The 57,451-nt window shown below is 53.7% G+C and carries 53 protein-coding genes and 1 riboswitch (2 of these 54 cut by a window edge); of the genes, 30 read left to right on the forward strand and 23 right to left on the reverse strand.

The window, feature by feature from the left end:
• The 5 genes from hutI to V5G20_RS08560 form a co-directional block, all read left to right on the forward strand.
• Positions 1 to 1,096, forward strand: partial view of an imidazolonepropionase gene (gene hutI / locus V5G20_RS08540; protein ID WP_122957919.1) — the 3' portion only. It extends 182 nt beyond the left edge of the window; the window shows 1,096 of its 1,278 coding nt (coding positions 183–1,278); its start codon lies off the left edge, out of view; the stop codon is at positions 1,094 to 1,096.
• 156 nt (positions 1,097 to 1,252) lie between these two features.
• Positions 1,253 to 2,599, forward strand: coding sequence for a YjiH family protein (locus V5G20_RS08545; protein ID WP_003389117.1), 1,347 nt, complete (start codon positions 1,253 to 1,255; stop codon positions 2,597 to 2,599).
• Positions 2,600 to 2,802: 203 nt separating this feature from the next.
• Positions 2,803 to 3,789, forward strand: coding sequence for a glycerophosphodiester phosphodiesterase family protein (locus V5G20_RS08550; RefSeq protein ID WP_024982882.1), 987 nt, complete (start codon positions 2,803 to 2,805; stop codon positions 3,787 to 3,789).
• A 242-nt stretch (positions 3,790 to 4,031) separates the two neighbouring features.
• Positions 4,032 to 4,595: a glycerol-3-phosphate responsive antiterminator gene (locus V5G20_RS08555; RefSeq protein ID WP_003389120.1), complete on the forward strand. Its 564-nt coding sequence runs from the start codon at positions 4,032 to 4,034 to the stop codon at positions 4,593 to 4,595.
• A 285-nt stretch (positions 4,596 to 4,880) separates the two neighbouring features.
• Entirely contained in the window at positions 4,881 to 6,545 is a 1,665-nt protein-coding gene (locus tag V5G20_RS08560) for a glycerol-3-phosphate dehydrogenase/oxidase (protein ID WP_003389122.1), read from the forward strand.
• 146 nt (positions 6,546 to 6,691) lie between these two features.
• On the opposite strand, the gene V5G20_RS08565 is transcribed toward V5G20_RS08560, so the two are convergent.
• A complete protein-coding gene (locus tag V5G20_RS08565; RefSeq protein WP_172920711.1) occupies positions 6,692 to 7,657 on the reverse strand; it encodes a DMT family transporter in 966 nt (321 codons plus the stop codon).
• Positions 7,658 to 7,825: 168 nt separating this feature from the next.
• Here V5G20_RS08565 and V5G20_RS08570 point away from each other — a divergent pair, with 168 nt between their 5' ends.
• On the forward strand, positions 7,826 to 8,689 hold the full coding sequence (locus V5G20_RS08570; protein ID WP_251247271.1) for a LysR family transcriptional regulator: 864 nt from the start codon (positions 7,826 to 7,828) through the stop codon (positions 8,687 to 8,689).
• A gap of 356 nt (positions 8,690 to 9,045) precedes the next feature.
• Positions 9,046 to 9,873: an aldo/keto reductase gene (locus tag V5G20_RS08575; RefSeq protein ID WP_003389125.1), complete on the forward strand. Its 828-nt coding sequence runs from the start codon at positions 9,046 to 9,048 to the stop codon at positions 9,871 to 9,873.
• A gap of 110 nt (positions 9,874 to 9,983) precedes the next feature.
• Here V5G20_RS08575 and V5G20_RS08580 read toward each other — a convergent pair whose 3' ends face one another.
• Positions 9,984 to 10,715 (reverse strand): YheC/YheD family protein, encoded by a 732-nt coding sequence (locus tag V5G20_RS08580; protein ID WP_031933130.1) that lies wholly within the window; start codon positions 10,713 to 10,715, stop codon positions 9,984 to 9,986.
• A gap of 280 nt (positions 10,716 to 10,995) precedes the next feature.
• Here V5G20_RS08580 and V5G20_RS08585 point away from each other — a divergent pair, with 280 nt between their 5' ends.
• Positions 10,996 to 11,739 carry an IclR family transcriptional regulator gene (locus V5G20_RS08585; protein ID WP_003389127.1) on the forward strand — a complete coding sequence of 248 codons (744 nt, stop codon included), beginning with the start codon at positions 10,996 to 10,998 and terminating at the stop codon, positions 11,737 to 11,739.
• A gap of 34 nt (positions 11,740 to 11,773) precedes the next feature.
• Here V5G20_RS08585 and V5G20_RS08590 read toward each other — a convergent pair whose 3' ends face one another.
• Entirely contained in the window at positions 11,774 to 12,922 is a 1,149-nt protein-coding gene (locus V5G20_RS08590; RefSeq protein WP_003389128.1) for a glycosyltransferase family 1 protein, read from the reverse strand.
• A gap of 186 nt (positions 12,923 to 13,108) precedes the next feature.
• Here V5G20_RS08590 and V5G20_RS08595 point away from each other — a divergent pair, with 186 nt between their 5' ends.
• Together V5G20_RS08595 and V5G20_RS08600 are read left to right on the forward strand one after the other, a co-directional pair.
• Entirely contained in the window at positions 13,109 to 13,741 is a 633-nt protein-coding gene (locus V5G20_RS08595) for a TetR/AcrR family transcriptional regulator (protein ID WP_243014248.1), read from the forward strand.
• A 9-nt stretch (positions 13,742 to 13,750) separates the two neighbouring features.
• Entirely contained in the window at positions 13,751 to 14,254 is a 504-nt protein-coding gene (locus V5G20_RS08600; RefSeq protein ID WP_122957920.1) for a DUF4188 domain-containing protein, read from the forward strand.
• Positions 14,255 to 14,400: 146 nt separating this feature from the next.
• On the opposite strand, the gene V5G20_RS08605 is transcribed toward V5G20_RS08600, so the two are convergent.
• From V5G20_RS08605 to acnA, 4 genes are all read right to left on the reverse strand, one after another.
• A complete protein-coding gene (locus V5G20_RS08605; RefSeq protein ID WP_228006791.1) occupies positions 14,401 to 15,312 on the reverse strand; it encodes a methyl-accepting chemotaxis protein in 912 nt (303 codons plus the stop codon).
• A 296-nt stretch (positions 15,313 to 15,608) separates the two neighbouring features.
• On the reverse strand, positions 15,609 to 18,950 hold the full coding sequence (locus V5G20_RS08610; protein WP_311068148.1) for an SNF2 helicase associated domain-containing protein: 3,342 nt from the start codon (positions 18,948 to 18,950) through the stop codon (positions 15,609 to 15,611).
• Between the two features lie 134 nt (positions 18,951 to 19,084).
• A complete protein-coding gene (locus V5G20_RS08615) occupies positions 19,085 to 19,414 on the reverse strand; it encodes a DUF3892 domain-containing protein (protein WP_003389134.1) in 330 nt (109 codons plus the stop codon).
• A gap of 494 nt (positions 19,415 to 19,908) precedes the next feature.
• Positions 19,909 to 22,638 carry an aconitate hydratase AcnA gene (acnA, locus tag V5G20_RS08620; RefSeq protein ID WP_003389136.1) on the reverse strand — a complete coding sequence of 910 codons (2,730 nt, stop codon included), beginning with the start codon at positions 22,636 to 22,638 and terminating at the stop codon, positions 19,909 to 19,911.
• A gap of 359 nt (positions 22,639 to 22,997) precedes the next feature.
• On the opposite strand from acnA, the gene V5G20_RS08625 reads away from it, so the two are divergent.
• Genes V5G20_RS08625 through V5G20_RS08635 form a run of 3 tightly spaced genes read left to right on the forward strand, consistent with a single transcriptional unit; the run spans position 22,998 to position 26,510 of the window.
• Complete coding sequence (locus V5G20_RS08625) at positions 22,998 to 24,761, forward strand: ABC transporter ATP-binding protein (RefSeq protein WP_031933126.1); 1,764 nt, start codon at positions 22,998 to 23,000, stop codon at positions 24,759 to 24,761.
• A 4-nt stretch (positions 24,762 to 24,765) separates the two neighbouring features.
• Positions 24,766 to 25,440 (forward strand): response regulator transcription factor, encoded by a 675-nt coding sequence (locus V5G20_RS08630; protein WP_003389138.1) that lies wholly within the window; start codon positions 24,766 to 24,768, stop codon positions 25,438 to 25,440.
• The gene (locus V5G20_RS08635; protein ID WP_122957923.1) at positions 25,437 to 26,510 is read left to right on the forward strand and encodes a sensor histidine kinase; all 1,074 of its coding nucleotides are present in this window, start codon (positions 25,437 to 25,439) and stop codon (positions 26,508 to 26,510) included. The genes V5G20_RS08630 and V5G20_RS08635 overlap by 4 nt, the downstream gene beginning before the upstream one ends.
• 35 nt (positions 26,511 to 26,545) lie before the next feature.
• Here V5G20_RS08635 and V5G20_RS08640 read toward each other — a convergent pair whose 3' ends face one another.
• Complete coding sequence (locus V5G20_RS08640) at positions 26,546 to 27,571, reverse strand: ThiF family adenylyltransferase (protein ID WP_338463345.1); 1,026 nt, start codon at positions 27,569 to 27,571, stop codon at positions 26,546 to 26,548.
• A 6-nt stretch (positions 27,572 to 27,577) separates the two neighbouring features.
• Complete coding sequence (moaD, locus tag V5G20_RS08645; protein ID WP_003389141.1) at positions 27,578 to 28,285, reverse strand: molybdopterin converting factor subunit 1; 708 nt, start codon at positions 28,283 to 28,285, stop codon at positions 27,578 to 27,580.
• Between the two features lie 202 nt (positions 28,286 to 28,487).
• On the opposite strand from moaD, the gene moaC reads away from it, so the two are divergent.
• From moaC to V5G20_RS08660, 3 genes are all read left to right on the forward strand, one after another.
• Complete coding sequence (gene moaC, locus V5G20_RS08650; RefSeq protein WP_003389143.1) at positions 28,488 to 28,970, forward strand: cyclic pyranopterin monophosphate synthase MoaC; 483 nt, start codon at positions 28,488 to 28,490, stop codon at positions 28,968 to 28,970.
• 7 nt (positions 28,971 to 28,977) lie between these two features.
• Positions 28,978 to 30,318, forward strand: coding sequence for an MFS transporter (locus V5G20_RS08655; protein WP_003389145.1), 1,341 nt, complete (start codon positions 28,978 to 28,980; stop codon positions 30,316 to 30,318).
• Between the two features lie 293 nt (positions 30,319 to 30,611).
• Positions 30,612 to 30,724: riboswitch (SAM riboswitch) on the forward strand.
• A gap of 105 nt (positions 30,725 to 30,829) precedes the next feature.
• Positions 30,830 to 32,005, forward strand: a complete 1,176-nt coding sequence (locus tag V5G20_RS08660) for a pyridoxal phosphate-dependent aminotransferase (RefSeq protein ID WP_338463346.1) — start codon at positions 30,830 to 30,832, stop codon at positions 32,003 to 32,005.
• Between the two features lie 334 nt (positions 32,006 to 32,339).
• On the opposite strand, the gene V5G20_RS08665 is transcribed toward V5G20_RS08660, so the two are convergent.
• Positions 32,340 to 32,723, reverse strand: a complete 384-nt coding sequence (locus V5G20_RS08665; protein WP_003389149.1) for a hypothetical protein — start codon at positions 32,721 to 32,723, stop codon at positions 32,340 to 32,342.
• Positions 32,724 to 32,884: 161 nt separating this feature from the next.
• Between V5G20_RS08665 and V5G20_RS08670 the strand changes: the two genes are divergently transcribed.
• Entirely contained in the window at positions 32,885 to 34,084 is a 1,200-nt protein-coding gene (locus V5G20_RS08670) for a PLP-dependent aminotransferase family protein (protein ID WP_172920707.1), read from the forward strand.
• 86 nt (positions 34,085 to 34,170) lie between these two features.
• On the opposite strand, the gene V5G20_RS08675 is transcribed toward V5G20_RS08670, so the two are convergent.
• Together V5G20_RS08675 and V5G20_RS08680 are read right to left on the reverse strand one after the other, a co-directional pair.
• A complete protein-coding gene (locus V5G20_RS08675) occupies positions 34,171 to 35,019 on the reverse strand; it encodes a family 1 encapsulin nanocompartment shell protein (RefSeq protein WP_327956267.1) in 849 nt (282 codons plus the stop codon).
• 53 nt (positions 35,020 to 35,072) lie between these two features.
• On the reverse strand, positions 35,073 to 35,675 hold the full coding sequence (locus tag V5G20_RS08680) for an IMEF encapsulin system ferritin-like cargo protein (RefSeq protein ID WP_003389153.1): 603 nt from the start codon (positions 35,673 to 35,675) through the stop codon (positions 35,073 to 35,075).
• Between the two features lie 242 nt (positions 35,676 to 35,917).
• On the opposite strand from V5G20_RS08680, the gene V5G20_RS08685 reads away from it, so the two are divergent.
• A complete protein-coding gene (locus V5G20_RS08685; RefSeq protein WP_003389154.1) occupies positions 35,918 to 36,199 on the forward strand; it encodes a DUF2325 domain-containing protein in 282 nt (93 codons plus the stop codon).
• A gap of 63 nt (positions 36,200 to 36,262) precedes the next feature.
• On the forward strand, positions 36,263 to 36,409 hold the full coding sequence (locus tag V5G20_RS08690; RefSeq protein ID WP_003389155.1) for a hypothetical protein: 147 nt from the start codon (positions 36,263 to 36,265) through the stop codon (positions 36,407 to 36,409).
• A gap of 80 nt (positions 36,410 to 36,489) precedes the next feature.
• Here the strand turns inward: V5G20_RS08690 and V5G20_RS08695 are convergent, their stop codons facing one another.
• From V5G20_RS08695 to V5G20_RS08705, 3 genes are all read right to left on the reverse strand, one after another.
• The gene (locus V5G20_RS08695) at positions 36,490 to 36,849 is read right to left on the reverse strand and encodes a S1C family serine protease (protein ID WP_269320786.1); all 360 of its coding nucleotides are present in this window, start codon (positions 36,847 to 36,849) and stop codon (positions 36,490 to 36,492) included.
• The gene (locus V5G20_RS08700) at positions 36,786 to 38,234 is read right to left on the reverse strand and encodes a recombinase family protein (protein ID WP_171506898.1); all 1,449 of its coding nucleotides are present in this window, start codon (positions 38,232 to 38,234) and stop codon (positions 36,786 to 36,788) included. Before V5G20_RS08700 ends, V5G20_RS08695 begins: the two co-directional genes overlap by 64 nt.
• A 152-nt stretch (positions 38,235 to 38,386) precedes the next feature.
• A complete protein-coding gene (locus V5G20_RS08705) occupies positions 38,387 to 38,731 on the reverse strand; it encodes a winged helix-turn-helix transcriptional regulator (protein WP_003389158.1) in 345 nt (114 codons plus the stop codon).
• 207 nt (positions 38,732 to 38,938) lie between these two features.
• On the opposite strand from V5G20_RS08705, the gene V5G20_RS08710 reads away from it, so the two are divergent.
• Complete coding sequence (locus tag V5G20_RS08710) at positions 38,939 to 40,051, forward strand: YheC/YheD family protein (protein WP_003389159.1); 1,113 nt, start codon at positions 38,939 to 38,941, stop codon at positions 40,049 to 40,051.
• Here the strand turns inward: V5G20_RS08710 and V5G20_RS08715 are convergent.
• Positions 40,002 to 40,580 (reverse strand): S1C family serine protease, encoded by a 579-nt coding sequence (locus tag V5G20_RS08715; protein WP_003389160.1) that lies wholly within the window; start codon positions 40,578 to 40,580, stop codon positions 40,002 to 40,004. The genes V5G20_RS08710 and V5G20_RS08715 overlap by 50 nt on opposite strands.
• A gap of 276 nt (positions 40,581 to 40,856) precedes the next feature.
• Between V5G20_RS08715 and V5G20_RS08720 the strand changes: the two genes are divergently transcribed.
• Positions 40,857 to 41,393, forward strand: coding sequence for a PadR family transcriptional regulator (locus tag V5G20_RS08720; protein ID WP_003389161.1), 537 nt, complete (start codon positions 40,857 to 40,859; stop codon positions 41,391 to 41,393).
• A 97-nt stretch (positions 41,394 to 41,490) separates the two neighbouring features.
• Here V5G20_RS08720 and V5G20_RS08725 read toward each other — a convergent pair whose 3' ends face one another.
• Together V5G20_RS08725 and V5G20_RS08730 are read right to left on the reverse strand one after the other, a co-directional pair.
• Entirely contained in the window at positions 41,491 to 42,603 is a 1,113-nt protein-coding gene (locus V5G20_RS08725) for an aminopeptidase (RefSeq protein ID WP_003389162.1), read from the reverse strand.
• A 224-nt stretch (positions 42,604 to 42,827) separates the two neighbouring features.
• Positions 42,828 to 42,923, reverse strand: coding sequence for a YjcZ family sporulation protein (locus V5G20_RS08730; protein ID WP_024982869.1), 96 nt, complete (start codon positions 42,921 to 42,923; stop codon positions 42,828 to 42,830).
• Positions 42,924 to 43,096: 173 nt separating this feature from the next.
• Between V5G20_RS08730 and V5G20_RS08735 the strand changes: the two genes are divergently transcribed.
• From V5G20_RS08735 to ytxJ, 3 genes are all read left to right on the forward strand, one after another.
• Positions 43,097 to 43,333 carry a hypothetical protein gene (locus V5G20_RS08735; RefSeq protein WP_003389164.1) on the forward strand — a complete coding sequence of 79 codons (237 nt, stop codon included), beginning with the start codon at positions 43,097 to 43,099 and terminating at the stop codon, positions 43,331 to 43,333.
• A 288-nt stretch (positions 43,334 to 43,621) separates the two neighbouring features.
• Complete coding sequence (locus tag V5G20_RS08740; protein WP_024982868.1) at positions 43,622 to 44,020, forward strand: hypothetical protein; 399 nt, start codon at positions 43,622 to 43,624, stop codon at positions 44,018 to 44,020.
• 191 nt (positions 44,021 to 44,211) lie between these two features.
• Positions 44,212 to 44,538 carry a bacillithiol system redox-active protein YtxJ gene (gene ytxJ / locus V5G20_RS08745; RefSeq protein WP_003389166.1) on the forward strand — a complete coding sequence of 109 codons (327 nt, stop codon included), beginning with the start codon at positions 44,212 to 44,214 and terminating at the stop codon, positions 44,536 to 44,538.
• Positions 44,539 to 44,604: 66 nt separating this feature from the next.
• Here the strand turns inward: ytxJ and V5G20_RS08750 are convergent, their stop codons facing one another.
• Positions 44,605 to 46,785: a cell division protein FtsA gene (locus V5G20_RS08750; RefSeq protein ID WP_338463347.1), complete on the reverse strand. Its 2,181-nt coding sequence runs from the start codon at positions 46,783 to 46,785 to the stop codon at positions 44,605 to 44,607.
• Positions 46,786 to 47,046: 261 nt separating this feature from the next.
• Between V5G20_RS08750 and V5G20_RS08755 the strand changes: the two genes are divergently transcribed.
• From V5G20_RS08755 to V5G20_RS08775, 5 genes are all read left to right on the forward strand, one after another.
• A complete protein-coding gene (locus V5G20_RS08755) occupies positions 47,047 to 48,144 on the forward strand; it encodes a bifunctional 3-deoxy-7-phosphoheptulonate synthase/chorismate mutase (RefSeq protein ID WP_003389168.1) in 1,098 nt (365 codons plus the stop codon).
• A 154-nt stretch (positions 48,145 to 48,298) separates the two neighbouring features.
• Positions 48,299 to 48,538, forward strand: a complete 240-nt coding sequence (locus V5G20_RS08760) for a DUF3951 domain-containing protein (protein WP_003389169.1) — start codon at positions 48,299 to 48,301, stop codon at positions 48,536 to 48,538.
• 85 nt (positions 48,539 to 48,623) lie between these two features.
• Positions 48,624 to 48,932 carry a metal-sensitive transcriptional regulator gene (locus V5G20_RS08765; protein WP_003389170.1) on the forward strand — a complete coding sequence of 103 codons (309 nt, stop codon included), beginning with the start codon at positions 48,624 to 48,626 and terminating at the stop codon, positions 48,930 to 48,932.
• A 114-nt stretch (positions 48,933 to 49,046) separates the two neighbouring features.
• The gene (gene ccpA / locus V5G20_RS08770) at positions 49,047 to 50,066 is read left to right on the forward strand and encodes a catabolite control protein A (protein ID WP_024982866.1); all 1,020 of its coding nucleotides are present in this window, start codon (positions 49,047 to 49,049) and stop codon (positions 50,064 to 50,066) included.
• A gap of 32 nt (positions 50,067 to 50,098) precedes the next feature.
• Complete coding sequence (locus V5G20_RS08775) at positions 50,099 to 51,028, forward strand: 5'-methylthioadenosine/adenosylhomocysteine nucleosidase (RefSeq protein WP_024982865.1); 930 nt, start codon at positions 50,099 to 50,101, stop codon at positions 51,026 to 51,028.
• A 93-nt stretch (positions 51,029 to 51,121) separates the two neighbouring features.
• Here the strand turns inward: V5G20_RS08775 and V5G20_RS08780 are convergent, their stop codons facing one another.
• From V5G20_RS08780 to V5G20_RS08795, 4 genes are all read right to left on the reverse strand, one after another.
• On the reverse strand, positions 51,122 to 52,279 hold the full coding sequence (locus V5G20_RS08780; RefSeq protein WP_227277969.1) for an acetoin utilization protein AcuC: 1,158 nt from the start codon (positions 52,277 to 52,279) through the stop codon (positions 51,122 to 51,124).
• Positions 52,276 to 52,920: a CBS and ACT domain-containing protein gene (locus tag V5G20_RS08785; RefSeq protein WP_003389175.1), complete on the reverse strand. Its 645-nt coding sequence runs from the start codon at positions 52,918 to 52,920 to the stop codon at positions 52,276 to 52,278. Before V5G20_RS08785 ends, V5G20_RS08780 begins: the two co-directional genes overlap by 4 nt.
• A 70-nt stretch (positions 52,921 to 52,990) precedes the next feature.
• Positions 52,991 to 53,623 (reverse strand): hypothetical protein, encoded by a 633-nt coding sequence (locus tag V5G20_RS08790; protein WP_003389176.1) that lies wholly within the window; start codon positions 53,621 to 53,623, stop codon positions 52,991 to 52,993.
• Positions 53,624 to 53,709: 86 nt separating this feature from the next.
• Entirely contained in the window at positions 53,710 to 56,823 is a 3,114-nt protein-coding gene (locus V5G20_RS08795) for a penicillin-binding protein 1A (protein ID WP_024982863.1), read from the reverse strand.
• Between the two features lie 455 nt (positions 56,824 to 57,278).
• Here V5G20_RS08795 and tyrS point away from each other — a divergent pair, with 455 nt between their 5' ends.
• Positions 57,279 to 57,451, forward strand: the beginning of a protein-coding gene (gene tyrS / locus V5G20_RS08800) for a tyrosine--tRNA ligase (protein WP_003389179.1). It continues 1,108 nt past the right edge of the window; 173 of the gene's 1,281 nt are visible here — the first part of the coding sequence; its start codon is at positions 57,279 to 57,281; its stop codon lies off the right edge, out of view.

Here is a 57,451-nt window from a genome sequence, read left to right on the forward strand (position 1 = left end):
TGAGGGGCGAGCCCATGAGGCAGAAGTCATCGACGCGTCCGGCAAGCTGGTAACGCCGGGTCTGGTTGATCCTCATACCCATCTCGTCCATGCCGGAAGCCGTCAAAATGAATTCAACATGCGCTTAAACGGCGCTACTTATATGGAAATCATGAACAACGGCGGGGGCATTCACGCGACGACAGCCGCGACCCGCGCTGCTGATCACGCGACCCTGTTTGCCGAGAGCAAGAAGCGGCTCGATCAATTTCTCCTCCACGGGGTCACGACCGTAGAAGCGAAAAGCGGCTACGGCCTCACTCTCGAGGATGAGATCAAGCAGCTCGAAGTGGCACAGCAGCTGGACCAAGCGCATCCGATTGACATCGTCAGCACTTTTATGGGAGCGCATGCCGTCCCTCGCGAATACAAGCACGATCCCGATGCTTTCGTCGAGCTGGTGATTCGCGAAATGCTTCCCGAAGTCGCCCGCCGCAAGCTGGCAGAATTCAACGACGTATTCTGCGAGCGCGGAGTGTTTACCCCCGAGCAGTCCCGCCGCATTTTGGAAGCAGGCGTGGAGTATGGACTCAAAGCAAAAATTCACGCCGATGAAATCGAGCCGTATGAAGGAGCCGAGCTGGCTGCCTCCATCGGCGCCGTATCGGCTGACCACCTCCTGCGCGCTTCTGACAAAGGCATTCAAATGATGGCAGAAGCGGGCGTCATCGGTGTCCTCCTGCCGGGGACCGCCTTCTTCCTCATGGCGGAGTCGGCCAATGGCCGGAAGATGATCGACGCGGGAATGGCCGTAGCGATCTCGACGGACTGCAATCCAGGCTCTTCGCCGACTGTTTCCACGCCGCTGATCATGAATCTGGGCTGCCTGAAAATGGGCATGACCCCTGCGGAGGTATTGACAGCCGCGACGATCAATGCGGCCCACGCGATCAGCCGCGGCGGGCAGATCGGCAGTCTTGAGCAGGGCAAGCAGGGGGATGTAACGATATTTGATGTGCCTGATTACATGACCCTGCAATATCGATACGGCATCAACCACGTTCACACAGTTGTGAAAAAAGGCATCACGGTAGTAAAAGAAGGACGGTTGGCGTAAAGCGTCATAACCCGGTCCAGAAGAGAGAGTGCGAGGGGGCACTCTCTCCTCGATTGGGTGATGGCAGGCAGCCTGTGCCGTTTGAAAAAGAGAGATAGCAGTTATCTGGATAGGAAAAGGGAGAGGGACCGACAACTCAGCCAGAGGAGGACCCTTATGGACTATCATCCGCAAAACGGGCTTGCTGCAGAAACGAATCCGGCCACTGCTCCAGCTACGCCGGCCAATGTATGGAAGTTTCTCATTTTCAGCTTGATCGGCATTTTTATGTTCTTTATCCCGATAACGGTAAACGGAAATTCCTCCATCCCGCTGGACCATATCGTCACCTGGCTGCGGGGCACTGTCCCGGGCGTCATCCCTCTGTATGCTTTTGTGGTGATCCTGCTCGGAGCGATCTATCCGTTCGCTACAGGCACGTGGAAGAAAAACAAGGTGAACATTGTCTTTTCCTTTCTCAAGGTGCTGGGTGTGATCGTAGCGGCTCTGATCTTCTTTCAGATCGGACCAGCCTGGCTGATGGACAAAGACATGGGGCCGTACCTGTTTGAAAAGCTCGTGATACCGGTTGGGCTGGTCGTTCCGATCGGTTCCATTTTCCTGGCTTTGCTGGTCGGCTACGGCCTGTTGGAGTTTATAGGCGTACTGGTTCAGCCGATTATGCGTCCCGTATGGAAAACACCAGGCCGCTCCGCTGTCGATGCGGTGGCCTCGTTTGTCGGCAGCTACTCGATCGGCCTGCTTATTACAAACCGCGTCTTTAAGGAAGGCAAGTATACGGTCAAGGAAGCGGCGATCATTGCCACCGGCTTTTCCACGGTTTCTGCCACATTCATGATTGTGGTGGCGAAGACGCTTGATCTGATGGCCTACTGGAACCTTTATTTCTGGGTCACGCTTGTGGTTACGTTTTTGGTGACGGCTGTGACCGTCCGCATCTGGCCGCTCAGCAAGATGAGCGACGAGTATTACGATGGCAAAGGGGACCCGGAAAAGGCGGTGACCGGACGCAGGCTCCAGCATGCCTGGAGCGACGCGATGCACGCCGCCCAATCGTCGATGTCGCTTGGCCAAAACATCTGGGTGAATCTGCGCGACGGCTTTATCATGACGATGGGCATCTTGCCTTCGATCATGTCAGTGGGCTTGATCGGCATGGTGCTGGCCCAGTTCACGCCTGTTTTTGACTGGCTGGCCTATTTGTTTTATCCGGTCACGTGGCTGCTGCAGCTTCCTGAGCCGTTCCTCGCGGCCAAGGCATCCGCGATCGAAATCGCCGAAATGTTTTTGCCCGCGCTGATTGTGACCGGAGCGCCCCTGATCACCAAGTTTGTGATCGCGGTAGTCTCTGTCTCGTCTATCCTGTTCTTCTCCGCCACGATTCCGTGCATCTTGTCTACGGAGATTCCGATCAGCATCCCGCAGCTGATCGCGATCTGGCTGGAGAGGACGATTCTCACGCTTGTGTTTACGACCCCGCTCGCTTATTTGTTCTTGTCGTAGGACCGTAAGAAAACAGAATGACCGCAAAGAAATGAGCACAGGCTGGTTGCACTTGTAAAAGAGGCAGCCAGCCTTATTTTTTCAAGGCACGTGTACATGCGATTGGTTTTCAACCGCTGGGAGAGCTGTAGCCGGATTAGCCATATGGAGAAGGTTCATGATATTCTTGCTTTACATCATGCAATCTACAACAGGAGGACTCGATGAAGAAGCTGAAAAAAATGCTGAAGAACAAATTCGTTTTGTGTCTGCTTGTGCTGGCTGCATTTGTCTACATAAACAACAGCTCTCTGTTTACAAAAGCGAGCAATGAAGCTCCGCTGCTGCTGGCCCATCGGGGTATGGCCCAAACCTTTCATATGGAAGGAATTACAGGCGAGACGTGCACAGCGGAGAGGATTTACGAACCGGAGCACCCGTTTCTGGAGAACACGATCCCGTCTATGGAAGCGGCTTTTCAGGCTGGAGCCGACATTGTCGAATTTGACGTTCAGCCCACCAGAGACGGCAAGTTCGCCGTTTTCCACGATTGGACGCTAGGCTGCCGGACCAACGGACAAGGGGTTACGCGCGAGCATACCCTGGAAGAGCTGAAGCGATTGGATATCGGGTACGGCTACACAGCCGACCAAGGAAAAACATATCCGTTTCGCGGAAAGGGAATCGGCTTGATGCCGTCGCTGGAAGAAGTGCTGAACCATTTTCCCGAGCAATCGTTTTTAATCCACGTGAAGAGCAACGATCCGACCGAAGGAGAGCAGCTCGCCGCCTTTCTCTCTGGATTGCCCGCCAGCCAATTGGAGCGGTTGACTGTGTATGGCGGAGATGAACCGATAGCGGCCCTGAAGGAAGGCTTGCCCAGCTTCAGAGTGATGTCGAAAGCAACGATGAAAAGCTGTCTGATCCCTTACATTGCTGCAGGCTGGACAGGCTACGTTCCAGCCGCATGCGAGCATACGCAGCTGCATATTCCCGAAAAAATCGGCCCTTGGCTGTGGGGATGGCCGACTCGTTTTCTGGAGCGCATGGATAACGCCCACACACGCGTTATCGTGGTGGGAGGAGACGGAAGCGACTTTTCAACCGGATTTGATACCCCCGAGGATGTAAAGCGGCTGCCTTCCGGCTATACCGGCGGCATCTGGACAAACCGGATTGACCGAATCGGTCCTCTCTATCAACAGAAATAACATGCTTTGCGGGGAGTGCGGCTCCATTCAGAGCAATTGACAACGGTTACACGATCTGCTTAAATCAAACTAAGTTAATACGAAGTGACGGAGAGATGGAGACCCACTGTTGAATTCCCCGATGAAGGGGAGTTTGCAAAAGGTGGGTTTTTTTCTGTCTGCAAGCTGTTTTGCAGTAAGATGGAAATGATCGATGCATCCTAGTTGGAGGAAGGACGTTATCGGAAGAAAGGTGGATCTTGATGAATTTTAACGGCCAAAAAATACTTCCTGCTGCCCGCCATATGAAGGATTTTGATCATATTTTGGAATCCCCCTACGAATACGGGGTGTTTCTGGATACGCATATCGCGCAATTGAAAGGCTTGTATGACATGGCAGAGAAACATAAGAAGAAAATGTTTTTGCATGCCGACCTCGTGCAAGGCTTGAAAAACGATGAGTACGCCGCGGAATTTCTCTGTCAGCAAATCAAGCCGGCGGGATTGATTTCAACCAGGTCGAGCGTCATTTTAAAAGCGAAGCAAAAAGGGGTATTGGCGATTCAACGTATTTTTTTGCTGGATACCAATGCATTGGAAAAAAGCTATTTGCTTTTGGAAAAGACGCAGCCCGACTTTATTGAAGTCCTCCCGGGCGCCATGCCTGCGATCATAACAGAAGTGTTTGAACGAACGAAGATCCCGATCTTGGCAGGGGGACTGATTCGAACGATTGATGACGTGAACATGGCCTTGCAAGGGGGAGCTTCGGCTATTACCACCTCCAATCGGAAGCTTTGGGAGCATTTTGCTCCGAAAGGCTGAGGTGCGTTTCGGAGCTTTACAAGGCGGACGTTGTCCAAAAATGGTCGCCTCGTCCTTTGGTACAGAGGCATTCGCGGCCCTGGAAAAAGCTGCAGTAATGCAGCCGGGCTGGAAACGAGCGGTAATTGCAGCTATGGCTTTTATCGGAAGGCATATTATGTTATATTATTGTATAAGTTAATATTTCGTCTGGAGAATCGGAGAGACCTCAATGCATTATAGTTTAGCTATAGTGTTCGTTGGGGTCTCTTTTTGTTTTTCTGTACAACCTCGGGAGGGAATGAAATGGCAGAGACATTTTCAAGTGCGCAGAGAACAAAGAGATTGGAAGAAATGAACAATCAGCTCTTTGACCTCGTGGTGATCGGAGGAGGAATTACGGGAGCGGGCATTGCCCTTGACGCGACAACGAGGGGCATGAAGGTTGCCCTGGTCGAAATGCAGGATTTTGCTGCGGGAACGTCCAGCCGTTCGACCAAGCTGGTCCACGGCGGCCTGCGCTATCTGAAACAGTTTGAAGTGAAGATGGTTGCGGAAGTCGGACGGGAGCGGGCAATCGTGTACGAAAATGGCCCTCACGTGACGACACCGGAATGGATGCTGCTGCCGATCCACAAAGGCGGGACCTTCGGCAAATTCTCGACATCCATCGGCCTGCGAGTCTATGATTATTTGGCCCAGGTGAAAGGCTCAGAGCGCCGGAAAATGCTGAATGCCCAGCAGACTTTGGCCAAAGAGCCGCTGATCAAGCAAAAAGATTTGTTGGGCGGAGGGTATTATGTAGAATACCGTACAGATGATGCCCGTTTGACCATAGAGGTGATGAAAGAAGCCGCCGAGCGCGGGGCGCTGCCGGTGAACTACGCCAAGGTTGAGGAATTTTTGTACGAAAACGGCAAGGTGAACGGCGTCAAGGTCGTCGATCAGCTGGACGGCACCGAATACAAGCTGTACGGAAAGAAAATCGTAAACGCGACAGGACCTTGGGTAGATACGCTGCGGGATCGGGACAACTCCAAGAAAGGAAAATTCCTGCAGCTGTCAAAAGGGGTGCATCTCGTCATCGACCAAAGCCGCTTCCCGTTGAAACAAGCTGTCTATTTTGACACGCCCGACGGACGCATGGTGTTCGCCATCCCTCGCGACGGAAAAACATATGTAGGGACAACCGATACGTTCTACAAAGAGGAGATTTCCCATCCGCGGATGACGAGTGCCGACAAGCAGTACTTGCTTGATGCGATCCGCTATATGTTCCCTGCGCTCGATATCAAAGACGAAGACGTCGAATCAAGCTGGGCAGGCGTTCGCCCGCTGATTTACGAAGAAGGAAAATCCGCTTCGGAAATCTCGCGAAAAGACGAAATTTGGCAATCCGATTCGGGATTGATCACCATCGCCGGAGGGAAGCTGACGGGGTACCGGAAAATGGCCGAGATGGTCGTCGACATGGTCGCTGATTTGCTGCAAAAAGAAGGAAAAGGGACATTTGGACCTTGTGCAACGAAGCATATGCCTATTTCCGGCGGAAAAGTGGGAGGCAGTGCGAGCTTGCCCGCCTTTATCGAACGGAAAACCGAAGAGGGAACGAGATACGGCTTTACCCGTCAGCAAGCAGAGCGGCTGGCCCGTTTCTATGGCTCCAATGTAGATGAACTGTTCCGCTTAGCCGAAGGGCACGCCCAGGAGGCCGCGGAGTCCGGTCTGCCGCTTGACTGGTTCGTTTCGCTGCGCTATGCGATGGAAGCGGAAATGGCAGTGAAGCCGGTCGATTTCCTCATCAGACGGACGGGTGCTCTGTTCTTCCGGATCAACGAAGCGAAACAGTGGAAGGATGCCGTGGTCGCGTACATGGCCAGCCATCTGGGGTGGAGCGAATCGCAAAAAGATGCGTATCTGCAAGAGATGGACATGCATATGCACGATGCGGTCACGCCGCTGGAGGCGTAAAAACTTCAGGACACCATAAAAGACAACGGAACGAAAACACAAGAAAAAACCACGCGCTTGGCAGGTTCCTATGCGGAACGGTTGCCATGGCGCGTGGCTTTTTTTTTATCTGTTGAAGCAATAGGGAGCTGAGCGCCACGGGGCGGTCAAAAAGAGGCTTCCTTGGAAGCGGCTCTGCCCGACACCGCAAGCTTGAGCTTTTTTCGCTGAAACAGGTTGTTGCTGATCAAAGCCAAAATGATCAAGAGCGTTCCTCCGGCATCGTACATCGTGATCTGATAGCCTTGCCAGACGGAGATCAGAAAAGTGGTGACCGGAACAAAGTTGATAAACAGGATGCCGTTGATCGGTGTGAGCAGCTTGACACCCGCGTTCCAGCTGAGCAGAGCCAGGATTCCCGCGACTCCGATCATGAAGCCAAGCTCGTAGCCGACGGAAAATACCGACTGGAGCGATGGGGCGTGCAGGACATCCAAGGCTGTCAGCAGCAGGACGATCACCAGGGAGGTCCCGGTTCCCAGCACGCAGCTCAAAGTGGAATACCGCAGCACTGACCACGACGCGAAGTGGTTGCCCCCGATCGTATAGATCACCCAGCCCAGTACGCCGAGCAATATCAGCAGGACAGGCAGCAGGCTGTCTCCCCCCAGGAGGAAGGAGCGGAAGTCGCCCTTCGTAATCACCAAAAAGCAGCCGACCAGGGCGAGGGCGATGCAGCCGATGGTAAACGGTTGAGGCTTCTGGCCTTTATACATCCACAGCACGAGTACGGACAGCATCGGCATGAGCGCTTCCATGACGGATGCGAGGATCACTCCCGAGGTGCCCAACTGGTTTTGGCCCCAGAAGACCAGCAAGTTGTATAAGGTAAATGCCATGGTCCCGAAAAACCAGAGAGAGACTCCGCGGCCTTCGAGACGCAGTGCTTGTCTGCCTTCCTTGATCCAGAGAAAAACAAGCAGCAGCAGGGAAACAACCGAATAACGGATAACGGAAAAGTAAAACGGGTCCAGATGGGCAAACGCGCTTTCTGCGACCGGAAACATGGCGCCCCACGCCATGCTGGCGATCAGGCAGAGCAAGGCCCCTTTCATGATGTGCTCTTTGTTCATAGGTGACTTCCTTTCGCAATTCACTTTCGCTAACAAATTTTTCACGATGACTATCATATTCCGAAATTACCATCATGTAAAATGATTGAAAATGATGAAATGTATCATTGTCAGTGATACAATGGGGGTGGAAGATAAGCGGCGGAAACATAGAAAGAGGGAGCGAAAATGGAGATCAGCGATCTGCGGATTTTTCAGGCTGTGGCTGAGCTGGGCAGTGTCAGCAAGGCGGCGAAAGAATTAAATTACGTACAGTCCAATGTGACAGCCCGGATTCAACATCTGGAGCTGAAGCTGGGGACCGAATTGTTTTATCGGCATCGCAGGGGAATGAGCCTCAATCCCGAGGGGAAAAAGCTGCTGGGGTACACGCAGAAGATCCTGGCGATGATGGAAGAAATGAAGCTCGCCTTTCAGGACGAGGAAGACCCATCCGGTCCGCTCCTGGTCGGCTCGGTGGAAACTGTCAGTTGTTTGCCTGACATCTTGTCCGCCTATCACAAAAAGTATCCGCGCGTAGATTTGTCGCTGATGACCGGCGTCACGGAGCATTTGATCAGGGACGTCCTCCAGTACGAGCTGGACGGGGCGTTTGTCAGCGGTCCGGTCCAGCACCCGGAGCTTGTCCAGGAGCCCTTGATCGAAGAGGAGCTGGTCTTGATCGCCAGGGCCGAGGATGGGCCTGCGTCGCTGGAGGAATGCAGCACAAAGCCGCTCCTTGTGTTTCGCTCCGGCTGCGGCTACCGCTCTCGTCTGGTTCATTGGCTCGGCAGCCAGGGCATTGCGCCGACGAAGATCATGGAGTTCGGGACGCTTGAGACGATACTGGCCGTCGTCGCATCGGGGCTGGGCGTTTCGCTGGTTCCGCGGCCGACCGTGTCACGGTTGGAGAGAGAGGGGAAGATTCGCTGCTTCTCCATACCCGAGGAATATTCCACGGTCTCGACCGTGTTCATCCATAGACGGGACTCGCACATGACGGGAACGATGAAAAAATTTCTGGAGACGATTCGGGCGCTTCACGCAGGATGAGCCGTTCGTACAAGAAGCGATGATAAGCATGAAAACGGATGACAAGCATCAAAAGCGGCGTTCCATACGCGGCATTCAGGGCCGATGCGATTGCGCGCAGCACCGCAAGGAACGTATCGGCCCGCTTTTTGTCTCCTGGGGCAGCCGCCTCGTTCAGCAACGGTTTCATGCAGGAACCGTCTTGTATAGCAACCGTCCCGTGGAGCAGCCGTCACTTGTGTCCCAGGGTGTACAGCCCTGTTCAAGGAGAGCACACGGAAAGCATATTCGAAGGGCGCAGCGCCTTTTTTTGGAATCGCCATTGTGCTACACTATCAAGCGAGATACATAAAACCGATAGAACGGGAGGAAATCGAATGGCAACGCATCTTGCTGATACCACCGTCTTAAACAACGGAATCAAAATGCCCTGGCTCGGCCTCGGCGTGTGGAAAGTGAAAGAAGGGGATGAGGTGCAGCGCGCGATCCTGTCGGCTATCGAGACCGGCTACCGCGCCATCGACACCGCTGCTGTTTACGGCAATGAGGCTGGCGTGGGCGATGCGATTCGCGACAGCGGAATTGCCCGCGACCAACTGTTCATCACGACCAAGGTATGGAATTCCGATCAAGGCTACGAGACGACGCTGAAGGCGTTTGACGAAAGCATGAAAAAGCTGCGCCTGGATTACCTCGACCTGTACCTGGTGCACTGGCCGGTACAAGGCAAGTATCTGGATACGTGGAAAGCGTTGGAAAAGCTGTACCGCGACGGATACGTGCGAGCGATCGGAGTCAGCAACTTCCACGTGCATCACTTGGAGGATTTGAAACAGAACAGTGAAATCGTCCCGGCCGTGGATCAGGTAGAGTACCACCCGCTCCTGACACAAAAAGAGCTGCTCGCTTATTGCAAGGAAAACGGCATCCAGATGGAGGCGTGGAGCCCGCTGATGCAAGGCAACCTCGACCAGCCGGTGCTGGTGGAAATCGGACAAAAATACGGCAAGTCTCCTGCCCAGGTAATCCTGCGCTGGGATCTGCAAAACGGTGTCGTGACGATTCCAAAATCGGTCACGCCGGAGCGCATCCGCCAAAATGCCGACGTGTTCGACTTCACGTTGACAGCTGAAGAGATGGAGCAAATCAGCCGCCTTAATCAAAACAAGCGTTTTGGTCCGGACCCGGATAACTTTGATTTCTAGCATAAACGACGAACGCCCCGACCTCTGCGAGAGCTGTCGGGGCTTTTTGCTTTCTGTACGGCAGAAGGCTCGTCTAGCCTTCCTTGGCTTCGCTCGTCCGATTTTGGATACTACCGTTTATAGGAGCGGATGCGGCGGTACTGGCTTTTGTCCTTCAGCTTCAGGAACAGGGAAATATCGGGCCGCAGGTTGGCTTCGATGATCCAGACCCGTCCCGAAGAATCCAAAGCCATATCCAAACCGTACACCCTCTGATTGGCATAGTAGGTGCTTAGCTGCTTGGCGGCTGCGACCGCCACCGCTTTCAAACGCTGAATCAGTTGATCGGCAGAAGCGGATCGAAGCGATGAGAGCTGTATCGCGGAACGCAGCGGCAATACTCTTCCTCCGCTCCGCTTGATGTTGGTGATAATGTAGCCGGCTCCAGCCACCTTGGCGAGCATTCCGGTCACGACCCACGAGGAGCCCGAACGGCGCTGGACCATGACACGAATGTCAAACGGACGGCCGTTGACGCGGGCGAGCGAGATTCCTTTCTGCACCAAGTACTGCGACTTGATCCGGCTGCGGATGTAGCGGTAGGTGGCTGATTTGCCGCGAATCGTACGTTTGCGGCAGCCGCGATGGACCTTGTAGTGGTTATCTCCCAGGCCGGTGATCAGGATGACACCGGCACCGCCGCTGCCTGCGATCGGCTTGGCAATAACTTTTCGATACTGTTTTAAAAAATGGCGGAGCGCATGCTTGGAGAAGAGTCGGGTGCGCGGAAGAGTAGAGGCCAAGCGGGAATTTCGACGCAAGACACGGTATTTTTTCAGCTTTGACTCATTGTATTTACCCACGAGCGGTCATCCCTCCATGAGCTGAAGTTATGGTTTCATTCCTTTTCAATCTATGTTTCTATCAGCGAATAGCGATGGGGAGATGTCCACTCAGGGGAAAATTAGGTGGATGGCGCACTTCAAGGCGCACTTCAAAAGGAATGGCCGCGTTGACAGCCTGACAGGACGCGTCACATTCTGCTCTTTACTCTTCGCCGCTTTTTTTCGTATACTTAAAAATAGAACCTCATTTCATCAGGTGAAACGTACGGAACCGATTTTAATGAAGCAGGTGGAACGAATGGAAGAACAGAAAGCTAACGTGCGAGCCGTAGAGCGGGCGCTTGACATCCTGCTTTGCTTTACGGATTCAACCGACTTGGGGCTAAGCGAGATCGCCGGGCGGTTGTCGCTGCATAAAAGTACGGTACACCGCTTGCTGGCCACTCTGGAAAACAAGGGATTTTTAATACGCGACGCTCAGACGGAGAAATACCGCCTTGGATTTCGCTTGTGGGAGCTGTCCGTGAATCTGGCGCATTCCGATGACCCGGCCACCCTTTGGCTGCCGGAGATGGAGCGTTTGCGGGATGTCGTCGGGGAAACGATCAGCTTGTATGTCCGCGACGGCAATGAGCGGATTCGCATACAGGCAGTGCAGAGCAACCAGGCTATCCGGAGGGTCGCGCCTATCGGGGCACGCATGCCGCTGTCAGTAGGCGCATCGAGCAAGGTTCTGGTGGCATACGCGGAACCGGCTGTCAGGGAAGAAGTGCTAAGTGACCCGCTTTGGCCCGAATCGATCGACCGCGACGCATACCTGGAACAGCTGGAGCAGATCCGACGCCAAGGCTTTGCCACCAGTGTCGAGGAACGGGAGCTGGGAGCAGCAGCAGTAGCCGCGCCGATTTTTAACCGGAACGAAAAATTGGTTGCCGCGCTGGCGGTATCAGGTCCCTCCAACCGCCTCACGCTGGAAAGAATGATGGAGATTGCGGAGCCGATCATGGAATCCGCTTATCGCATGGGAAAAATGTTAAAATGAACAGGGAAAAGGGCGGCCCCTCAAGCAGGTTTTTCTACTTGGGGGATCGCCCTTTTTTCATTGCTTTCCACTCGTCCATGAGCAGATTCCAGAACGGTTTGACCGCGTTTTCCGCAAGGTAGTGCTTGCCCCGGCTTTTCACGTACTGGCACATCTGCTGGTAATAGTCCGGATCTGATAGCTTCCTGTAGCACTTGAGAATGTCGTGTTCGTCTTTGACAAAGAGCGGATACTTTTCTCCAAGCAGATGGATGTTGCCGACGGTTTTGGTGGTAAGCACAGGCACACCGAGCGCCATGTACTCCAGGACGCGGGAAAGATACGAATGAGACGGATTTTTGTCTGATGTGTTGTCGTAAATCAGGGCAAGGCCAATTCCGCTTTGCAGAATCATCCGCTTTGTTTCCCACATCGATTTTTGTCCGTGATTCCGCACACCTCGGGAACGGAGCAGCTCGTGAGCCTGTTTCCGGTAACGGATCACGATAGACGGGTAGAGCACATTGAGCTTTGCCCCCGGAAATTCCTTGCGAATCAGCCTGATGGCGTTCACGGCCGTTTCTAGTCCGTAACGGGGGCGAAGCACCCCGGCCATAATCAGGTCGAGCGGGGGATTCGGCTGCGGCTGGGGGTCCTGATCACCGGAATATCCCTCCACGAATTGAGGGAGGACCTGAATTTTGCGATCCAGCTCCCGAGCGGAATACCTCGTTTTCCGTTCCAGATATTCGCGGTAGCGCCTGGCATTGGGCACGGTTTGAAAAAAGACCATGCGGGAGTTGTCGAACAAGTGATTGACCTTGTTCATGATGATCGGGTCGTTCAGATTGTAGTGAATAGAGAGGAACAACAGCTTTTTGCCCAGGGAAGGCTTCTTTTTGATAAACTCGCGAGCCTGTGTCCGGTTGCGAATAAAAATAAAGTCGTAGCTGTGCTTCTGATCGAGACTGATAATTTTGCTGTTCAGCTCCGCGGCTTGATAAAAGCGAACATGGCGAAAGCGAAAGCCCCCCATCCCGTTTACATATCGAAACGGCAGGACGCAGTGCAGGACAAATCCCTCGCGCTCTTGGGCAGGGAGCCGTTCCACTTCCCGGTCAATCGCCTGGAGCATGATGAAAAACTGCAGGACATTCCCTTTTGGCTTGAATTTTTCTAGGTGGCAGGAAAAACAGATTTTCACGAAATTCTCTCCTTAGGTTCTCTCTCTTACAAGGTATGCAAATGCCTGGAGAGCGGGGAAGAGAAATTTTTGAGCCGGGTGGATGATGAGAGGGAGAGGGGGGAAGTGAGGAATGGTTGACTTTAAAATTAACTCAAGTTAATTTATTAATATGAGTTTGTATTTATTTGCGAAGGAGCTGCTCCCATGGAACGAAGCATTCCGCTCAGGGAATGGAAAAAAGCGAAAACGAAGCAAGCACTGCTGCATGCGTGTCTGGAATTGATCGGAGAGAAATCCTTCCGCGAGGTGTACGTCGAGGAGATCTGCAAAAAAGCGGAGATTTCCAAGGTGACCTTTTTCAAGTTTTTTCCCCAGAAGGAGGACCTGCTGATTTACTACATGCGGCTGTGGGTGACCGATCGGCTGCTGGAGCTGGCCGATTCGCCCAAAAGGGGGCTGTCGGCGCTTCGTCACGTATTTCAAAAGGTGGATGAAAACGCGAAGCAGCATCCGGGTATTATGCTGAGCCTTATCGGTTTTTTAACTGAGGTGAAAATGCATCCATGCATGCCGGAGCTGACGGAGGCGGAACTCCATTTGTACTATCCCGGAAAGGAAGAACAGGCGGGTTCGCTTGTTCCTCGTCTCGACGATTTGTTCCGCCGTTGCGTAGAGCAGGCCATGGCTGATGGCGAAATTGCGGCTGATGCGGATGTAAATGACCTGGTTATGGGACTGCACACGATCTTTTACGGTGCGTATTTGACCGCCCACATCTATCAATCGCAGGATTTTCTCGGATGTTACGAGCTTCATGCCAAACTTTTATTCAGGTAGGTGATCCAGATGGGGAAAATTTTAGCGGGGCGGTATACGGCAGAGATGGAAGGGCCGTTTGTCGTGTTTGTCATCGGATTGCATGTGAACAACTGGCTTGCCGTGAATCAATGGCTTCCTGTCGTAAAGGCGATGAATGGCATGCTGCAAGAATTGTATCGAAACAAGGAGCTGGGCTTTCTTGACGCCGCCTTTTTCATGAGCGCACGGGGCCCTGTCCAGATTCAGTATTGGCGCTCGTTTGACCAGCTGGAGCAGTATGCCAGAAGCGGGGAGCTGCACCTGTCTGCGTGGAGAGATTTCAATCAAAAGGCGGCAAAGTCGGGAGGGGTCGGATTTTTTCACGAAACGTATTTGGTGGAGGCGGGAATGTACGAGTGCATGTACGTAAACATGCCTGTGTATGGATTGGCCAAAGCCGGTCAGCACGTCCCGGCCGTAGGCAAAAGAGAAACCGCCCGGCGCAGGCTGGGAGGCGAAAATGCTCCTGCCGTTCCGACGCCGGATGCGTAATCGTTGCCAGTGTCCGTCTTTTTTTGGTCCAAATCGAAAGCGGACGTCTCGAAAGGGCTTATCGCATATGGGAAAACAGCGGCGGACTGGGGAGAGGAACGCAGTCCGCCGCTGTTGCGCCTGTCGTTTTCAACTATTGTTCCACGTTACATCGAGGATGTTAATCTTTTGGTTGCCGTGGCGACTTGATGATAAGCCGTCTTTAATTCTTCTATCGCTCTCGAATTGTTTGAGATTTGAGCGGTGATTGCTTCGATGCTCTGCATCATCAAAGATACCGATTTTGCGATATCCGTCAACTGAACCGAAATGGTTTCCGCCGACTGTTTGCTGGATGCCGCCATGTTCCGGACTTCATTCGCAACGACCTCAAAACCGCGTCCGTGTTCACCGGCTCGGGCAGCTTCTATAGCGGCATTTAGACCTAGCATATGGGACTGAGAGGCAATTTCTTTGACAATTTTCGTTACGGATTGGATACTTTTTACCTGATCGGTAACTGCTTCAGATTCAATATTCAACTTGGTCATCTGGTTCAAGATGAGCTTTGAGGCATCCAATACTTGATCCGTGCTGGCAGTCATCTCCTCGACCATAGCCATCAATTCTGCGGTACTTTGCTGAAGAACTGATTCACGTTTTGTGATATCAGTAGCCACCTTGACGACTGCTTCCACTTTGCCATTCTCAATAACAGGCATATAAGTTGCTTCCAGCGTCAGCTTTCGTCCATCCTTCGAAATCCGTACGATCTTTTCTTGGGATGCTCTCCCCTGACGCAAACCATCCCACAAATTTACATACGCTTTGCTTGATGCATATTCAGGCAAGCAAAACTGGCTGTGATGGAGGCCGACAATTTCATCGACCGCATATCCCATTGTGGAAGCGAAAAGTTGATTCGCCCAAATAACCCTTCCTTGCGTGTCAAACCTGATCATGGCTAAATGATTTTGAATCGACGATAAAATAGCGAATTTTTGATCGGTCACGGTTTGCATGTATGGAATTTCCTCTCCCTGTATATCAGTAGTTGGTTCGCTCGCAACTGCTTTCATTGCTGGATTCCAAGAGCTATTATCGCCTGATGCTCTGAATAAATTCTAAACAACTTGTAAACGGAAAAAACCGGAGCTCTCAATCGCTCCGGTTTTTTTCTACTGCCGTGCATGGTCGCTAATACAATTCGAATCCATGCTGCTTCCGTTTACTCGATCTTGCTCCATGGACAGAAGCGACACGGCTCCGCAGGTTTTCCGTGTACATTGGCTTCGCCAGCTCGCTTTTGGGCCTCTACTCGTTTTACTTGCTTTGCCAAAAGTCCTGCGGTTCCCGATGCTGACCGTCAGGCCACTTATCCGATCATCAAAATCTCGCGAATGTCCTGTTCCGTCAGGGACGACAACGCGGCCTCACCAGGCTTGACCACTTCCTCGATCAGATGCTTCTTTTTCTGTTGAAGCGCGTACATCATCTCTTCCACGGTCCCTTGGGCGACGAGGCGAATGACTTGGACGACATTCTTTTGGCCGATGCGGTGGGCACGGTCGGCTGCCTGTTCTTCCACAGCGGGATTCCACCACAGATCATAGAGAATGACGGTGTCCGCTCCCGTCAGGTTCAATCCGGTGCCCCCTGCCTTTAGCGAGATGAGGAACAGGTCTCGTTCACCCTCGTTGAACCTGTTGCACAGCTCAATCCGCTCTGCCGCTGGCGTTTTCCCGTCCAGATAAAAAAACGGCACTCCCTGACAGCCAAGCTCCCTTGCGATCATTCCAAGCATTTCGGTAAACTGCGAGAATACCAGAAGCCGCTTTCCCGCGCTGCGGCATTCCGCGACAATTTCCAGCAGCTGCTCGAATTTGGCCGAGCTTCCTGCGTAGTCCTCGATGAAAAGGGCAGGGTGGCAGCATAGCTGACGAAGACGGGTCAAGCCAGCCAGAATTTTGATCCGGTTTTTATCAAAGGTCTCCTCGTTCAGATGCTTGAGTGTCTCCTGCTGCAGCTTGGACAAATAGGCGACGTACAGCTTTTTCTGCTCCGGAAGCAGCTCGGAGGCTTGCAGCGACTCGATCTTGTCAGGCAGCTCCTTCAGCACGTCGGCTTTCACCCGGCGCAGCAAAAAGGGACGAACTCGCTTCGCAACCGCTTCCCTCGACATGTCGTTGAATGCCCGTCGTCCCGGAAACAGTCCGGGGAACACCGCATCGAAGATTGACCACAGCTCCTCCAGCGAGTTTTCCACGGGTGTTCCGGTGAGGGCAAAACGGTACTTGGCCTGGAGCTCTTTGACCGACTGCGCCGTCTGTGTGGCGTGGTTTTTGAAGGCCTGCGCCTCGTCCAGGATAAGCGTATGAAACGACTTTGACGCATACAGCTCGACATCTCTCCGCAGGAGCGGATACGAGGTAATGATCACATCTGCCTGGGCGGCATCCCGAATCTTCCTGCTGCGCTCTGTCTTGCTCCCGTCCGCGATGACGGCCTTTATTTCCGGAGCGAATTTCTTCAGCTCGTTTTTCCAATTGTACATAAGCGAAGCGGGTGAGATGATCAGCGCTGGGAGCTGCCGGCTTCTGATCTCCGGCAGTACGGAGACGAGAAAAGCAATGCTTTGCAGCGTCTTTCCAAGCCCCATATCATCCGCGAGAATACCTCCGAAGCGGTAGTGGGCCAGCGTCTTCAGCCATTGGAAGCCGTACTTTTGATAGTCCCGAAGCACAGATGCCAGACTGTCCGGCACAGGGAAATCGAGATTGTCCGGATTGCGCATGTTTTCCAGGAGATGGCGGAACGATTTGCCCAGCTTGACGGCATTCCCTGGTCTGTGGGAATCGATCAGATGAAGCCCCCGGGCTACCGGAACGCGGAAGTCCGAGCCTTTCAGCTCTGCAATGCGGATGCCCATGTCGTCGATGAAGCGGCCGATTTCCCGAAACGCCTCATTCTCCAGCGGTACAAACGCTCCGTCCGGCATCCGGTAGTATTTGCGCTTTTCCTCGATGGATTGGAGCAGTTGGCGAATGTGCGACTCCGGGATCCCGTCTATATCAAACTTGAATTCCAGCCAGTCGGTTCGTTCATCCAGATTCACCGTTACCTTTGGCGGAGTGTACCCGGTATGCAGTCTTGTTTTCACGGCAGAGGTGGCGTATACCGTCAGCAGCTTCTCCAGCTCGGGAACGACGTGGTACAGAAATTCGTACTGAGCGTCCTCATCCTCCATGAAATAGCCGCTCTCCGTCCTGATAAAAGGGGATTGCTCCATCAGCTCCAGGATTCGCCGCTCCTGCTCTCCGTCCCGCATGAGGATGCGTTCGGCGCCGCGATGCTGCCCGTCTCCCTCCAACGGATTGATCACAATGTCGCCGTATTGAAACTCCAGACCGGCGAGCAGTCGATCCTTTACCCGGTCCAAATACAGCTTGGCTTTCAGTTGTGTTTGGATGATGCGCTCAGAGACGGAGCGGGCGATGCTGACGCTGCCGAGCTTCATCAATCCGGGTGCGACCGTAACCATGAATGGCTCCATCTGTCCTGCCGGAATCAGGATTTGCCGCTTGCGGGAAGCCTCAAGCATTTGTTTCAGCTCCGCCAGTCGCTTGCACTGGTCGGCTGGCAGCTTGATCAGCTTCCCTTCGGAAAGAACGACTCCGTACGATTCCATCACGGTGATTAAATCCAAGCCCTGGACGTCCAGTTGAAAGCTTTCCGAGTCGGCCTGGTCGAACGCAAAGCAAAGCGGGATCAGCTCATCGGAGATGTGGACTCCTGCGAATGCTTGCTCTTTGTCCATCACCTGCACGTTCGGGGCGGACGTGAGCAGGGGAAGAAGCGACTCCCACATGAAAGGGGGAATGAACAGCATTCGTTCGCCGCTTTTGTTCCTCGTTTGCAGGAGGTACGCGCTCACGGTTTCGCGGTACAGCTTTTCGTTGTGAAAAATGTGAATCAGCTGTCTGATGACGGCATCGTCTTCTTTTTGAAAACGGTGAAGCTCAGGGTCGTAGGTGAAGTGCTTGGAAAAGACGAACGGTTCTCTGCGCTCGATACACTCGAGGAACTCCTTTATTTTCTGGACGACGTACAGCCGTTTTGGCCCGACCTTGAGCTCGATGCCGAACATCTGCTTGCGGTAGCCGTACAGGACAGGCTTCAGAGTGAAAGACACATCGAGGGCTGTCCGGGTATCAAAGAGCGGCCGCACATGATTCGGGCGGGTCGGTTTTTCGCCGAACAGTCCCAGAACGCGGTTGGTCAGCTGTACATCTCCCGCAGAAATCCCGGAGGAGGGCTGGGTGGCAGAGAAGCGGGGTTCCCGCTCTCCGGAAGTCCCCGAATACGGATTTTCCAAGGCTTCTGATCGCCGTCCGGCCCCTTGCGAGTAGCGATTCATGAGCTCGTTTTTCTCCATATCCTCGATGCCGTGCAGGACGGCGGCAATGTGCTGGCAGAACTGATCATAGGAACCGAGCGAGGGACAGGTGCATTCCGCCTCTACGTTCCCGTCCGGATGAAACTCGACAGCGACCTTGTAGCTGCTGCCTGTTCCTTTGACCGTGGCTTCATAGACGGAAGCTTCGGGATCGTATTGCGTAAAAGTTACTTTTCTGGCCCGGTAATACGCTTTTCCTCTGTCGGAAGAGATCCGGCCGCACAAAGACGTGATGATCCCTTTAGTCAAATGAAAGCCCATGGATTTAATCCTTCCTCGATAAAATAGTCCTGTCTCTTATGATAACACACAAGAGAGCCCCTCTGGACTGAGTACCGGTATCGATACTGAGCCAGAGGGGCGAGTGGGGGATCAGGCGTATGTTTGTCCAGGGTTTAAAACGTAGGCAGGTTGTCCAGATTGTTCTCCTTGATTCCGTCCGGCTCGCTCCGCAAAATGTCACGGCCGTATTTGTGGAAGACGTCGACATGGGCAAGCTGACCTGCCTTTGCCTCCTGCAGGGCTGTCACATAGTCCAGCTCCCGTCCCGTATTTGTCTTGAAAGCGATCAGATCGCCGTCGTCATTTTTGCGGACGGCAACGATGCTCTCCTTTCCATCGGCGGATAGCGGCGCTCCTGTCCCACCGCCATTCTCCTGCCGGGCCTGCCGCTCGCCCTCTGCCTTGTAAGCGGCGTAAATCTGTTCAAAATCTCGTTGGTCCATTGCGCAGTCCCTCCTTTTTTATAGGGTGCCTTGCCAGGGAAGGAAGATACATTCGTTTTGCGCTAGAAAAAGAGATCGTGTATGAAGCTGATCAAAAAAATGAAAAAAACAATGCTCGAAATGATGCGAGTCATGTCGACCCGAAATTGTGAAGGCTCATAATCGCGCTTAGACAAAGCAGTGCGAGGATACAGAGCGGTAAGCCCTGTGATCGCTAAAAAGAAGAGGTAAAACAAGAAATCGAAAATAGACCCCATGGATAAAATCACCACCCGTTACTGGTCATTTACGGATTGGCTCGGGAGACGGTTTCACAGTCCATGAGTGACATTCTATCAAAGGGTGCGGTTTGTAAAAAAGGCAAATATTGCAGCAGCAGCCGTTAGCTCGCGCAGGATGGGGAAGCCGGTTGCACAAAAAAACAGGCAGAACACCGTCTAAGACGATGTCTGCCTGCTATGGGTGGGTGCTGTAATGGAAATATTGGGTAAAGCTTATGCGTTTACCGGTTTGCCTTCGTCGAGAAGCTGACGCAGAACGGTTTGCAGAATACCGCCGTTGCGATAGTAGTCTACGTCAACCATGCTGTCGAGGCGTACGATTACGTCGAATTCGAAGCTGCTGCCGTCTTGGCGAGTCGCTTTCACTTTGACGCGTTGGCCAGGCTGAACATTGTCAGAGAGGCCGAGGATGTCAAAGGTTTCGCTGCCATCGATGCCGAGAGACTTCCAGCTTTGACCGTCTGCGAATTGCAGCGGCAGTACGCCCATGCCTACCAGGTTGGCGCGGTGGATGCGCTCGAAGCTTTCTGCGATAACAGCCTTGATGCCGAGCAGGAAGGTGCCTTTTGCCGCCCAGTCGCGGGAAGACCCTGTACCGTACTCTTTACCGGCCAGAACAACCAGTGGAGTACCGTCTGCTTGATATTTCATGCACGCATCGTAGATGGACATGACTTCGCCCGTCGGCAGGTATTTGGTTACCCCGCCCTCGGTGCCAGGTGCCACTTGGTTGCGGATACGGATGTTGGCAAACGTACCGCGCATCATGACATCGTGGCTTCCGCGACGAGCGCCGTAGGAGTTGAAGTCTTTGCGTTCTACGCCGTTTTCTTGCAGATAGCGGCCAGCCGGGCTGGTCGGCGAGATGTTTCCGGCAGGGGAGATGTGGTCAGTTGTGACAGAATCACCGAACAGCGCGATGGTGCGTGCTTTCAGTACTTCGTCGATGTGACCTGCGTCTCCAGCCAGGTTTTTGAAGAATGGAGGCTCCTGGATGTAGGTGGATTTTTCATCCCACTCGTACAGATCGCCTGTCGGAGCGTCGATTTTGTTCCACTCTTCGTTCTGTGTGAATACTTTTGCGTATTGCGCACGGAACAGCTCCGGATTCATCGCTTTGCCCATTGCTTCGTTGAGCTCTTGCGGAGTTGGCCAGATGTCTTTCAGGTAAACGGGTTGACCGTCGTTGCCGATGCCGATCGGATCTTTGGTCAGGTCGATGTTCACGTTGCCAGCCAGCGCGTATGCGATAACGAGCGGAGGAGAAGCGAGGTAGTTCGCTTTCACCTGGGCGTGAATACGGCCTTCAAAGTTGCGGTTACCGGACAGGACAGCCGCTACGGTCAGATCGTTGTCAGCGATTGCCTTGCTGGTTTCTTCCGGCAGCGGACCGGAGTTACCGATACAAGTGGTGCAGCCGTAGCCGACGACGTTGAAGCCGATGGCGTTCAGAGAGTCGATCAGACCAGCGTCGATCAGGTATTGGGTAACGACACGGGAACCTGGAGCCAGGGAGCTCTTCACGAACGGAGGCTTTTTCAGGCCTTTTTCAACCGCTTTCTTCGCCAGAATACCTGCGCCCAGCATAACGCTCGGGTTGGAGGTGTTGGTACAAGAAGTGATTGCCGCGATAACGACGGAGCCTGTTTTCAGGGTCGCAGTTTCACCGGTCGGATAGGTTACTTGCGCTTCAGCAGCGATTTTCTCTTCGGACAGACCGAAGCCGCCTTTTTCGATTGGCGTACGCAGGCTTTCGTTGAAGGATTCCTTCATGGAAGTCAGCTCTACGCGGTCTTGCGGGCGCTTCGGACCAGCCAGGCTCGGTACGACGGTGGACAGATCCAGTTCCAGTGTTTCGGAGAAGACAGGATCTGGCGTGTCGTCTGTACGGAACAGGCCTTGTGCTTTGGTGTAGGTTTCCACCAGATTGATCAAGGACTCTTCACGGCCGGTTTGACGCAGGTAGTTGAGCGTTTCCGCGTCTACCGGGAAGAAGCCCATGGTCGCGCCGTATTCAGGAGCCATGTTGGCAACCGTAGCGCGGTCAGCCAGCGAGATGTTGGACAGGCCAGGACCGTAGAACTCTACGAATTTGCCGACAACGCCTTTTTTGCGCAGCATTTGTGTTACAGTCAGTGCCAGGTCGGTAGCGGTAGAGCCTTCTTTGAGGGTACCGGTCAGCTTGAAGCCGACGACCTCTGGCGTTACGAAATAAAGCGGTTGGCCGAGCATTCCTGCTTCTGCCTCGATACCGCCAACGCCCCAGCCGAGTACGCCCAGACCGTTGATCATCGTGGTGTGGGAGTCGGTACCTACGAGGGAGTCAGGGAAAGCGACGAGCTCGCCGTTTACTTCGCGGGTAGCGATTACCGATGCGAGGTACTCCAGGTTTACCTGGTGAACGATACCGGTCGCAGGAGGAACCGCACGGAAATTGTCAAAAGCGGTTTGAGCCCAGCGCAGGAAGCGGTAGCGCTCCTGGTTGCGTTCAAATTCCAGCTTCATGTTGTTATCGAGAGCTTTGTCGTTTCCGAAATCGTCAACCATGACGGAGTGGTCGATAACGAGATCAACCGGTACGAGCGGGTTGATGCGCTTCGGATCTCCACCGGCGCGCTTCATGGCGATGCGCATAGCGGCGAGGTCTACGACAGCAGGAACACCAGTAAAGTCTTGCAGGACAATACGGGCAGGCATGAGCGGCACTTCTTGATTGCCGTCGCGTCCTTTTGTCCAGTTTGCCAGTTGTTGTACGTGTTCTTTGGTAATGGCGCGGCCGTCAAACTGACGAACTGCCGCCTCCAACAGGACTTTGATCGAGAATGGCAGCTTGGAGATCTCGCCGATTCCTTGTTCTTCCAGGCCTTGCAGGCGGTAGTATGCGTACGCTTTATCGCCCACTTGCAGGGAAGACTTCACGTTGTAAGCATCGTGTGTAGCCAATGTGCATAACCTCCCTAATTATTTCGGGGTTTCATCTGGTGAAACATGGTTTCGTTTCTTCATTACGAACCTATTATACTCGATTTGTTTCCCCGCTTCTACCCCAAATTTCATCCTTTATACACAAAATCACTCGGAAAAAACACGATGCCGCTTTGACGGTAGAGCTAGGAAAAATAACCAGACTCCATGTATTATCCCGTTTACATTCCGTTTACATTCATGCGGTATCGTTTCTCCATGCATAAAACCGGATGGGAAGTGAAACGAACGGGAAAATCGCCGCATTGCCAAAGAAATGGTGCAAGGGTGTTGGGGGACTCAAGCGGAAAGCTTTAGGAGAGGAGAAATCATTATTTATGGAACAGACACATACGCAAACGAAGACAAAAACAGGAAACTGGCGCGCTTTTTACGAGCTGATCAAACAGACCAACCCGTCCAAGCTGAAGTTGGGCGTGGCCTTGTTCATGAGCATCGCCACGACGCTTGTCAGTCTGGTGATCCCGCTGTTTACGCGAAATCTTGTGGACAGCTTTACGCTCGCTTCGATCACCACCGGACAGATTGTGCTGCTGGCCGTGGCCTTCATCGCCCAGGCCATCGCAGGAGGGCTGTCCATCTATCTTTTGAATCACGTGGGGCAAAGCATCGTCGCCGCTCTCCGGGACAGGCTGTGGAAAAAGCTGCTCGTCCTGCCCGTAAGCTATTATGACAACCACCGGACCGGGGAAACGATCAGCCGGATGACGAATGATACCGGAGTCGTAAAAGGGCTGATCACGGATCACCTGTCCAGCTTTTTCACCGGGATCATCTCCATCATCGGTTCGGTAGCGACGCTTCTCTACCTCGACTGGCAGATGACGCTGACGATGCTGATTGCCGTTCCGCTGTCACTGCTCATTTTGGTCCCGCTGGGGCGGCAGATGTACAAAATATCGAAGGGACTGCAAGACGAGACCGCCAGCTTCACCACCATCATGAATCAGGTGCTGTCGGAAATCCGTCTCGTAAAGGCATCCAATGCCGAGCCGCACGAGTACCAAAGCGGCAAGCGGGGAATAGAGAATCTGTTCCGTTTCGGATTAAAGGAAGGCAGAGTACAGGCGCTGATCGGTCCGCTCATTTCGTTTGTCCTGATGGTGCTTTTGGTCGTCATCATGGGATATGGAGGAATGCGCGTTTCCACGGGCGCTTTGACGGCAGGAGAGCTTGTCGCGTTTATTCTTTATCTGGTTCAAATCATCATGCCGCTCGGGCAGTTCACCCAATTTTTTACCCAACTGCAAAAAGCGATGGGCGCGACAGAGCGGATCATCTCCACGCTGGAAGCCGATGAAGAAGACCACGCTTCGGGACGGCCGCTGGAGGATGCGGGGCTGCCGATCCATATCGACCGGGTGACGTTTGCCTACGAAAACGGGGAGACCATTCTCGACGATGTAAGCTTTCGGGTCGAGCCGGGGAAAGTGACGGCGATCGTCGGACCGAGCGGCAGCGGGAAGACGACTTTGTTCTCCCTGATCGAAAGGTATTATCAGCCGACTGGCGGAACGATCCGGCTCGGCGACAGCCCGATCAGCGACTATACGCTGTCGTCGTGGCGGAGCAAAATCGGTTACGTGTCCCAGGAAAGCCCGTTGATAGCAGGGACCATCCGGGATAACATCTGCTACGGAATCTCGCGTCCTGTCAGCGAGCAGGAGTTGAGGCAAGCTGCTTCGATGGCATACGCCGATCAATTCATCGACGAGCTGCCGGAAGGATATGACACACAGGTCGGCGAAAGAGGCATGAAGCTGTCGGGCGGACAGCGTCAGCGCATCGGCATCGCCCGGGCGCTGCTGCGCAACCCGCAAATTCTGATGCTGGACGAAGCGACCTCCAGTCTGGACAGCAAATCCGAGATCATCGTGCAGCAGGCGCTCAACAATTTGATGAAGGGACGCACGACACTCGTCATCGCCCATCGCCTGTCTACGGTCGTAGATGCCGATCAGATTGTCTTTCTGGAAAAAGGAAGGATTACCGGAAAAGGAACGCACGAAGAGCTGCTTGAAACACATGTGATGTACCGCGAATTTGCCACGCAGCAGCTACGAATGAAACAGGAGGTGTAGGCAAATGGCCAAACTGCTGGTTGTCGATGACGATCCGCATATTCGCGAACTGGTCAGGGTCTTTTTGCAAAACGAAGGCTTCGATATCCTGGAGGCAGCCGACGGTCAGGAAGCCATGGCTATCATGGAGACGGATCAGGCGGATCTGGTTATCCTCGACATCATGATGCCCCGTATGGATGGATGGGAGCTATGCCGCGAGCTCAGGAAGCATTACGACATCCCGCTGCTCATGCTGACAGCCAAGGGAGAGACTGCGCAAAAAATCAAAGGCTTCGAGCTGGGAACGGACGACTACCTCGTCAAGCCGTTCGAACCGGCGGAGCTCGTTGTTCGCGTCAAGGCGCTGTTAAAGCGGTACCGGATCGCAGCCTCGCACACGGTACAGGCCGGTTCGCTGCAATTGAACCGGAAGACATTTGAAATCGGGATGGGCGGCCAAAAGCTGACGATTCCTCCCAAAGAGTTCGAGCTGCTGTTCAAGCTGGCCAGCTATCCGGGGCAGACCATCTCCCGCGAGCAGCTGATCGAGCAGATTTGGGGCTTTGACTTCGAGGGCAATGAGCGAACCGTCGATGTGCACATCAACCGCCTGCGGGAACGCTTTCCCGAGTCGGAGTGCGGCTTTCAGATTCGAACCGTTCGGGGGCTCGGGTACCGACTGGAGATCAGGCCATGAGAGTTCATCCGCACAGGAAGGTGATATGGCTCAGAGTCCTTGGCGTCATCGGCTTTGTCATCTACATCAATCTTTGCTGGTCTGCTGCGTATTGGATTACGCAAGGCCTGTACCCGAAAATCGGGATCGAGCCTTCCGAGTTTGTCAGGGGACTGGTCAACTCCTTTTTGGGCTTTCTCATCTTTTTTTGCTCTATGTTTCTTCTTTCACGGCTTGTCAGGCCGCGGCATGTGGAGCTTTTCCAACTGCTGATCGACGCATTGAAACGGATCGCCAAAGGGGATTTCAGCGTCAAGCTCGATATCAAAATGGAGCACCAGTGGGGGCAACTCGTCGAGAACATCAACCATATGGCGGAGCAGCTGAACGAAATGGAGCAGATGCGCCAGGAGTTCATCTCCAACGTCTCTCACGAAATCCAATCTCCGCTGACCTCGATCAGCGGCTTCGCCCGCGCCTTGCGAAGCGAGCATCTCACCCGCGAGGAACAGCTCCATTATCTGGATATTATTGAAACGGAAAGCAAGCGCCTGTCAAAGCTGAGCGACAATCTGCTGAAGCTCACATCGCTGGAAGCGAGGCAGCATCCGATGGAGCGGAAGCGCTACCGTCTCGACGACCAGCTTCGGAGCATCATCCTGGCATGTGAGCCGCAGTGGCTGGAGAAAGGCATCGAGCTGGACGCAGAGCTGGAAAAAGTGGAGCTCGTCGCGGACGAGGACATGATGAGCCAGGTTTGGACCAACCTGCTCGGCAACAGCATCAAATTTACTCCCCCGGGCGGTACGATCAGCGTCCGTGCCCAGAGAATAGGGGGAGAGGTGGTCGTGCAGATTTCCGATACCGGCATCGGCATTTCAAGGGAGGATCAGGAGCGGATATTCGAGCGGTTTTTCAAGGCGGACAGATCGCGGAATCGGGCCGTTGGGGGCAGCGGACTTGGCCTTTCCATCGTAAAAAAGATTGTCGATTTGCATCAGGGAAAGATTGCCGTACAGAGCCGGCCAGGCGAAGGAACAACCTTTATCATCACATTCGCGGAGGACAAGAAAGTCCCCTCTCTTCCTTAAAAAGAAGGGGACTTTTTGCAATGCTCGCCGTGCGCTCAAGCTCCGATATACCTGGCATGGAGAGTGCGGGCCAGACTGATGTCATCCGTTCCTTGCACGAGCACCCGCCCGTCTGGAAAGACGACCAGCGTGTGCGGGTCTACGTGGAAGCGCAGGAGAAACTTGTTGCGTTCCACCTGGCCCAGCGGGGAAAGCCGTTCAGCGACCACATCCAGATCAAGCGACATATTGCCGGCAGGGGAGATTTGCACCGTATCCCGGCCGCACAGGGAGACGGCTTGGCCCTCTTGCGAATCCGGCTGCAAAAAGGAGAACTGCCGCTGGCCGCATGTCGGACAGTCATCGCGACGCCCGTTCGCCACCTTGATCTGGTGGTGGCGATTGTTCCACAAGTCGAAATGCTCCAGATTGGGGTTTAGCGCATCGGTGTCCCCGACCAGGATTTTGAGCGCTTCTGTCGCCTGATAAGAGGCCACGATGTGAATGATCGGGCCAATTACCCCGGCCGTATCGCAGGTCGCCATTTCACCCGGATTGGGCGGCTCCGGAAAGAGACACCGCAGGCAAGGCGTCACGCCCGGGCGAATGGAGGCAAACGTGCCGGTCGCGCTGACCGCTCCGCCGTACACCCAGGGAATGCCGTGTTTGACACAGACGTCGTTTACGAGATAGCGCACCTGGAAGTTGTCGGTGGCATCCAGCACGAGATCGACATCGGCGAGCAGAGACTCCGCATTGTAGGCGGTCAGGTCAGCCACGACAGGCTCGATCGCGACTTCGGAATTGATCCGCGTCAGCTTGGCGTGGGCTGAGATGGCCTTGGGCAAATGCTGCCGGGCATCGTCCTCGTCGTAGAGCATTTGCCGCTGGAGGTTGCTCGGTTCCACAAAATCGCGGTCGATGAGCCGGACAAAACCGACGCCTGCGCGAACCATGTGATTGGCGGACACCGTACCCAGCGCTCCCATGCCGACAATCGCTACACGGCTTTGCGACAGCCGCTCTTGTCCCGCGCGGCCGATAGGAGGAAACAGGATTTGACGGGAATAACGCGTATTCACGGTAGGTTAGCTCCTTTCCACGTCATCCGGAAGCGCTGTCGGGTTCCAAGGTCCTTGCTGATGGCCCTTCCACTCGCTGCCGTCCTCCCAGATTTCCTTCTTCCAGATCGGTACGATCTGCTTCAACCGCTCGATCGCGTATTCGCCAGCCTCGAAAGCCGCTTTTCGATGCGGCGTCGCTACGGCAGCGACCACCGCGATCTCCTCGATGGCAAGCTCGCCGATCCGGTGATGCATCGCCAGCTTCGTACCCGGCCACCGCTCTTCAACCTCGGACGCGATCTGCTTCATTTTTTCCACTGCCATTGGCTCGTAGGCTTCATAGGCAAGCAATACGGTACGCTGGCCGTGCGTGAACTCCCGGACGGTTCCGACAAAAGCGAGGACAGCGCCGGCATGCGGATTGGACACGAGCTTGACCAGTTTGTCAGCGCTCAGCGGTTCGGTCGTGATGGCAAAACGAGGGTCCTGACCGCCGCTCACAGGTGGCAATATGGCGATTTCGTCTCCGGCCCGGATGGCCGTATCCGGCTTGGCATACTCTTGATTGACGGAGATAAAGCAGCTGCCGAGCAGGGAGGACAGCGCAGGGTATTGGCTGGATGCGGCTTGCAGCAGGTCCTGTACGGTTGCTCCCTCCGGCAGTGTCAGTTGTATCGTTCGCTCGCCGGCCAGCTCGGCCAAACCGGCAAATAAAAGGACAGATATTTGCATGTAGCACTCCTCGTTTCCCAAGGGTTATTTATAGGAAGGAAAAGCTTCTCTCTACTTGTGACGATAACATAATTGCGCCTAACTGCCAAATCAGAGAGCGACTTCTTGCAGATTCCCGATTGATTTTCTACAGTGCTGAATGTAAGGTTAGATTATCGAAAAAGAAGGGCATTCCCAGGCGGAAAGCAAATGGGAGGAAGAAATGAACGACGAATTAACGCATTTTAACGATCAACAACGGGCCAAAATGGTGGACGTCTCCGAAAAAGAGGTAACCAAGCGGGTAGCGGTGGCTGTCAGCAAAATCACGATGAAGCCGGAAACGCTGCTGCGCATTCGCGAGGGGCAGATTGCCAAGGGGGATGTATTGGCTGTCGCACAGGTAGCCGGAGTAATGGCTGCGAAAAAGACGTGGGAGATCATCCCGATGTGTCATCCGCTGCCGCTGACGGGCATTGACATCCGCTTTTCGTATGCGGACAAAGCGACATTGGATATCGAGGCAACCGTCAAAACGACCGGCAAGACCGGCGTGGAGATGGAGGCACTGACAGCCGCAAGCGCAGCCGCGCTCACCGTTTATGACATGTGCAAGGCCATGGACAAGGAAATGGTAATCGGGCCGACGTATCTCCAGAGCAAAACCGGCGGGAAAAGCGGAGATTTTTATCGGAGCGAGGCGTAAACATCAGATGAGTCGACTATGGAATTCCTATCCGCGCAGCATCCGGCTTCTGGCCGTTGCTGCCGTTATTCATTCTACGGGCATGGCCTGTATCTGGCCGCTGGTGACGATCTACATCCACGATTTTCTCGGGAAGCCGCTCACCGTAGCGGGTGTTCTTTTGATGCTGAATCAGGGAGCGTACCTGATCGGCAGTCTGACAGGCGGGGTTCTCTTTGACCGCTGGGGGAAAATGCGCACAGTATACGCCGCGACAGCGGGAGCGGTAGCCGTAGCTGTGGCACTGGGCTTCACAACCAGCTTTCATACGTATACGGTCTTGCTGCTTTTGAACGGATTTTTCTCCGGCATCATGTTTCCTGTGCTCAATGCCCTGATCGGCCTCTTGTGGCCTGACGGCGGCCGCAAGGGCTTGAATACGGTTTATGTGGCACTCAATATCGGGGTAGCGATCGGTTCCGCCTCGGCGGGAATGCTGGCGAGCATTTCCTTTGCCTGGACTTTCTTTGGAAATGCGGCGCTGCAGCTGGCAGTTCTGTTTCTCTTTATCTTTTTGAGCCGCACGGTCGATCTTGAGCGCGGTCAGGAAAAAGAAGGCCGGCTCGTGGCAGCGTCGGCGAAGCACACAGAGGAAGGTGAGGGGGCACAGCTGCCTGCCGCGGGATTGGCGGAGAAGGCCGGCGGATCAAAAGGGGCCGCGGCGGCAATGGCGACGGATGCCGCTCAAGCTGCCGGTCGCCCGATGGCATGGCTAGCGCTCGGTCTGTTGTCGGCAGGGTTGTTGGTCTGCTGGATTATTTACTCGCAGTGGACGACTGTGCTGTCGGCGTATATGCAGTCGCTGGGCATCACGCTCAGGGAGTACAGCCTGCTGTGGACGCTGAATGGTGCTTTGATCCTGTTCGGGCAGCCGTTTATCTCCTGGGTGATCAGGCACTTCGCCCGTACGCTGAAAGCGCAGTTGCTGTTAGGCGCCTACGTCTTTTCGCTCTCCATGCTGATCTTGTCCCAGACGACGGTGTACGCCGGTTTTTTCGTGGCCATGTTTGTCATTACACTGGGTGAAATGCTGGTGTGGCCTGCCGTCCCGACCATCGCTGCCGAGTTGTCTCCACCGGGACGTGAAGGGTTCATTCAAGGCCTCATCGGGGGCGTAGGCTCAGGAGGACGCATGGTCGGCCCGCTGATGGGCGCCGTGATCTTTGAAGCGCTCGGAGCAAATGGGATGGTCTACTTCATGGCTGCTTTGGCTTTGGTCGCTGTCGCTTGCTTTACCGTGTACACGTCCTTTGTAAAGCGTCCTGAGATGAAGGCAGCTCTGCCTGCTCCGGAGAAGCTCGGGTCATGACAAGCAATGCTTGGACGGATACTCGTAGCTGTCAGGCGAAGACCAGCAGGCTTTCAGCCGAGGCCGCTCAGGCTGTCAGTCGAGGCCCCTCAGCCTGTCAGTGAGGCTCCTCAGTTTGTCAGTTGAGGACCGCCAGGCTGACAGTTGAGGACTGCCAGGCTGTCTAACGAGGCCCTGCAGGCTGCCGGGCCAGCAACAGCAAAGCAGCCCGGGCCATGGTTCGGGATATTGTATTGACACTCCCAACCTGCTCAAGTAGTATAGTAGACATTCAAAGTAAATAGGTTGCTGTTAACTTATCCAGAGAGGTGGAGGGACTGGCCCGATGAAGCCCGGCAGCGGATCTTGCAGGATATTCTGCAGATGCTGTGCCAATTCCAGCAGGAGCGATCCTGACAGATAAGAACGTGGAGACGCACGATCCGCCCCTTTTTCTGTTCAGGAAAAGGGGCTTTTTGCATGCCTGCTTCGATGTCTGGATTATTTTTGCGAAAGAAAGGATAGAAAGCCAATGCGCATCCAACCATCTGCCATGGTGGACCGACTGCCGACGCAGTTTTTTGCCACGCTGGTAGCGAAAACAAACAAGGCCATCGCGGCCGGACATGACATTATCAATCTTGGACAGGGCAATCCCGATCTCCCGACACCGCAGCATATCGTGGAAGAGCTGAGCGAGCAGGCCAAGCGCCCTGTCCACCACAAATACCCGCCGTTCAGCGGCAGGCTGGAGCTGAAGCAGGCCGTCGCCCACTGGTACAAGGAAGAGTTCGGCGTGGAGCTGGACGCGGAGGAAGAGGTAGCCATCCTGTTTGGCAGCAAGACAGGTCTGGTTGAGATTTGTCAGGTGCTGCTGAACCCCGGGGACGTCGCTTTGGTGCCCGATCCAGGTTATCCGGATTACTGGTCCGGCGTGGCTGTAGCTGACGGCCGCATGGTCATGATGCCGCTCAAGGCTGAAAACGCGTTTCTTCCGGATTACGGCCAGTTGAAGCCGGAAGATTTGGAAAAAGCCAAGCTGATGTTCCTCAATTACCCGAACAATCCGACGGCGGTCAACGCTCCGGTGGAATTTTTTGAAGAGACCATCCGCTTTGCCCGCAAGCACGAGATCGTCGTCTGCCATGATTTCGCCTATGGTGCGATCAGCTTTGACGGCAAAAAGCCGGTCAGCTTCATGCAGGTGCCGGGGGCAAAAGAAGTAGGAGTGGAGTTTTACACCCTGTCGAAAACGTACAACATGGCCGGCTGGCGCGTCGGGGCTATGGTCGGAAACAAGGAGCTCGTACGGCTGGTCAATTTGATTGAGGACCATTACTTTGTCAGTCTCTTCGGCGCTGTGCAGATGGCGGCGGCAAAAGCGATGACCGGCTCGCAGCAATGCGTACATGATCTCGTCTCCGTCTACCAAAGCAGGCGGGATGTGCTGTTCGCCGAGCTCCACCGGATCGGTTGGCAGGCCAAGCCTTCAGAGGGCTCGTTTTTCAGCTGGCTGCCTGTTCCCGAAGGGTTTACATCGGTCGAGTTTTCCGATTTGCTGCTGGAAAAGGCTCATGTGGTGGTTGCGCCTGGCGTCGGTTTTGGACCGACGGGCGAGGGGTATGTGCGCGCGGCGCTTCTTTCCAGCGAAGAAAGGCTGGCGGAGGCAGTGCGAAGGATTGAGAAGCTGGGGCTGTTTGCTCGGTAAGCTTGTTGGCGGGCTTCGGGTTATCTTGCTCCTTGTCCAGGGGCCGCGGTGGGGAGAAGCCTGGAAACAGGCTTCTCCTGCGATTCGGGGTGGCACAACAGGCTGAATCAAGCAGGATACTCACGGATAAAGCAGGCTTGATTCGAAATGATACTCACGGATGCCAAAACATAATGACGGCAATCTTTTCAAGAAAGACAGCCTTATTTTTCGTGTATAGCGGAAGCCATACTTGCAACATAAAGCATGGCTTCCCAAGCAAAAGGCCCGGAGCTATGATCGCTCAGGGCCTTTATGATGGCTTGATGGAATCAGGTGATACCCCAGGCCAGCTTTATGGACTGGGCGGGATCGGCGGTTGCCAGTTCAAGTCTATGTACCGTGTTTCGATGGTTTGCAAAGCGAGCTTCAGCTTTTGCGGAGGCTGCTCCATTCCTTTGACAATCAGGGTTTGGACCAATACGACTCCCTTGTCTGAATTCTCCATATACGTCTTGGCAAAATCGGTCCGAACGTCGAAACGCTTGCCGTTTTCGTCATACAGATTCCAGTAAGGGAAGCTCTCCAGTTTTCCCAAGCCCTTCAACTCGATTATCCAGACGGGCTCGAATTTGCCTACAAAAACCCGTCCCACCGTACTTTTGCTTTTTCTCCTGTTTCTTACCTCTACAGCCCGGTTTACCACCAAAAGAAAAGCAGGAAACATCTGCACAAGCATCGATACCCCCAACCAAAGTAGTCGCGAGTATAATCCGACGATTTCGACCGAGCCATCGCTCGACATAGCTAAAACCTATTCCGCCGATAGATTTGTGAGATTGGACTTATGACGGCCGCAGTGATAAAACAGGTATAAGCGAAATCTAGGGGGAACCGAACATGGAATATTCATTTTCCAAAGCAACCAGCGCACTCAGCTCCTCGGCCGTGCGCGAAATCCTGAAGCTGACACAGGGCAATCAAGTATTGTCTTTGGCAGGCGGCCTGCCGGCAGAGGATTCTTTTCCAATCGAAGAAATGAGAGAAGCCTTCAATCGCGCTCTGGATCACGGAGCAAAATCGCTGCAATACGGCTTGACTGACGGGTACATTCCGCTTCGGGAATGGGTTTCGTCCCGCATGAAACAAAAGCATATGAATGTTGGCGTAGAAAACATGCTGATCACTACCGGCTCCCAGCAGGCCGTCGACTTGCTCTGCCGTGTCTATCTGGACGAAGGCGACGTCGTGCTGGTAGAAAATCCAACGTATCTCGCGGCCGTGCAACTGTTCCAATTTCGCGGCATTCGAGCTATTCCGGTGGATGGAGATGCGGAAGGCATGGATATGGAGGACCTTGCCAGAAAAATCGCACAATATCGCCCGAAGATGGCCTATGTCATTCCGACGTTTGCAAACCCGACAGGAAAGGTTTGGAGTCTGGAAAAACGCTTGGGACTGCTGAAACAATGCCGGGAAAACAACATTTTGATTCTGGAAGACGATCCGTACGGGGAAATCCAGTTCGACGGCGCGGCGCCTTATCGCAGCATTTTTTCTCTCGATGAGCATCCGGACGGATCGGCTGTCGTCTACACCAGCACCTTCTCCAAAATCGTCGCTCCGGGTCTTCGAACGGGGTGGGCGATTGGAGACAGCCAGGTGATTCAGATGATGGTAAAAGCCAAGCAGGCAATCGACTTGCAGTCCAGCACAATCGACCAATTTGCTCTGTATGAGCTGCTGTCCCGGTTTGATTTGGAAAGCCATATTCAAAAAATCCGCGACTCGTACAAAGAGCGGATGGAGTGGATGCACGAGCTGCTCTGTCGTCAAACCAGCGGCATGAAGTGGAATAAACCGAGAGGCGGAATGTTCCTCTGGGTAGAGCTGCCGGAGCATGTACACTCCGAGAAGCTGCTGGCGCAGGCTGTCAAGGAAGGCGTCGCGTTTGTTCCCGGTATCCCGTTCTACGCGGACCAGCCTCAAACGAATACGATGCGCCTCAACTATACGCTGCTGGATCGGGAACATACCGAACTGGCGATCAACCGCTTGGGCAAAGCGTTTGCGGAGTACAGCCAGCTAGTCGCTCACTAGCGATAAATGAATACGTGGATCGAATAAAACAGGGTGTCCCGAAGTCTTTGACGACGGGGGCACCCTGTTTTTTGCAGCCTCGGTTATTATTCTTCTGTTTCCTCCAACGTGCAGATCGCACTCGGCCGCTTGATGCGGAGCACGACACACTCATAGACGCGGAACAGGCTGTTCATTTGCTCGTCTCCGAGGAAGGACGTATCGAAGTCTTCCGCAATAGCCAGGTCAAGGTTGTGACGGCCGGTTGCGACCAGGACGCCGGATCGGCCCTTGATGGTCGGGGATTGGAAGACGCCGTCGGTGACCAGATTGCGGACGTGCTCGATTTCCAGTACATTCGTTCCCTTGTGTACGCGGTGCAGAAGCGAGTACAGCTCAGGGGAGACGACCAATGCGTATGGACCGCTGTGTCCCATCTTCAACAGCTTGTTGCGCGCTTCCACGATGTCGGCAAAGGCATTGCCCGACTCCATCCAGTCGCTCTTCAAGTGGGTGAGACGCTCCTTCACATTCATCAAGCCCGGCAGGTCCAGACCCGGGGAGCCGTTGAAGATCAGGTCATCCTCCATGAGAGCGCAGCCGGCTGCCGCATTCGCAGCGGCACTCATATCCAGCGGCATACCCAATGTCCGGGCTTGGGCCACATCCCGCCAGTACAGCATGAAGTCTTTGTACAGGATGGGAATGGTCAGGCTGACCCGTTTGCTGGGCTGGGTCATTTCCAGCGATTCGCCGCGCAGGTTCAATCCGCCAAAGCGGGACTCGTCGTAAATATCGTTGGTAATCGTCTGAATGCCCTCACCGAGCGGGCCGTAAATATCGAGAAAGCGGCGGCCAACCAGCTGGCGTCGCGCCATATCAACAACGGTTTCATCCAGTTGCTTCCATTCATCGTGAGTCAAAGGGGAATCGGGATATTTGCGGAGCTTGTCCATTCCACATACCTCCAAATCGTTTCTGTTTACCTGCCGGAATCTGCAAGCAAAGTTTAAAACATGCCTTTTAAGCTGCCTACAGTCAGGCCCTTTCTGCCTGTTTTGGCTGCTGGGGCGGCAGCAGTCTTGCCGGTATTGGCAACTGCCGGAGAAGAGGAGGCTTTCAGATGATCCACCTGGTGGATATCGTATCCCTCGTCATGATCGGTCAGATCAGGCCGGTGCACATCCGAGAAACGCTCGCTTAGCGCTGCCATGATTTCCTTTACGCGGAGGTAGTCCTCCTGGGTGGATTCGCGCATGCTGTTTAGGAGCTGGCGGGTTTCCTCGTCTTTGAACTCATACAAAGATAGCTCCAGATGCTCGCGAAAATTGTGCAAGCCGAACCGTTCGAGATTGATGTCGGATAAAAGGCGGGACAGTTCGCGGTCGCTGAGCTGTTCCGCTTTTTTTGCCTCGTCGAGCGAGCCTATGTAGGGAATCAGCTCCTGCAAACGGCCGAGGCGCTGTTCTTCTTCCTCCAGGATGTGGTGGTAGTAGAGTCGCGTATGCTCGTCCTGTGCAGCATCGATAATGGGCTGGATAATCTCCGCAAAGCGGTCGATATAGCCCCTGGTTCGAGAAAATATGGCGTGCAGTTGTGACATTTCTTGCACCCGACGCCACCTCCTTGCAGGTGATTTGTTTCATTATAACGTTGGAAAAATAAACCGGGCAACCTTTATCTGCATGTATCTCCTAGTTTGTGTCAGTCTGAAAAACTTATCATGGAGAGTATTGTCAAAGCTAAATGGGAATGATAATATTTATCAATAAGAGTGATATTCATTATCAATTAGAAATGAAAGCCATAGATATACACAACAAAAGTCGATAAACCAGGTTAGGAGGAAAAAACATGTCATCTATTCTCGTCATTGGCGGAGACCGCCTCGGAAATATTGTAGACTTTTTGGAGGAGCAGGGTTTTACCAATATTCATCATGTGACGGGGCGGAAAAACTCCCAGACCGGCGTAAAAATCCCTACTGGCATTCACATGATTTTGGTGCTGACGGATTTCGTCAACCACAATCTGGCCAAGACCGTAAAAAGTCAGGCAAAGGACAGGGAGCTGCCGATTCTCTTTTGCAAACGTTCCTGCTCGGCGATCGCGAAGGCTTTGGTTCAGGGAGCATAAATACATACCCCCCGCTGTGGAAAGACTACAGACTGATATGTACACCAAACGGGGGAATGAAAGGTGAAGCAAAACAAGCTTGACGAATTGCCGATTGCCAAACTGTCCGAGCAGCAGCTTCAGCATCTGCGAGCAGCGGAAGAAGAGATCACCAAAGAAGGCACAGATGTCTACCTGATCGCTTTTGAAAAACAGGCCCCGTCCCAGTGACGGGGTTTTGCTTTGAAATTGGCTCCGCCAGGCCGAGGGCTCCGACGGAACGGAGCCGGGGACTTGGCGGGACCTTTCCTCTAAAACACAAATTGATCCAACTGCTGTTTCAATGCATCGATTCCGATGGCAAATCCAAGGCATTGGCTGGACTGGATGATAAACGCGTTTAGCCCTACGACTTCTCCATTCAGATTGATCAAGGGACCTCCACTGTTGCCGGGATTGATGGCGGCATCGGTCTGGAAAATTTCGTCATACATTCGTTTGGCGACATGGAGACGGCGATTTTTTGCACTGATGATGCCCGCTGTGACGGAGTTTTCCAAACCGAGCGGTGAACCGTCTGTTCCTGTAGGAGCAAACATCTTTGCCGTTACCGGTAAAAAATGGCCCGCACTTTCACCGTACGCTGCTTCTTTTTTCCTTGGGTCGTCCAAGCCTCTGCCTCCACTCGCTCCAACAACAGCAGGGCCAAATGCCGGCGTTCTTCACGCGCAGCCTGCTGCCATATCCATTTCCAATCTGTCCATTGCCGCCAGTCGATTGCTCCGGGAGCAAAGAAAGCCTCATTTCCACCCGAAGACATCTCCTGCTCCAACCGCCTCAAGTCCTGCTGCCTTGCTGCGAGCTCCTCCAGCGTAATCACGCCTGCCTCATACGCTTTCATCCAGCGCTGCCGTTTTTTGGTAAGCTGCTTGCGATCATCGGCAGCCGCTGTAGAGGACCTGCACCTCTCCTGAACGATGCGGCGAAAGACCGAGCCCATTTCCTCTTGTGCAGAAGAAAGCTGCCCAAGCACCTCGTCCTCCAGCCGGTCTTCCCGGAGTGCAGGCGCCTGACAAATGCCGTTGGCTCTGTTTTTGCACAGGTAATAGATGTGACGATACCGCTTTCCGCCGCCTTTGCGGATATCTGCTGTTTTCCCGCGCATCTCGGCTTTGCAGCGGGCACAGTATAACAAGCCGGAAAAAACAAACGGAGAGGAAAGGACTCTCGGATGCGTTCTCTGCCGCAGCCCCATCCGTTCCTGTACCTTGAGGAACGTTTCCCGATCGACAATCGCCGGATGGGCGTCTTCAACCAGAATCCATTCGTCCCGCTTGTTCTGCTGTCCGCCAGCTTCCGCGTAGTTCCAGCGAAGCGCTCCGTAGTACACCGGATTGCGCAGCAGGCGAGTCACCGTGCTGCCGCTCCATTTTCCGCCATGCTTGCCCAAATGTCCGTCCCGATTGGCTTTCTCTGCAATCTGGCCAGGCGTATAACCGGAAAGGTATTGCTGATACATGCGGCTGACCACTTTGGCTTCCTCGGGATGGGGTATGAGCTGATGGTGATGCAGCATGTAGCCGTAGGGAGGAGGACCGCCCGGGCGTTTTCGTTCCCGCGCCATTTGCTCCATGCCCAATTTGACCCGCTCTCCGAGGTTTTCCCGCTCCCACTGGGCCAGGGCGGCTACCAGTGTGATAAACAGTCTGCCGATGGCTGTTGTCGTATCGTACACCTCTGTACAGCTTTTAAAGCGGACACCGTATTTCTCAAAATCCTGAAGCAACCGGTACAAGTCGAGAACAGACCGGGTGAGCCGATCCAGCCGGTAGACCAGGACGACATCGATGCTTCCGGAACGAATGTCGCCGAGCATTCGCTGCAGGGCCGGCCTTTTCGTATCCTTGGCGCTGAAGCCCTCGTCAGCATAGATGTTGGAAAGCGTCCAGCCCTGCGAGCTGATGTAGGCAGTCAGCCGTTCTTTCTGAGCAGCCATGGAAAACCCGTCGGAAGCCTGTTCTTCCGTACTGACGCGAATGTACACAGCTGTCCTCATGGCATCAACCTCCCGGATAACGGATTGCTAGAGTTTACAAGCAGGCCGGGTTTCCTATGCCTGGACAGCTGAAAGTTTTTGCCGGGGAAAATAAAAAGCCCGCTGCGATTCGTGACGAAAACGCAGCAGGCGAGAGGGATCTGTTGGGGAGGCTACATCCACTTTTGCCCCCATTCGTGAATGGAGTCGATCACTGGCCGAAGATCCTTCCCCTTGTCGGTCAGCTCGTACTCGATACGGACGGGTATTTCCGGATACACTTTGCGTTCCAGAATGCCCTGCTCCTCCAATTCCTTCAATCGCTCGGAAAGCATTTTATCGCTCATGTGCGGAACCATTTCCCGGATATCCTTGAATCGGACAGCCCCGCGCAACAGCACGTTGATAATCAAACCGGTCCATCTCTTACCGAGAATATTGATAGCTCCTTCGTATTTGGGGCACGTCTGTTCATTCCCAAATTCTTGACCCACGATGGTGTCACCTCTGTGGTACATCTTGTTTTCCTCTTTATTGTAGCATATCAACTTGAATAAAGTAAGTAACACAATGAGACTTGGTGCCTATATTGTTTTGTCCAGAGTGTCCGGACTTATGCAAGCGCTGGCGATAAAAAGGGCGATGGCCCGTTTCCAGCCCATGGGTCTCCACTTTTTTCATTTCAACATAGACTATTCGAGAACATAGACGGAGGGTGGGTCTTGATGTCAAAAAAACCGGTAATCGGTATTCTTACGTGGAGAGAAGGGAAACGGTTTGGCGAGCCGGGGTACTTGCGAAGGCTGGTGACGGCAGGAAAGCGAATGGGGGCAGAGACGTTCCTGTTTTCCCATCAGGATGTGAATACGGCTGAGAAAAAGATCAGGGGATTCGTTCCGGCAAAGGGAGGCGGGTGGGAAAGCCGCCTGTTTCCGTGGCCAGAGGTCGTCATTGACCGGTACCGAAAAAGGGAAGACGCGTACATGAGGCTGCGTCATGGCGGGGTGTTTCAGTTTGCCAACAGTCCGTTTGGAAAGAAATGGAGGGTGACTGAGCTTTTGGCCAAAGACGATCGGGTCAAAAGATGGATTCCCGAGACGTACGTGTACGCGAAAGGAAAAGTAAAGGCGATGCTGGACCGCTATCCGATCGTCTATGTAAAACCGGGCAATGGGACAGGGGGACGCAGCATCGTCAAGATCTCGCAGGCAGGGAAACACTTCCTCATTCAGGGGAGAGATCGCCGGCTGCAAAGACGGAAGGCTAGCTTTGCGACCAGGGATGGCGTGGAGAGCTGGATTCAAAAGTGGGTGCGGGAGCAGCGGATTCGAGACGGGAACTTTCTCGTGCAGCAGGGGCTCGATCTTTCGCTGGTGCCGGGCCGCGTCGCTGATGTACGCCTTTTGATCCAAAAAAACAGCGCTGGAGAGTGGGAGGTGACTGGCTCTGGAGTACGCCTCGGGGAGACGGGCAGCTCCATTTCCAATCTGCACGGAGGGGGGAAGGCCATTTCATTCCAGTCGTTCGTGGGCAAGCGGTTCGGTCCGGAGCGGACAAAGCTTATCCAGCAGGAGTGCCACCGGATGGCCCACGAGATAGCGTCTGTCCTGGAGGAAAAATTTGGGCGGATGATGGAGTTTGGTCTGGACGTAGGGGTGGATGTAGCCGGAAGAGTCTGGTTGATCGAAGTAAACCCCAAGCCGGGCCGGGAAATCTTCAGGCAGATGGGGGATACGCGCACGTATGAAGAAGCGATCGCCCGCCCCGTCTCCTTTGCGCTTCATCTGATCAACTCCGGACAGGTGCAGACGAAAGGCGGTCGAAAAACGGGGGCTTGAAGAGGCGGGAGCCAAACCCGGAACGAAGCGGTGGAGACCCCCCATGACGGTTTGCCGCTATAGCAACAGGCGGTGAACCAATGCTGATGACCCATTCACCTACTTTTGTCTCCGAAGAGTCACCGAGCCGCAATGGATGCAGCTTGCAATCCGCATCAATCTTGATAACAGCATAATCGCGGACGCGATCAGCCAGTACCCGCTTCGCCTCAAAGACACGCCCATTGTATAGTTTGACAAGGATGGTGCGCGATTTTCCGATGACGTGTTCGCTGGTCAGGATATACCCTTTGGGATGAAAGAGAAAGCCGGAACCGTAACTCCGCTCGGAAGCAAAGGGCGGATCATCGGAGACCAGACTGCGAATCAGGTCTTCTACGTTGTTGGTCTGATGATTATCTTCTGTGACGATGGAAACAACGCCGTCCCTTACCCGTTCGATAATGGGAACGAAGAAGTTGAAGGGGTGCAAACTGTTGCTCGCGGGGTATTTGGCTCTGGCATAGTTGTTCCACTTTTTACTTTTCACGTCTCTCTCCCCCTAAAGCAGATAGGTATGTATCATCTTATGGCGAGTGCGGAGGTATGGGACGCCCAAATATAATCAGTGGGATATATCAATATTTTTAATTGATATAATAAAGAATTAGCATTGGTATATTTATAAAGGAACACTTATAATTGGGTAAAGAATATTTCGAACAATACAAGCGATTTCGCAATATACGGAAACCTTCCGTTTCCAGAATTGACGATTTCGCGGCGGAAACATGGAGATGCTTAGGGTATTGGAGGATGTAGAGAGATGGACGTAAAAACAATCATACTCGGTTTTCTGAATTATGGTGAAATGAGCGGCTATGACATAAAGCAGGCTTTTTCAAGCAGCATCGGCTTTTTCTACGATGCCAGCTTCGGCGCGATCTATCCGGCTCTGCGCAAGCTGGAGGAAGAGGGCTATGTGACCAAGCAGGAAATCATTCAATCGGGCAAGCCGAACAAGATTTTGTACCGGATTACAGAAGCGGGCAAGGCGACATTCAACCAGGAGATTCAGTCTGCAATTTTGCCGCCCGTTCTTCGTTCCGATATGCTGGTAAAAATTTTCTTCGGAAACAGCCGCACCGAGGCAGAGCAGAAAGAGCTGATGGAGAGCTGTCTGGAGCTTCAGCATAACATGCTGAAGCAAAGCCGGGACTCGTACGCGAAATTGCAGGACACTTTTGACGATTATCAAAAGTTTTGTTGGGAATATACGATTCATCACCTGGAAATGACGATTTCTTTCCTGGAAGAAAAAATGCCGGCTCTATTGAAAAAGGAGCATGCGTACATGGCTTAAAAGCCAGGAACCCAAGTGAAGGACCCCCAATGATGCGTGCTCAGAACAAATAAAAAAAGCGAAAGGGCCGTATAGACGCCTTTCGCTTTTTCGTGTTTTATTTCAGGTTTTCCGGATTGAGGCACTCCAGCTCAGGTACGACAAAACGGCCGTCCTTGCGAATCAGGCGGTCATCAAACCAGATTTCACCGCCACCCCACTCAGGGCGTTGGATGCAGACCAGATCCCAGTGAATGGAGGACTTGTTGCCGTTAAACGCTTCGTCATAGGCTTGACCCGGCGTAAAGTGGAAGCTGCCGTCGATTTTTTCGTCAAACAGGATGTCCTTCATCGGATTTTGGATATAAGGATTGACGCCAATGGCAAATTCCCCGATGAAACGGGCGCCCTCGTCTGTGTCGAATACTTCGTTGATCTTTTTCGTATCGTTGGCGGTCGCTTCGACGATTTTGCCATCCTTGAAGGTCAGCTTGATATTGTCGTATGTAAAGCCTTGGTAAGGAGACGGCGTATTGTAGGAGATGACGCCGTTGACAGAGTCGCGAACAGGTGCGGTAAACACTTCCCCGTCCGGAATATTGGCTTCCCCGGCGCATTTGATCGCAGGAATGCCTTTGATGGAAAAGCTCAGATCGGTGCCAGGACCTACGATGCGGACCTTGTCGGTTTTCTCCATCAGTTCGACGAGGCTGTCCATCGCCTTATCCATTTTTCCGTAATCCAGCGTGCAGACATCGAAATAGAAATCTTCAAAGGCTGCCGTGCTCATGTTGGCCAACTGGGCCATCGAAGCGTTCGGGTAGCGGAGGACGACCCATTTTGTTTCAGGAACACGCACATCCAGTACCGGGCGCGTGTGCAGTCTGGAACTCAACTGGATCTTGTCGCCGGGAACATCAGCGTATTCATTGATGTTGTCGCCGCCGCGAATGCCGATGTAGACGTCCATCTTCTTCATGAAGGACACGTCAGCCTCGCGCATGATTTCCAGTTGCTTTTCATTGGTGTGAAGAAGCAGTTCACGCTGAATCGTAGGATCGATCAGCTGTACGAAAGGATTGCCTCCTGCTGCATACACTTCCCTGATGACGGCGCGAGTCAGTTCGGAAACAGAACCGACGGCATAGATGAGAACGTTTTCACCGCTTTGTACGCGGGTCGAGTAATTGACCAGAACATTGGCCAGTTTTTCCAAACGGGGATCTTTCATGGGTGAGTGTACCTCGCTTTCAGTAGCGTTCATACAGTATTGTAACATGAGAAAATCTGGCTTTGCCAGAAACCGCTATGCAAGCGATAAAAAATTTTTTTCTAACTCGTGAAGAAAAGAAAAAAGCTACCCGTCGACAGGGCAGCATGCGTATGAAACGCGCTATTCAGGATCCGGTCCTAATATATATGCAATCATTGGCCCTTATGTTCCACTAGTGCTGATTAATTGTCACAAGAGCAGCCGACAATTACCAACAGGATAAACAGGATCAACACCAGAGTGAAGTCGTCAAGGTTGCCGTTAAAGATGCTACTCATTAAACATCCTCCTTTGTTTGTTAAGCGTCAGTGCTTACATCCATAACATATGGGTTTTCGCACAATGCCGTAACAAGGGCAAACGCCCATTTTTCCGAAGTATATTATTCTGAAAACATGGAAAAGCTAGAGGATACGAAAGTACGACGCGAAACGAAAGGATGGCATTTGTCATGCGCAAAGCCTTGTCCGGCATGGACCATTATTTTTTGGAACCCGTTTTGATCAACGTGGGAGAAGACTTCAAATCGATTGTGTGGAAAGCGCAATACGATATGGATTTTAATACGGAGTGTCTGTTCTGTTTTTCCGAAAAGATTACCGGGTACCGGGTCGAAGATGAAGCAGGACGCTCCGGAAAAGTCGCAGTCTGTCCCCATTGCGAAAAAGTGAACGCCATTTACGCTTGAGTAATCCAGGTAACTTTTCCCGCTGCCGCTAAGAAAAAAGGGGGAAAGGTTTAGCCGGGGGGACCATGCTCGCAGAAGGGCATGGCGAAATGGCGGCAACAACAGGTTTCATCGAAGATCCGGAGCATCAGCCCCTGATCGGGCAAAAGCGATGTCTCTTACAGGGGCATCGCTTTTGCTTGTGTCTGCCACTCTATCCACCATGTACCACCCCTGTTTTAGCAGGATTGAACCCTGTTAAATCGAATACGTAAGGGAGCATACATAAGGCAGGATAGAGGTGAACACATGCACAAGAAATGCAGCCGCTGTGGGAGAGACATGGAGATCATGCTGCGAAATGTCGTGTACCGGAAAAGGGTCAAAATCTTGAATGTACCGGTGCAAGTCTGTCAGAATGATCACTGCTCCCATTCCCAGGTCGTCGACGTAGTCAAGGAAGACCTGAAAGAATTGATGGAGAACCTGGGCCAGTATCCGGAGCGGCAGAACATCGAATTTGAAGACGTGTCAGAACTCTCTCATTTGCTGGTATTGATTGCGAACCAAGAAGAGGATGCTACGGTTCGGCAGGCTTTGGAAGAGCGGGTAAATGAACTGTTGGACCTGTTTTTGCTTGCGCAATCGCTTGGGGATCAGGAGTGGATGCGAGAGCTCCGGCAGCGTTTGACCAAAATCATGATTTGACTGTGGAGAGTTGTCCTGTTTGCTAGGACGGCTCTTTTTGTTATCGCTTCAAAATGCGGAAAGAATGCTTTTCGATACGGAAAGAATGCATCGCGATTGTGGGCTGGCGGGTGCACCGGAAGCATGGACTTCCGCATTTCTTTTCCGTATACTATGAACCACATAGGAGTGATGAGAGGAGCGATACGCCAATGTCAGTAAATCAGCTTCATTCCCTGGAGGAATTGGACCAGTTTGTGTCGGAAACAGGCAAGCGCCTGCTGTTCAAGCATAGTACGGTCTGCCCGATCAGCACGACTGCCTACGAGGAATTTCAAGCATTTTTGCGTGAACAGGACGTGCCGTCAGCGGTTATTCTCGTGCGGGAGGATCGTCCCGTATCCAATGCCGTTGCCGAGCGTTTCGCGATTACGCACGAGTCCCCGCAGATTTTTCTGCTGGAGGACGGCCAGGTCAAATGGCACACATCGCACTGGAAAATCACCAAAGCTGCGATAGCCGAAGCGATTAACGGGTAAACCAAAAACGGGTTGGCATATGGCGCCAGCCCGTTTTTCTATTCGGTCAAACGTTTCTCTCAAAAGCTATTCCCAGTACAATTCCAGTTTGTCGCCCGCCTGCAGCTCGCTATGAAAAGAAGCGGGCTCTCCGTTTATCAGCATGACGAGCCTGGTGAGGCCATCCGTCGATGGTTTTTCCAGCGAGACGTCAACATAGCGGAAGACATCGCTGAATACGGGCGCGGCAGGCTGTGTCGCCTTTACGGTAATGATCGCACCGTCCTCTACCCGTTCGTGCTGCTCGGCAGGGCGGCCATTCATCGTAATCGACAGGGAAGAAAGCGCGATCGATACGGGAGTGCCGTTGAAGTGGACGGTCATCGACTCCTGCACCCATTCCTCCGGCGGAATGACGTCGCGGATCGCCGGCAGCTCGAGCGGCTCCTCCCGGAAGATCAGCTCATCTCCAGGTCTGACAAAGTCGCTGAGAGAAGCTGCCTTGCCGTTTATCTCCACGACTGTCTGTCGGGATGACAAGGAATACTCACGGCCGTTTACGCTGAATTGAACGGTTTCGGCGGCCGCGTCGGCAGATGCCGCAGAAAGCATGCCGGATTCGCGCAAAACCTCTTCTACCGTTCGCGGCAAACGGATGACAACCTCGCTCCGGTCAGCCAGCTCGGCGTCTAGCGGATGGGGCTGGCCATTCACCAGCGCGATTGGGCCCAAGGAAAGCGGCTGGCTGTTTACGGTCAGCTCCAGCGTATCCAGCTTGTCCATCAAATCGATCACTTGAGCCTTGGCGTCTTCTCCGTCTGATCCCGCCTCTGCCACGATCCGGTCGCCTTCCATGATCGGTGCGTCCAGACCGCTAGCCTCTCCGTTTTTCATGATGACAGGAGCGGTTCCATGCCCGCCGGGGATCATCTTCATCCGGCCGTTGACGGTCAGGGTGATCGCCATTCCCGGACGGCCATGCAGACGGCGAATATCCAGACCGGCAGCGATCAAAGCGTCACCGACGGTCATTTTCCGCAGATCGAAGATGCGGATGGGACTGTCGTTGACGGTGACGGTTACGTACTTCACCGGATGCCGCTGTGCAGCGACCGCAATCCCTACTGGCGTTACGAATTCCGGTCCGTTCAGCAGCGGATGCTCGCCGACAAATTGGCGGATGGCATCCGCTCCTCTGACCGCGACTCGCGCTGCCGGCAGCCCGAGTGCCTCTGCGACCCGTTCCGTCAGCTTGGGTGTCAGGCTGCCGCCGCCGATCAGCATCACGGCTTGCGGAGGCTTGCCGTTGAGCTCGAGGATCTTCATCGCGATTTTTCCGGCGAGATGGTTGATCTCCTTGTCGATTGCTTTTACGATCTCTTCGCTCGGCAGCGTCTGTTCAAGTCCGAGAATATCCGTGAACGTAATCATCTCGGAGCCGGTGAGGGCGCGCTTTACTTCCTCGGCCATCGGGAAGTCGAGCAGGAATGCGTTCATGAGAGCATCGGTAATTTCGTCACCGGCGACGGGCACCATCCCGTACGCGGTAATCGCTCCCTCCTCGGTCAAGGCGACGTCAGATGTGCCGGCGCCGATGTCGACAAGCGCGATGTTCAGCCTGCGCATAGTGACCGGGATGAGGACGTTGATGGCAGCGATCGGCTCCAGCGTGAGCGCCTGCATGTCCAGTCCGCAGCGGTTCAAGGCAGCCAGCAGAGAATCCACGACGACACGTGGCAAAAACGTCGCAATCACGTCTGCACTGGCTGTTTCACCGCGCTGGTCGATCAGGTTGCCGATCAATTCTCCATCCAGAAAGTAATTGACCACGCTGTACCCGACACAGTAATAGCGAGTCACGTCCTGTTCGTTCAGCTCCTGGGCCAACTGTGCCTGTGCCTCCTGTACGGCGGAAAACTCCAATGTCAGGACATCGTCACGGGCAATGGCTGCGTGACGCGACAGATGAATGTCCATCCTCACGCGCTTTGTCCGAAGCGAGCGGCCCGCCGCAGCGACAGCTACCCGCTTGAGCGGCCCGTGCTTTATTTCCAACTCTTCTTTTATTTTTCCGATGACTTTGGAAACGGCGATCACATCGTGTATTTGACCGTCCAGCATCGAGCGTTCGTCGTGCTCGCGGACGGTGCAGTCAATCACGCGAAATTGTTCTCCACAGGGTTCCACGATCAGCCCTACTACGCTGCGGGTTCCGATATCCAAAGCAAAAATCAGCTCTTCTGACGATGATTGTTCATGGTCTGACAATGGGATGTCACTCCTCTTACCGGTGGAAATTCCGGGAAATGAATGTGTATGTTATTCGACTCGAAACGGGGAGAATCCTGTCGAATCAAGGAATCTTCTTATTCCTACAAGAAAATTTTGAAAACGCTATAAAATACTTTACAATTTACTTTCGCGCTTTTTGGCGCTAAACTGCTGACAAAGGGGTTTCGATCCATTATAATAAGCCTAATTTATTTCAAAAAGCCTACAAACTAGAAGAGAAGAGGAGAGTGGAGACGAATGGCACATGATCCAATCGAAACCATGCGCAAACAGATAGACGAGATCAACCTGGAGATTCTCGCCTTAATCAACAAACGGGCAGCTCTTGTCCAAGACTTGGGGAAGGAAAAGCTGAAGCAGGGGATCAATCGTTTTGATCCGGAGCGCGAGCGCGAAATGTTGAACCTGCTGGTGGAAAACAACAACGGACCTTTTACCGACAATACCATCCGTCACCTCTTCAAACAGATTTTCCAGGCTTCCCTCGACTTGCAAAAGGACGACAACAAGAAAGTCCTGCTTGTGAGCCGCAAGAAGCAGCCGGAGGACACCGTACTTACCATCAAAGGAGTAGAGTTTGGCGGAGGCGAACCGCTTCTGATCGCCGGACCGTGTTCGGTCGAAAGCTATGAGCAAGTCCGGGCAGTGGCGGAAAACCACGTCAAACGGGGACTTCGCGTATTGCGCGGCGGCGCGTTCAAGCCTCGCACATCGCCTTACGACTTCCAAGGCCTGGGCGAAGAAGGCCTGCAGATTCTCAAGCGCATCGGCGACGAATTCAACCTCGTCACCATCAGCGAGATCGTGACGCCTGCCGACCTGGAGATGGCAACCAAATACATCGACGTGATCCAGATCGGCGCCCGCAACATGCAAAACTTCGAGCTGCTGAAAGCTGTGGGACGCCTCAATCATCCGGTTTTGCTGAAGCGCGGCTTGTCTGCGACGATCGAGGAATTTATCTACGCTGCCGAGTACATCTTGTCCGAAGGCAATACCCAAGTCATGCTCTGCGAACGCGGTATTCGCACGTACGAAAAAGCGACCCGCAACACGCTGGACATCTCCGCAGTGCCGCTTTTGAAGCAGGAGACGCATCTTCCTGTTTTCGTAGACGTCACTCACTCTACCGGCCGCCGCGATCTGCTCCTCCCTACGGCCAAGGCAGGTCTCGCTGTGGGAGCAGACGGTGTCATGCTGGAAGTCCATCCTGACCCGGATGTGGCCCTCTCCGACGCCAAGCAGCAGGTCAACATTCCGCAGTTCAACGAAATCGTGGATCAATTGCTTGCTTCGGGATTATATAAGGAAGCAAAGATTGCCGTAGAAAGATAAACCGCAAGCGGATAACTGAAACTGGATGCACCAAAAGAGCTTTCCCGATTGCGGGAAAGCTCTTTTTGAAAGCCGACACGCTCGAAAGCAGCTATAATGGAAACCTCCCCGCTAAAAAAGCGTATAACTAAGAGAAACAAAGGGGGGACGAGAAATGCTTGCAATGAATGCAGCCATGATTGTTTTTACGCTTTTGATTCTCGCATCTCTCGCTATAGCCGGCTACAAGGCATTTGTCCGCAAGCAAAGCATTTCTCACAGCTACACCCCGTTTGATTATATTGCCGGCCAGACGAACGTGGAGTTTCATGAGGAAAAGGAAGAGCAGGAAGAACACGCCGGTCAGGGAGACGGCTTCGATAAAAATGAACGTTCCAGGCGGTTCCGGGTGTAGCTGGGACATCCTTTCATTTGACGAAAAACCTCGCAACCAGTAAGCTAAAACATAACAGATGGACTTCGGGGGAAGGAGCATGTTTATGAGTGAGCAGGGCCATTGCTGTTCGTCAGAGCGGTCGACGCCGCGGGCAGACAAGATCAAGGCAAATATGATCTCCCGTCTGAACAGAGTTGAGGGACAGGTTCGCGGCATTCGCGGCATGGTGGAAAAGGATGTCTACTGCGACGATATCCTCAACCAGATCGCCGCCGTTCAATCTGCGCTGAATGCCGTCGGAAAAATACTGCTGGAAGGGCACATGAAAAGCTGTGTCATGGAGCGGATCCAACAAGGCGACAACGAAGTGATCGACGAGCTTTTGAAAACGATGAATAAATTGATGAAATGACGGGGAGCCGTGTCCGGAAAACAATTGCAACCGGACACGGCTTGTCGTATCATAGGTGCATACATTTATGAAAACACTATGAAAACCATAAAATGGGGAAAGTGAGGGTGTGTGATGCCGGTAACTATCTATGACGTGGCTCGGGAAGCAGGGGTCTCCATGGCGACAGTGTCCCGAGTCGTTAACGGAAATCCGAACGTAAAACCGCTGACAAGGAAAAAGGTCTTGGCTGCCATTGAGCGCCTCGGATACCGTCCCAATGCAGTCGCACGCGGTTTGGCGAGCAAGAAGACAACTACGGTCGGTGTCATCATTCCGGATATCTCCAGTTTGTTCTTTTCCGAATTGGCACGCGGGATCGAAGACATCGCGACGATGTACAAATACAATATTATTTTGTGCAACTCTGACCAGCGCCTGGAGAAAGAGCTTCAATTGATCAACACCCTGTTGGAAAAGCAGGTGGACGGGTTGTTGTTCATGGGAGCGGAGATTAAAGAGGATCACCTGCAAGCTCTGACTTCTTCCTCCGTCCCTACGGTGCTGGCAGCTACGAGAGACGCCGACAACACGCTGCCTTCGGTCACGATCGATCACTTCCAGGCTGCTTACGATGCCACCAAGGAATTGATCGACCACGGACATGAGCGGATCGCCATGATTACCGGGCCGATGAACGACCCGCTTGGCGGCTTGATGCGCTATCAGGGCTACAAGCGTGCGCTCGAAGATGCGGGTCTGCCGGTTGATGACGCATTGGTCACGCAAGGCAATCTGTTTTATGAGTCCGGCTTGCAGGCAACAGGCCAATTCCTCACACTGGAGAAACGGCCTACGGCTGTGTTTGCGGCCAACGATGAGATGGCCATCGGGGCAATTCACGCGGCGCAGGATGCCGGCCTGAACGTTCCCGAAGACCTCGAGGTGATCGGTCACGACAACATTCGATTGGTCGAAATGGTGCGTCCTCGCCTGACCTCGGTCGTACAGCCGATGTATGATATCGGTGCCGTTGCGATGCGACTGCTCACCAAATACATGAACAACGAACAAGTCGACGAGCATGTCGTTTTGCTGCCGCACCGGATTGAGTATCGGGAAAGCACCAGGCCGCGAGTGACCGCTACGAGCTAAGGCTGCATCACTGCAGCAAGAGGAGGACAGCAATGAGAATCGGAATAATCGGCGCCATGGATGAAGAAATCGCCTTGTACATGGAGAACATGACAGGGACGACTGCTTCTGAAAAGGCGGGGATCACATATTACGAAGGCGAATGGGAAGGCAGTACAATCGTCCTGTGCAAATCAGGCGTGGGAAAAGTAAACGCTGCTGTTACCACGCAAATCCTGATCGACCAGTACAAGGTGGACAGCGTCATTTTTACCGGGGTAGCGGGCGCGCTGCATCCGGAGCTGAACATCGGCGACATTGTCGTTTCGACAGACTGTATCCAGCATGATATCGATGTGACGCCGCTCGGGTTTGCGCCAGGGCAAATTCCGTTTACGGAGAAATCCGTCTGGGAGGCAGACCCGGGCTTGATCCAGCTGGCAGTCAAAGCGGGCAAGGAGCTCGAAGCCGGTGTTCAAGTCACGACCGGCCGTATCCTCTCCGGCGACCAGTTCGTGGCCGACCGCGAAAAGGTACAGCAGCTCCATCAGCAGTTTGCTGCCCATTGCACCGAGATGGAGGGGGCTGCGGTCGGACAAGTATGCTCGATGAACGGCATTCCCTTTGTCGTCGTTCGGTCGATGTCGGATAAGGCAGATGGCTCTGCACACGTCAATTTTCCGGAGTTTACCAAGCTAGCATCCGAGCGCTCCTACTCTATGGTCCAGCGTATGCTGAGAGCGATGACACCCGCAGTCATTGTGTACTCGACGAAAAACTGCATCGACTGCGATATGGTGAAAAATTGGCTGACCGCGAAGGGAATTGCCTTTGAGGTGCGCGATGTCATGACCAGCCGGACGTTCCAGGAGGAAGTAGAACGTTTTGGCTTCATGGGAGTGCCGGTCACCGTAGTCGGGGACAAGGCAGTAAAAGGCTTCCAGCCAGCAGAGCTGGAAAAATTGGTGGACGGACGTTCATAATCGTTTCGACAGTGAAAAAACCGGTCTCTGAGAGGCCGGTTTTTTGTATATGCGAAGGTAAAATTCCTCATTATTCTTGCGATTTGGTCAAATTCAGTCTCCATCTGTGATCGGCGCGTACATTTTGGCTCTCTCCAGCGTCACCCGATTTTTCTCGGTGATTTCGGCTCGGCGGGGGATCGGCGGAAACGGGGTGTCGAACAGCCTGTCCGGAAGCTTTTTTTCACTCAGAGGTTGCCAGCGGGCAAGCCAATTAACCGGCAAAGGCCCGTCTGCAAGTGGTTGATCGCTCATCTCGCTCCACAACAAGGTCCAGGCCCTGGGAACGACCCGCCAGATATCATAGCCGCCGCCGCCGACTGCGATCCATTTTCCGTCGCAATACTCATGGGCGAGTTGATGGGCCAGACGCGGGATTTCCTGATAAATCCTCATGGAGCAGGAAAGGTGCGTAAGCGGATCGTAAGCATGGGCGTCACAGCCGTTTTGTGTCAGAATGACATCCGGTTGAAAGCCTCTGGCCAGCTTCGGAAGCAAATCCCGATAAACATCGAGGAACGAATCGTCCTCTGTAAACGCATCCAAAGGGACGTTTACCGAATAGCCGTATCCGCTTCCATCTCCGCGTTCCGTCAGGTTGCCGGTACCGGGAAACAAGTACTTTCCCGTTTCGTGAATCGAGACGGTCAGGACGTTGGGATCGTCGTAAAAAGCCCATTGCACCCCGTCGCCATGATGGGCGTCCGTGTCGATATAGAGGACGCGCGCATTCCAATGCTTGCGCATATAAGCGATTGCCACGGAGCAGTCGTTGTAGATGCAAAACCCGGAAGCCCGGCCGCGGAAAGCGTGGTGCAGACCGCCAGCGGGATTGAACGCATGCTCGGCACGGCCGGTCATGACAGCGTCTACCGCTTGCAGCGTACCGCCGACGATCCGGGCGGAAGCTTCATGCATTTGCGGAAAACAGGGAACATCCTCCGTCCCCAGACCATAGCTGGCTGCTGCAGGCAGTTCTTTGTCGCTATGTCCCTGGTCGCGAACAAAATCGATGTAGCGCCGGTCGTGCACCAGCGCCAGTTCATCATCCGTGGCCATCCGCGGAGGCAGGATATCGGCGTCAGTCAGTAAGCCATAAGCGCTCATCAGATCATGGGTCAACAGAAGACGGCGCTGGTTGAAAGGGTGTTCATCATTGAAGTAATACTGGGTGTAGTCCGGAGAGTAGATCAGACGAGCGTTGCGGCTCAATGGCTGGTCCCTCCTTCCCCGGGCGCGATGACGGTGAAGCCATGGTCGCGCAGCTTTTGGACGATCGGGCGGGGGTCAATGGTTTGAGCGCGAAAGACGAGACTTTTCTTCGCCGGCTTGGACCCGGGGAAAACGACGATGCTGGATACATTGACCTGGGCTTCCCGGAACACCTGGCTTACTTCCGCAAGCATTCCCACGCGGTCGTCCACCTCCACCTCGATGTGCGAGCTCGGCTTGTTTACGCCAAAAAGCTCGATCAAGCTGTTGAACAAATCCGATTCCGTGATGATGCCAACCAAGCGGTTTCCTTCCACGACGGGAAGCGACCCAACTTTGGATTCGTAGATCTGCACGGCCGCATCCTCGATGAAATCCAGCGGATGGGCAGTGAGGACCTGGCGCTTCATAATCTCGGAAACGGGCTTGCCAAAAATGGTCTCGTCGTCTTTTTTCGGCAACAGAATGGAAGGGAGGGCTTCCCGCAGGTCGCGGTCGGAAAGAATGCCGACGAGACGTTCCTGTTCTACTACGGGCAGGTGTCGAATCTTATTTTCACGGAGCAGCTGCAAGGCTTCGCCGATCGTGGTCGTCGGACTTGCGGTGATGACCTGTCTACGCATAATGCTTTCGATACGCATGAAAGATTATCTCTCCATTCGTAATTGAGATCAAAGCTGACAGAATCTCGTAAAGCAGTGATGCCAGGAGCTAAAATAAGAAACGATTCTGAAACCGCATGGCGTCAAAGGCAGCCACGCTCTCCGGCGGGACGCGCTTGCCGATGCGGGCCATCAAACAGTTTGCCGGATGCGAGCAGATTTCCGGATCATCCGTAGCCATCCAGACCATTCCGGCGCTGCCCATCACTTTCTCCATCACTTTACGGTACTGCCACACATCTAGGCCGGTTCCTTTCAAATCCCAATGCCAGTAGTACTCCGTCGTAATGACGATATAATCCTCCAACGCGTCATCCGAGAAAGCCACCTCCAGCAGGGCTTTGGCCACGCCTCCCGCACGGATGCTCTGGCTCACTTCAATCGCTCCGAGCTCCAGCAGATCAGGGAGCCTGGCCTGGGACCACCTCTCCATCGGGTCCGGATAGAGAAAGGTAGCATAACCGAGCACGAGATCCCCGTCCCGGACGAGTACGATGCGACCTTCAGGCAGTGCCGCGATCTCCACCAGCGCTTTGTGCTGTTCTTCCGGTATCCGAAACGCCTTCAGGCCATCGTCAAATCGCATAGCCGCCAAACGATCCGCTGGAACGGGGCCCTCCACCAGCAGGCTTTTGCCGTTTATTGCGACATGCTTGGAGTAGTATCTCTTGATGTGTTCCATTCGGTCACCTCCCGTAGTAGGAAAACAGAGATGGCAAGCAAGCTACCATCTCTGTTGTGTGTTTCTCATCTCTAGCTGTATTCAGTTTAGTTCGCTGTTACGCTGTTGGATTGTGACGATTCTCCGTAACTATTTACGGCTGTGACATAGTATGAGCCGGCCACATCTCCGGATTTGTTGATATAGCTGGTACCCGTCACCGTGTCGATCAAAAGGAATCCGCTCGCAGGATCGGGACTGTAGTACACGTTGTAGGCAATGACCTGTTCACTGCTGCGGTTTGCCTTCCATTGCAGCTTCCAACCATCGGACGAGGTTGACATCGTCAAGGATTGGGGAGCAGAGGGCGGAGCATTGGAAGGCTGCTGGCCACCATTGCCTTCGTTCGTCTCGCCGGTTGGCGGTACCTGTACATCCGGCGGAATAGCATCAGGCTGTCCGATACCGTTTGGCGGCACGGGAACCTCCCATGTACCGGCAGAGGAGTCGGCAGAAGCGATCGCAGAAGGCGATGATTCTTGTCCGCTGATATCCACAGCTGTGATGTAGTACCCGTTCAAGCCGCTGCCGCCTGCGTCTGTATAGGTAACGATTGCAGGATCCTTGACGGTAGCGATCTGCACGAAGCCCACTTGCGGATCGGCCCGATAGACCCGATAGCCGAGGAGATCAGCTTCTCCGCCGGATTGCCAGCTGAGAACCGTCTGATTGCCCGATTTGGAAGCCTTGACGTTGCTCGGCGGAGCGGGCGGACCACCCGTTTCCGTCCGGGGGTCTTCTTTCTCAGGCAGCCGCTGATCCCAATCCGGCGGCTTGGCTGAAGTCTTCCTGTTCTTGTCCGTGACCTCGAGCACTTGCTTGCCGTCTGGTGCCGGGTCTGGTGAACGGAAGAAAATTCCTTCTGTCACGAAATCGTCCGGCGTCCCTTCCTTGGCCAGATAGCGGACATTGTTGTATTCAACGATTCGTGCCCGTTGATGGGCATCGTCCACTTTTGTCGGGACAAACTGGCGATTAAACAGATCGGTTATCAGATGCCCGGCTTCTTTCGACAGCTCGCTCGGCAAAAGGCCCGACTTGCTGTCTATCGTAGCGCTGACGATCCCGGCCGGTTTTTTGAAAGTGGCATCCGGCGGCGACAGCTCGGGATACTTTTCGCCGATTTCTTTAATGATTTTGCCCCAGACGACCATCGGCACGTACTTGTCCTTGTCAGGCATCGGATACGGCTCATCGTAGCCGACCCATACGCCCAAGGAGACCTCAGGGGTATACCCGACAAACCAGAGGTCATTGGAATTGTTGGTCGTTCCCGTCTTGCCTGCTACATCTACCTTGCGCGGCACGTATTTGCGAATGTGGTTGCCCGTCCCGGCATTGACGACGGTGCGGAGCATATCAGTGATCAGGTATGCTGTTTGTTCACTGTACACCTGCACGGGCTGGCTTTCGTGACGATAGACGATTTTGCCCTGGCTGTCCTCGATCCGGTCGATGAGGTAGGCATCGACAAACGAACCGTGATTCGCAAAGGTAGCATAAGCATTGGTAATTTCTTCGACGGTCAAACCGTAGCTCAGACCGCCGATAACCCCGGTGGCTGCGTAATTGTCATTTTCCACCAGTGTGGTTACGCCCATTTTTTTTACGTACTCCAGAGCGGTCGGGATTCCGACTTTCAGGTAAGTCTTGATCGCCGGGATATTCCACGATTGGCGCAGCGCTTCTCTGGCGCTTACCACGCCCTGGTATTTGTTGTTCCAGTTCATGGGCATGTGCGATCCGTTGCGCCCGTCAGCGAGGACGAGCGGCGAGTCGTCGATCGGTGATCCAGGCTGCAGGATTCCCAGCTCAAAGGCGGGGGCATAGGCAGCCAAAGGCTTCATCGCCGACCCCGGTTGACGCGGAGCAGTCGCGTGATTGGTCTGCTCTACCTTGAAGTCGCGCCCCCCGATCATCCCCAGAATGGCGCCGGTTTTGTTGTGGATGAGCATTGCACCCACTTCTTCCAGCGCGTTTTCAATCTTTTCTGTCTTCCCGTTGGAACGGCGGATGGTGTAGGTCCGGTTTTGGCCGAAATTTTTCGGATCGGCTGCGATTTGCTGCATGAACTTGTATACATCCTTGTGAATCGTGGTATATACCTTGTAGCCCCGTGTCAGGATGTCGCGCCGTTTTTCTTCGACCAACTGGCGGTATTCATTGCGGCCGACTGTTTCCTTGTCGCGCCCTTTTTCTTTCAGATCGGCATCCACCAGTGCCCGTGCTGCGCGTTCCTCGATGTCCATCATCAGGAACGGGACCTCCCTGTAGGCCTGCTTTGTGGGCGCGGCCAGGCGGGGAGTGAGATCAGTCTTGAGGGCCTCGTCGAACTGTGCCTGTGTTATGTAGCCGTTCTCCTGCATGCGCTCGAGCACCATTTTCTGGCGGTCCTTGCCGCGCTGGTATCCTTCGCTCGTAAACGGTGTATACATCCCGGGGTTTTGAATCATTCCCGCCAGGTAAGAGGCCTCTGCCAAATCGAGGTCCTTCACATCCTTGTTGAAAATCCCTTTGGCAGCTGCCTGAACGCCGTAAACAACAGAGCCGTTCACGTTTTTGCCGAGATAGATTTCATTCAGGTAGGCTTCCAGAATCTGATCCTTGGAAAACATGCGCTCGATGCGGATCGCGGTGAAGATTTCGCGAACCTTCCGGGAATGGCTTACTTCCTGGGAGAGGATCGTGTTTTTGACCAGCTGTTGGGTGAGCGTGCTGCCTCCGGTTACGACCGGCTGGTTGGTAAAGTCCTGATAGGCTCCCCGCAGCGTGGATTGCAAGACCACTCCTTTGTGGTGAAAGAAATTTTTGTCTTCCGTCGCAATGACCGCATTGATCAGATGAGGCGATACTTCCGACTTTTTCACCAAACGCCGGTCGCCCTCGGCTGCACGGAGCGGACCGATCAGCGTACCGTCATTGTAGTAGGCAAAGCCGGTCAAATAGTTGGTGAAAATTTTCTCGGCCAACTCTGCTTTGCTGCGTACAGGCTCGTCCTTCACAAGGGCGGCAACGTAGCCTGCCAGAATTCCTCCTGCCAAAACGCCACCCATGAGTCCTAAGAGAAACAGGCCCGAGACGATCAGCGTCACCATTCGTCTGCGGCCTCGTCGGCGTTTTTTCTTTGTCGATTCAGAGGAAGAAGTGTGGTTGTTCGACATGATCTACGACCCCCTAGCATCCTGATTATACCATAGGAGGAACCGCGAGGATAGCAGGTCTGAGTTGACACCGTCGGGGCGTTATGCCAAAATAGCCTTATAATTTTTTGCGAGTAAAATGCAAAACAGCGTCGAACGGCGACAGTAGCAAGTGACAAGCGGATGAAAGGGAAAGTGGCATGGATCAGCCGGACGAAAGTGGCGGAGGATTCGGGCCGATTCCTGCAGAGAGCTGGTGGTCGGTGAAAATCAGCCCCTTGCACGTTGCGAATTACACGTCGGGAGCTTGCCGGTTATGCCGGACGGTGCAGGCCGTTATCCTGTATTCGAGCGGAAAAAATGAGCATTCTTCATTTTTTCAACTAGGGTGGTACCGCGGGTTCAATCTCGTCCCTATTTTGGGGCGGGATTTTTTTGTTTTTCACAAACTTATTTGAATAGGAGCTGTAACAGTGATGAGCAGTGAGCAAATCAATCAAACCAACGAAAAATTCACGCTGACGGAAGCGCAAAAGCAAGAGGTGGAGCGTCAGCTGGCGATCATTCGCCGCGGCGCGATGGAGATCATCCCGGAGGAGGACCTGCGCCGCAAGCTGGAGCGTTTCGTCGTTACGGGCCAGCCGCTGAA

It is taken from the genome of Brevibacillus borstelensis (genome assembly GCF_036700025.1).
In the GTDB taxonomy this organism is placed as follows: domain Bacteria; phylum Bacillota; class Bacilli; order Brevibacillales; family Brevibacillaceae; genus Brevibacillus; species Brevibacillus borstelensis.

Excerpts from the sequence above, each read along its gene's own strand:
- V5G20_RS08545 (WP_003389117.1), top strand. The coding sequence starts at position 1,253 with ATGGACTATCATCCGCAAAACGGGCTTGCTGCAGAAACGAATCCGGCC.
- V5G20_RS08550 (WP_024982882.1), top strand. The coding sequence starts at position 2,803 with ATGAAGAAGCTGAAAAAAATGCTGAAGAACAAATTCGTTTTGTGTCTG.
- V5G20_RS08555 (WP_003389120.1), top strand. The coding sequence starts at position 4,032 with ATGAATTTTAACGGCCAAAAAATACTTCCTGCTGCCCGCCATATGAAG.
- V5G20_RS08560 (WP_003389122.1), top strand. The coding sequence starts at position 4,881 with ATGGCAGAGACATTTTCAAGTGCGCAGAGAACAAAGAGATTGGAAGAA.
- V5G20_RS08565 (WP_172920711.1), bottom strand. The coding sequence starts at position 7,657 with ATGAACAAAGAGCACATCATGAAAGGGGCCTTGCTCTGCCTGATCGCC.
- V5G20_RS08570 (WP_251247271.1), top strand. The coding sequence starts at position 7,826 with ATGGAGATCAGCGATCTGCGGATTTTTCAGGCTGTGGCTGAGCTGGGC.
- V5G20_RS08575 (WP_003389125.1), top strand. The coding sequence starts at position 9,046 with ATGGCAACGCATCTTGCTGATACCACCGTCTTAAACAACGGAATCAAA.
- V5G20_RS08585 (WP_003389127.1), top strand. The coding sequence starts at position 10,996 with ATGGAAGAACAGAAAGCTAACGTGCGAGCCGTAGAGCGGGCGCTTGAC.
- V5G20_RS08595 (WP_243014248.1), top strand. The coding sequence starts at position 13,109 with ATGGAACGAAGCATTCCGCTCAGGGAATGGAAAAAAGCGAAAACGAAG.
- V5G20_RS08600 (WP_122957920.1), top strand. The coding sequence starts at position 13,751 with ATGGGGAAAATTTTAGCGGGGCGGTATACGGCAGAGATGGAAGGGCCG.
- V5G20_RS08605 (WP_228006791.1), bottom strand. The coding sequence starts at position 15,312 with ATGAAAGCAGTTGCGAGCGAACCAACTACTGATATACAGGGAGAGGAA.
- V5G20_RS08610 (WP_311068148.1), bottom strand. The coding sequence starts at position 18,950 with ATGGGCTTTCATTTGACTAAAGGGATCATCACGTCTTTGTGCGGCCGG.
- V5G20_RS08615 (WP_003389134.1), bottom strand. The coding sequence starts at position 19,414 with ATGGACCAACGAGATTTTGAACAGATTTACGCCGCTTACAAGGCAGAG.
- V5G20_RS08625 (WP_031933126.1), top strand. The coding sequence starts at position 22,998 with ATGGAACAGACACATACGCAAACGAAGACAAAAACAGGAAACTGGCGC.
- V5G20_RS08630 (WP_003389138.1), top strand. The coding sequence starts at position 24,766 with ATGGCCAAACTGCTGGTTGTCGATGACGATCCGCATATTCGCGAACTG.
- V5G20_RS08635 (WP_122957923.1), top strand. The coding sequence starts at position 25,437 with ATGAGAGTTCATCCGCACAGGAAGGTGATATGGCTCAGAGTCCTTGGC.
- moaD (WP_003389141.1), bottom strand. The coding sequence starts at position 28,285 with ATGCAAATATCTGTCCTTTTATTTGCCGGTTTGGCCGAGCTGGCCGGC.
- moaC (WP_003389143.1), top strand. The coding sequence starts at position 28,488 with ATGAACGACGAATTAACGCATTTTAACGATCAACAACGGGCCAAAATG.
- V5G20_RS08655 (WP_003389145.1), top strand. The coding sequence starts at position 28,978 with ATGAGTCGACTATGGAATTCCTATCCGCGCAGCATCCGGCTTCTGGCC.
- V5G20_RS08660 (WP_338463346.1), top strand. The coding sequence starts at position 30,830 with ATGCGCATCCAACCATCTGCCATGGTGGACCGACTGCCGACGCAGTTT.
- V5G20_RS08665 (WP_003389149.1), bottom strand. The coding sequence starts at position 32,723 with ATGCTTGTGCAGATGTTTCCTGCTTTTCTTTTGGTGGTAAACCGGGCT.
- V5G20_RS08670 (WP_172920707.1), top strand. The coding sequence starts at position 32,885 with ATGGAATATTCATTTTCCAAAGCAACCAGCGCACTCAGCTCCTCGGCC.
- V5G20_RS08675 (WP_327956267.1), bottom strand. The coding sequence starts at position 35,019 with ATGGACAAGCTCCGCAAATATCCCGATTCCCCTTTGACTCACGATGAA.
- V5G20_RS08685 (WP_003389154.1), top strand. The coding sequence starts at position 35,918 with ATGTCATCTATTCTCGTCATTGGCGGAGACCGCCTCGGAAATATTGTA.
- V5G20_RS08700 (WP_171506898.1), bottom strand. The coding sequence starts at position 38,234 with ATGAGGACAGCTGTGTACATTCGCGTCAGTACGGAAGAACAGGCTTCC.
- V5G20_RS08705 (WP_003389158.1), bottom strand. The coding sequence starts at position 38,731 with ATGTACCACAGAGGTGACACCATCGTGGGTCAAGAATTTGGGAATGAA.
- V5G20_RS08710 (WP_003389159.1), top strand. The coding sequence starts at position 38,939 with ATGTCAAAAAAACCGGTAATCGGTATTCTTACGTGGAGAGAAGGGAAA.
- V5G20_RS08720 (WP_003389161.1), top strand. The coding sequence starts at position 40,857 with ATGGACGTAAAAACAATCATACTCGGTTTTCTGAATTATGGTGAAATG.
- V5G20_RS08725 (WP_003389162.1), bottom strand. The coding sequence starts at position 42,603 with ATGAAAGATCCCCGTTTGGAAAAACTGGCCAATGTTCTGGTCAATTAC.
- V5G20_RS08730 (WP_024982869.1), bottom strand. The coding sequence starts at position 42,923 with ATGAGTAGCATCTTTAACGGCAACCTTGACGACTTCACTCTGGTGTTG.
- V5G20_RS08735 (WP_003389164.1), top strand. The coding sequence starts at position 43,097 with ATGCGCAAAGCCTTGTCCGGCATGGACCATTATTTTTTGGAACCCGTT.
- V5G20_RS08740 (WP_024982868.1), top strand. The coding sequence starts at position 43,622 with ATGCACAAGAAATGCAGCCGCTGTGGGAGAGACATGGAGATCATGCTG.
- ytxJ (WP_003389166.1), top strand. The coding sequence starts at position 44,212 with ATGTCAGTAAATCAGCTTCATTCCCTGGAGGAATTGGACCAGTTTGTG.
- V5G20_RS08755 (WP_003389168.1), top strand. The coding sequence starts at position 47,047 with ATGGCACATGATCCAATCGAAACCATGCGCAAACAGATAGACGAGATC.
- V5G20_RS08760 (WP_003389169.1), top strand. The coding sequence starts at position 48,299 with ATGCTTGCAATGAATGCAGCCATGATTGTTTTTACGCTTTTGATTCTC.
- V5G20_RS08765 (WP_003389170.1), top strand. The coding sequence starts at position 48,624 with ATGAGTGAGCAGGGCCATTGCTGTTCGTCAGAGCGGTCGACGCCGCGG.
- ccpA (WP_024982866.1), top strand. The coding sequence starts at position 49,047 with ATGCCGGTAACTATCTATGACGTGGCTCGGGAAGCAGGGGTCTCCATG.
- V5G20_RS08775 (WP_024982865.1), top strand. The coding sequence starts at position 50,099 with ATGAGAATCGGAATAATCGGCGCCATGGATGAAGAAATCGCCTTGTAC.
- V5G20_RS08785 (WP_003389175.1), bottom strand. The coding sequence starts at position 52,920 with ATGCGTATCGAAAGCATTATGCGTAGACAGGTCATCACCGCAAGTCCG.
- V5G20_RS08790 (WP_003389176.1), bottom strand. The coding sequence starts at position 53,623 with ATGGAACACATCAAGAGATACTACTCCAAGCATGTCGCAATAAACGGC.
- V5G20_RS08795 (WP_024982863.1), bottom strand. The coding sequence starts at position 56,823 with ATGTCGAACAACCACACTTCTTCCTCTGAATCGACAAAGAAAAAACGC.